Source organism: Nocardiopsis listeri NBRC 13360, from assembly GCF_001570765.1.
In the GTDB taxonomy this organism is placed as follows: Bacteria; Actinomycetota; Actinomycetes; order Streptosporangiales; family Streptosporangiaceae; genus Nocardiopsis; species Nocardiopsis listeri.
This window is the reverse complement of the sequence record NZ_BCSH01000035.1, coordinates 1-57,671: the sequence shown is the minus strand read 5'-3', so window position 1 is coordinate 57,671 and position 57,671 is coordinate 1. Positions and strand designations below refer to the sequence as shown.

Genomic DNA, 57,671 nt, shown 5'->3' with positions numbered 1-57,671 from the left:
CGGCCCTCACCAGGCACCCCCGGCCCGCGCCGCCCGACGCCCGGCCACCAGCGGTTCCTCGACCCGCCACAGCAGGGCGACGGAGATCATGGTGACGGCGAGCGGGGACATGAGCGCGACGTAGAAGAACATGTACCAGAACAGAAGCAGCACGGTGAGCAGGGCGGCCTGCCCGACCACGGTCATCGCGGCCCGATACCGCCAGGCCACCAGCGCGAAGAACGCCACGAACAGGGACGTGCCCACCCACCCGGAGGCGATGAGCGTCATCCACAGCTGACCGGCGTTGCCGATCACGTGCTGGCCACAGCCCGGGCACTCGGGGCTCGGGCCGATGGCGATCGAGTCGGAGCTGCCCAACCCCTCACGGGTGGTGCCCCAACCCACGATCGGCGACAGGTCGGCGGCCTCCACCGCCGCGGCGTTGGTGGCCGCGCGCCCGTCGTCGCTGTGCGGGTTCTCGGCCCGCTCGCGCACCACGTCCGCCAGCGGGGACACCGCCAGCGTGAGCAACAGCGCGATGGTGGTGACCACGCCGGCGCCCACCAGCACCACTCGACCCCGACGCAGCGCCTGAGCGGCACCGAAGGCCAGCGAGAGCACCAGGCCGGCCCACAGGGCGCGGTTCAGCGAGTACACGATCGGGGCCACCGACACCGCGGTCGCGAGAAGCGCGCCCCAACGCGCCCAGCCGGCCCCCTGGACCACCCAGGCCACCATCAGCCACACCAGCAGCAGGGAGAGCATGTAGCCCCAGATGTTGGTGTACTCCCAAGGGGCCTTCGGGCGGGCCGACTCGTATCCGAAGATGTCCATGACCTGTGCCGACGCGGGGTGGATCAGCGTCTGCATGTAAGGGTCGGACACCAGGGCGCCCGGCATCAGGTATTCCAGTGGAGCGATGAACTCGAAGGTCGGCGCGAGCATCCCCAGGTAACCGCCGGCGATGGTGACCAGGCACAGCACGGCCAACGACCCCGCCACCAGACGGACCGGCAGTTCACGTTCGGTGAGGTTGCCGACGTAGAGCATCACCACGGTGAGCACCAGGTAGTTGATCACCCGCAGCATCGCGCCGGGGTAGCCGCCGCTGTCGGGCACCGTCCCGGGCATCTCCACCGACACCAATACCGAACCGAGCACCGTCCACACCAGGAACAGGGCCCACAACCAGAACCACGGCGGTACCCGCAGGCCCACCGTGCGGTGCCGGCGCACAAGTTCGGCGAGCATCGGCACCGCGAACAGCCAGTAGGCGAACTGTCCCATCCCGAGTGCCCACCACAGCGGGTACCCGACCAACAACCAGATGAGCGGCCACCCGGTCACCGGGGTGGCTCTGGATCGTGCGGTGGCCTGCCAGGTCACACTCGCCGAACGCGCCCCCTGAGAGGCCGCGCCCAGGGCCGTCAACGCCGGGGTCCGACGGACGCGGTCCCACCGGCGGCCGGCAGCGCCGACTCGTGCGACCGGTGGGTGGAGGTGGCCTCGGATTCACTGGGCGGCCGAGGCGCGGGCGGCAGCGGCGTGCGCGGCGTCGGGACGGGTTCGGGGCCGGGTTGGCGCGGAACCGTGATCGAACCGGGGACGGTCACTCCGAATCGGGTTCCCGCGGTGACCAGGTCGGTCAGGTCCGAGCGCGTGCTCAGACCCAGCTCCACCACCGGCAACAGGAGGTCGGCGGAGGCGGCGAGGGCGTGGACGTCGGCGCGCTCCCCGGCGGAGGCCGTGGCCACGACCACGAAGTCCGCGCGCGAACGCAGCAGGTCGACGAGTTCGGCGGCGCCGCCCTGAAGAGGAGCCACGGCACCGGTGGACCCATGCCGCAGCACTCGCAGCCTGGGTGTGTGGGCGGGCTGCGTCGCCAACTCGGCGGGGTCCTCTCCATCGGCGAGGACGTCGGCCAGACCGGGACCGTCGGGCAGCCCGAGGAGTTCCCGGGCGGAGTCGGTGCGCGGGTCCGCGCAGACCAACAGCGTGTCGGCGCCGCCGCGGCCCAGCGCGGCGGCAAGGTTCACCGCGGCGACGGTACCGGCGCGCCCGGGGGTGGTTCCGGTGACCACGATCACCCGCCCAGGGGCGGGTTCGCCGGCCTCGGCGGCTCCGTCGGTCTCTGCCGTTCGGGCGCGGACCAGGTGCGCGAACTCGTTGGCCCGCTGCCCGGCCGGGGTGGTGTCGTCGAGCAGTCCGGGTGAACGATCGGAGCGCTTCTCGGGGTCGGACAGGTCGAGCAGGACGGGCAGGGCACCGATCCGTTCGGTCTCCTCGATGTCCCGCAGGCGTGGGTCCACCCGGTCCCGGATCACGGCGGCCAAGAGCCCGGCCAGCAGACCGAGCGCGGTTCCCGCGACGACCCACAAAGTCAGGATCGGTGAGGAGGGCGACTCGGGAAGGGTCGCGGGGGTGATGACCCGGCCGGGGGAGACCGTCTCGCGCAGTGCGCTCAGCGGGGTGATGCCGTTGCCGATGTCGGCGATCTCCTGGCGCAGGGCTTCGGTGTCGGAGTCCGTACCGGCGGTCCCCGGTGCCGCCCCGGTCGATTCGGCCAGTTCGTCGTAACGGTCCTGTTGTTCGGCGCGCAGGGCCTCCAGCCGACCCTCGATGACGGCGTGGGCCTGGGCTTCCCGCTGCGCCAGGTAAGCGTCGGCGAGGGAATCGGCGCCCTCGCGTGCCAGTTCCGGGCTGCCCGCGGAGTAGCCCAGTTCCAGGATGTTGCTGTTGGGCGGAACGGTCACTTCGGTGCTCTCGCGCACGTCCTCAGCGGTGAGTGATCCGGGGAGCTCCTCGGCGGTGGTTCCGGTCACCCGCTCCGAGAGCACGATCTGGGCCTCGCTGTCGAGGTTGACCTCGCCGGTCAGCCGACCGGATCGTTCTCCGGTGAACTCCGCCATCTCGGTGGGGTGGACCTGGACCGACGCGACCGAGGTGTAGGTGGAGGGCACCGCGAGAGCTCCGGCGGTGGCGAGGACCAGGCCGCCGAGCACGCCGACGCACACGAGGCGCCGCCGGCGCCTCAACAGTGCGGTGTACTCCTTCAGTTCCGGTCCGGACGATCCGGGGACGTCGGTGTCCATCGGGTCCTCTCCACGCAGACATGGCAGCACTTTTAGTAAACGATTGCATACTAAGTGTAATCCCTTTGGGTGCGCCTGGTGGTTTGAGAAACAACCCTTTTTCTTGTCGAAGGTGTCCGGAAACTGGTTCGACCAGGGAAGATCTGTGGGGATAAGTCGGGTGTTCGGCCTATGGGCACAGGAAAGGGGCGGCGGGATCATCCCGCCGCCCCTCACCGAACGTGAACGGGCACCCCCGTGATGCGGGAGGCCGGAGCTACCCTCCGACGACCACCGGGGGAAGGCCGGTGCCGGACTCCCATGCCTCGTCGCACGCTTTCTGCGAGGAGACCGTGTGCGCACGCGCCGCGCAGTCCCGGTACTCGGTGACCTGGTCGTTGTAGACGAACAGGACGGAGAGCATCGACGCGGAGATGACCACACCGACCACGCCGAGGACCATGCTCGACAGGGCCCCCGGGGCCTCGGAAGCGTTGGTCCGCGCGGCCCGACGGGCCCGCAGACCCTGCACCACGCCCATCGCGGACAGCACACCGCTATAGGGCGGGAACAACAGGCCCGCCAGGCCCAGGAACAGACCCCACAGGCCGCCTCGCTCGACCTTCGGGGAACGGTCGTCGGCCTGGGTCTCCGGGCTGTTGTCGGTCACAGGTTCACTCCTTCGGTGGCGCCGGTGCAGGTGGGGCGCCGTGGACCGCCTCCGCCGGGACGGAGGCGGGGCTCTTCGTGTGTGCGGGGAACTCAAGGTCCGCGTGGGGTAGACGCTACCCGGCCCGATAGGGTGGGAGCGCGGACGGGCCGACTGTGCCCATGCCAGTCGATCATGCCCGGCGTACGCGATTTTTCCGGATGCTGCGCCGTCCCCCGGCGCCCCCGGAAGTGGGGACCCGGTGTTCCCACACCGTTCTTCTACACATGAGGGAGAAGCACGCTTTGTCCGCGCGAGTGGTGGTTCTCATATCGGGGACGGGCAGCAACATGGCCGCCCTGATGGAAGCCGCGAAGGACCCCGCCTACGGGGCGGAGATCGTCGCCGTCGGCGCCGACCGTGAAGGAACCCGCGGGGTGGAGGTGGCCGAGGCCGCGGGCGTACCCACGTTCGTGGTGCCCTTCCGCGCCTACACCGACCGCGCCGAGTGGGACACCGCCATGTCCGACCGGATCGCCGAGCACGAGCCCGACCTGGTCGTCTCCGCCGGATTCATGCGCATCCTCGGCCCCGCCGTGGTGGGCCGCCACCAAGCGGTCAACATCCACCCGGCCCTGCTCCCCTCCTTTCCCGGCGCGCACGCGGTACGCGACGCGCTCGCCCATGGTGTCCGCATCACCGGCACCACCATCCACTTCCTCGACGAGGGCGTCGACTCCGGTCCGATCATCGACCAGTTCACGGTGCCCGTCGAGGACGGTGACGACGAGTCCGCCCTCCACGAACGGATCAAGGTCGTGGAGCGGCGCATGCTGGTCGACACGGTCGGCCGGCTCGCCCGCGAGGGCTGGACCATCGACGGTAGGCACGTGCGGTTCGGCCGCACCGACACAGAGGAGAACCGGTGACCCGACAGGCCATCAGGCGTGCGTTGATCAGTGTGTACGACAAGACCGGTCTGACGGAGCTGGGCGCCGGCCTGGCCGCTGCCGGGGTGGAGATCGTCTCCACCGGCTCGACCGCGGCCAAGCTCACCGAGGCGGGTGTCGCCGTCACCCCGGTCGAGGACGTCACGGGCTTCCCCGAGATCATGGAGGGTCGGGTCAAGACCCTCCACCCCGCGGTCCACGCCGGACTGCTCGCCGACCAGGGCAACCCCGAGCACGTCGCCAAGATCGACGAGCTGGGCATCGCCCCCTTCGACCTGGTCGTGGTCAACCTCTATCCCTTCTCCGACACCGTCGCCTCGGGCGCCTCCGAGGCCGACTGCATCGAGAAGATCGACATCGGTGGCCCCGCCATGGTCCGCGCCTCCGCCAAGAACCACGCCAGCGTGGCGATCGTGGTCGACCCGACCGCCTACGACACGGTGCTGGAGGACGTGCGTGGCGGCGGGTTCACCCTCGATCGGCGCAAGGCCCTGGCCGGGAAGGCCTTCCAGCACACCGCGGCCTACGACGCCGCGGTCGCCGACTGGTTCGCTTCCACCTACGCCCCCGACGGTGAGGCGACGGAGACCGGTTGGCCGGACTTCCGCGCTTCGGTGTACAGCCGACAGGACACCCTGCGCTACGGGGAGAACCCGCACCAGAAGGCCGCGCTCTACACCGAGACCGGTGCGAGCGGTGGTCTGGCCGGCGCGGAGCAGCTGCACGGCAAGGCGATGTCGTACAACAACTACGTCGACTCCGACGCCGCCCTGCGCGCCGCCTACGACTTCGAACAGCCGTGCGTGGCCATCATCAAGCACGCCAACCCCTGCGGGATCGCCGTGGGCGTCGACAACGCCGAGGCCCACCGCAAGGCACACGCCTGCGACCCGGTGTCCGCGTTCGGTGGTGTGATCGCCACCAACCGCGAGGTCGGCGCCGAGTTGGCCGCGCAGATCTCCGAGATCTTCACCGAGGTCGTGGTCGCCCCCGCGTTCACCGACGAGGCCGTCGCCACCCTCTCCAAGAAGAAGAACATCCGCCTGCTGGTCGTCGCCGACCCGGCGCGGGGCTCCCGTCAGGAGACCCGTCAGATCAGTGGCGGCCTGCTGGTCCAGGACACCGACGTCATCGACGCCCAGGGCGATGACCCCTTCACCTGGACCCTGGCCACCGGCACCCCCGCCGACGAGGCCATCCTCGCCGACCTCGCCTTCGCCTGGAAGGCCGTGCGTGCGGTCAAGTCCAACGCGATCCTCCTCGCCACCGACGGTGCGACCATCGGTGTGGGCATGGGTCAGGTCAACCGCGTCGACTCCGCGCGCCTGGCGGTCACCCGCGCCGCCGACCGGGTCAAGGGTTCGGTCGCGGCCAGCGACGCGTTCTTCCCGTTCGCGGACGGCCTGGAGATCCTCACCGAGGCCGGGGTGAGCGCCGTCGTCCAGCCGGGCGGTTCCGTGCGCGACGACGAGGTCATCGCCGCCGCCGAGGCCGTGGGGGTCACCATGTACCTCACCGGCACCCGCCACTTCTTCCACTAGGGGAAACACATGAGCGCGATCGTTCTGGACGGAAAGGCCACCGCGAAGGCCATTCGCGAGGAACTGACGGAGCGGGTGGCGAAGCTGCACGCCAAGGGCGTCACCCCCGGGCTGGGCACCGTCCTGGTCGGTGATGACCCGGGCAGCCACTCCTACGTGCGCGGCAAGCACCGCGACTGCGCGCAGGTGGGCATCGCGAGCATCCGCCGCGACCTGCCCGCCGACGCCTCCCAGGAGCAGGTGGAGCAGGCCGTCCACGAGCTCAACGAGGATCCGGCCTGTACCGGTTACATCGTGCAGCTGCCGCTGCCCAAGGGACTCGACGAGAACCGGGTGCTCGGCCTGATCGACCCGGTCAAGGACGCCGACGGCCTCCAGCCGGTCAACCTGGGCAAGCTCGTCCTCATGGAGAAGGCCCCGCTGCCGTGCACCCCGCGCGGCATCGTGGAGCTGCTGCGCCGCTACGAGGTGCCGATCAAGGGCGCCGAGGTCGTCGTGGTGGGCCGTGGCGTGACCGTGGGCCGCCCCCTCGGCCTGCTGCTGACCCGCCGATCGGAGAACGCCACCGTCACCCTGTGCCACACGGGCACCCGTGACCTGGCCGAGCACACCCGCAAGGCCGACGTCATCGTCGCCGGCGCGGGCGTGCCCGGGCTCATCACCAAGGACATGGTCAAGCCGGGTGCCGCGGTGCTGGACGTGGGTGTCTCGCGCACCGACGACGGCCTGGTCGGGGACGTCGCCCTCGACGTCCCCGAGGTCGCCGGGTACATGTCCCCGAACCCGGGCGGAGTGGGCCCGATGACCCGCGCGATGCTGCTGGTCAACGTGGTCGAGGCCGCCGAACGCCAAGCCGTTTCTACCGTTTAGCGCCGCCGCCGGCGCTTTGGCCCGCCCGTCGCGTCAGCCGGCGCGGCGGGCGTGGCCGACCGGCATCGGTCGGACCAGACCCAGCGCCACCACCTCGTTGGCCAGGCGGGTGCGCCGGTTCTGCCCCTCCGGGATACGGAACTTCTGGTAGAGCCGTAGCAGGTGCTGTTTGACCGCCGCCTCGGTGACGACCAGGGCCTCGGCGATGTCGCGCGCGGTGGCCGGGGCCACGAACGCCTCCTCCGAGAGCGCCGGCCTGCACAGGGCGGTGAGCACGTCCAGTTCGCGGCGGGTGAGTTCGGGGGCCGCGCCACGGCGCAGCACCTTGTCGGGGCTCAGCTGTTCCTTGGGCAGACCGCCGATCCGGCAGCGGGCGATGCCGAAGCTCACCACGTCTCCTTCCTCCAGGACGCGGCGGGCGATGGGGCGCCCGTTGACCCGGGTGCCGTTGCGGGACAGTCCGAGGTCCACCACGTAGACGTAGGGTCCGCGGCGGATCAGTTCGGCGTGCAGCTGGGAGACGCTGCGGTCGTCCAGGCGGATATCCGCCCCCTCGCCACGGCCGACGGTGGTGACCTCACCGGAGAGCGGACACACCTCTCCGCTTTCCTCGACCCGTAGGTAGGGACCCTCCAAGGTGACTCCTCCAGTACCGGCCGTGCGCGGTCGATGTGGATACGAGCGTCGGTGTGGGAGGGGTGCTTGTCGGGGGGTGACGGTTCCGTCTACACGTGGTGTGGGCTTCATGGGGGTCCTCGCTCACCGGTGCGCTCATCTCTGGCTGGGTTACCCGACTGGTACGTGTTCTACGCGCTTACTTGGGAGTTAGAGGGATAAGGCCTGGAAATACGGTCTTGTGGCCCCCTCGGAAGTGGGAAACGGTCGTGATCACTCTCCGAGCGCGCCGTGTCCGTATCCGTGAGCCCTGAGGTGTCGGCGGGGACGGAGACTACAATGGGCGCGGTCCCTCCCGGTGTCGGAACCCGTATCTCAACGGGGCCGATCGAAAACGCCAGGAACATGAGCCACGGGGGAGCGTCTTTCCGTTTCGGACAGCGTTCGTCCCGTCCGGTGGCCGGTCCGTGCCGGCGACCGGGGGAGACCTTGAGGACGAGCCGCGCGGCGGCCAGGAAACCCGGAAAGCGAACAGGTCGGAACGCGGTGAACGACGCGGAGCAGGCTGAGGTTGCGGGATCGGACGGGAACGTCCCCGATGACGGAGGTGAGGACACACCAGGGGAGAAGGTGCCGTATTGGCTCTCCCAGGTGCCCTACGCCCTCGTGTTGTCCGCCTTGGCGGCGGGGATCGTGGTCGTCGCCGCGGCCTACTTCAAACGCGGACCGGCCATCATCGCCGGTGCCCTGTTGCTCGCGGCGACCTTCCGCCTGTTCCTGCCCAGGGACTGGATCGGCCTGCTGGCGGTGCGCCGCCGTTGGGTCGATCTGGCCACATTGACGGCCCTCGCGGTCCTGCTGATCGTGTTGGCCTGGGTGGCGCCGCAACTCTCCTCATGAGCGTCTAATAAGCTTGATGTCGAGATACCTCGACACCGAAAAAGCACCGCCTCCCCGGGTGGCACGGACACCCGGCGGGATCAGGGGATCGCCGTGCGCGCGTCGGCCCGAACGTCGGTCACGAACCGACGGAGGGCCCCGCGCGACATGAGGCGGTAGCGAAGACTGAAGGGACAGCCACACAGCCATGGCCAAGATCAAGGTCGAGAACCCCGTAGTCGAGCTCGACGGCGACGAGATGACCCGGATCATCTGGTCCTTCATCAAGGACCGTCTGATCCTGCCGTACCTCGACGTCGACCTGAAGTACTACGACCTGGGCATCGAGGAGCGTGACCGTACCGACGACCAGATCACCGTCGACGCGGCCAACGCCATCAAGGAGCACGGTGTCGGCGTCAAGTGCGCCACCATCACGCCGGACGAGGCCCGGGTCGAGGAGTTCGGCCTGAAGAAGATGTGGCGGTCGCCCAACGGCACCATCCGCAACATCCTCGGCGGCGTCGTCTTCCGCGAGCCCATCATCTGCGAGAACGTGCCGCGGCTGGTGCCGGGCTGGACCAAGCCGGTCATCATCGGCCGTCACGCCCACGGCGACCAGTACAAGGCCACCGACTTCAAGGTGCCCGGCCCCGGCACGGTCACCATGACCTACACCCCGGCCGACGGCAGCCAGCCGGTCGAGTTCGACGTCGCGAACTTCCCCGAGGCGGGCGGTGTCGCGATGGGCATGTACAACTACCGCAAGTCCATCGAGGACTTCGCGCGCGCCAGCCTCAACTACGGCCTGGACCGCAACTACCCGGTCTACCTGTCCACCAAGAACACCATCCTCAAGGCCTACGACGGCATGTTCAAGGACGTGTTCGAGGAGGTCTTCGAGACGGAGTTCAAGGACAAGTTCGCCGCCGCGGGCATCAGCTACGAGCACCGTCTGATCGACGACATGGTCGCGGCCGCGCTCAAGTGGGAGGGCGGCTACGTCTGGGCGTGCAAGAACTACGACGGTGACGTCCAGTCCGACACCGTCGCCCAGGGCTACGGCTCGCTCGGCCTGATGACCTCGGTGCTGCGCACCGCGGACGGCCGTACCGTCGAGGCCGAGGCCGCCCACGGCACCGTGACCCGTCACTACCGTCAGCACCAGCAGGGCAAGCCCACCTCGACCAACCCGATCGCCTCCATCTTCGCGTGGACCCGCGGTCTGGAGCACCGGGGCAAGCTGGACAACACCCCGAAGGTCATCGAGTTCGCCAACACCCTCGAGGACGTCGTCGTCAAGACCGTCGAGGGTGGCCAGATGACCAAGGACCTCGCTCTGCTGGTCGGCTCCGAGCAGGAGTGGCTGACCACCGAGCAGTTCCTCGCCGCGCTGGACGAGAACCTGAGCAAGCGTCTCGGCTAGGCAGGAGCGGAGGGTTCCTCACGAGGGCGTCTTGAGCCGGCGCCCACGCTGAGACACCGCTCACGCCCGGGTGGCCCCCAGGGGACACCCGGGCCTCGTCGTCTCCGGGGTCGGTCGTGAGCGCGGGCTCGGGAAGCCGGGTCGATACGCGATGAAATGCCGTTTTCATGGGGTTTCGAGTTCGCGCAATCGATGAACTCACCCGGCGTGTTTCCTCTGTTCGGACCCCATGGAAGCGTCGGTGGTGGGAAGATGATGGTGTCGAGAGGGAGTTCCCGGCCCTAGTGCGACGTATGACACGTACATACGATTCGCACCTTTGGTGAACTTTGACTTATGGTGGAGACACGCCGGTGAGAATCGGCAGGCCAGAGCGGGTTTCGCGCCCCTCGGCCACCACGAGCCGACGTGCCGGCCGTGCGCCCGCTGGGGGGTAGGCGCGCACAGTACGGAACGTCACGAAGAAGGGCCCGTCACTCCGGTGACGGGCCCTTCGACTTTCTCCACAAACCCCCGAACCCCGAAACCCCGAACGGGTTTTCCGCCGTACTGCCCCGGACGCGCACCGGCCCCGTACCGGCCGTGGAATCGGGGGATTGCCACGACGGTGACGGGGCCGGGCGCGAGGACGCGACGATGTCGCCGATCCGGCTCAGTCCTGCATGGCCTCCTCGGGGATCGGCTCGCCCTCGTTCATGGCGTCGAACATCAGCTGCGACCGGCTCTCGTCCCACAGCACGACCGAACCCACGCCGTCCAGGGTGGGGGTCTCACCGACCGGTACCGCCGTGGTCTGGGTGCCGCCACGCATCGCCAGCAGCATCGTCGCCAGATGACGCAGCTTGTCGCCCTCGTCGACCATGAACGTGTCGGTGCCGGCGAGCACCAGGGGGACGGACTGGAAGGGGTTGAAGATCGTGGAGGGGGCACTGGCCTCCTGGATCAACGCCGAGAAGAACTCGCGCTGACGCTGGATCCGGTCCAGGTCGGCACGGGGGGTGGCTCGGGTACGGACGTAACCCAGCGCGGTGCCGCCGTCCATCTCCTGGCAGCCCGCCTCGATGTCGAGGCCCGCCTTCGGGTCCGCCATCGGTTCCTCGGGGCACAGCTCCACGCCGCCTACGGCGTCGACCAGGTCGACGAAGCCGCCCATGCCGATCTCGACGTAGTGGTCGATCCGCACGTTCGAGGCCTGTTCGAAGGCCTGGACCAGGGGAGCGGGACCACCGCAGACCTCCTCGCCCTCCTCGTCGGCGCCGCACACCGAGTCGGCGAAGGCCGTGTTGATCTTGTTGTCCGCGTAGCCGGGGATGGGCATCGGGACGTAGGAGTCGCGGGGCACGCTCACGATCGTGGGTTCGCCGTCGCGCGGCACGTACAGGATCATGATGGTGTCGGTGCGGCGGCCCTCGGCGTTGCCGGTGGCCAACTCCCGCATCTGTTCCTCGTCCATGCCCTCTCGGCTGTCGGAGCCCACGATCATGTACGTGGTGCCGCGAGCGCTGTCCGGACGGCCCTCGTAGTCCTGCAAGGCCTCCACACGCTCCAGCCGCGAGTTCGCCCACAGGTAGAAGCCTCCGGGCACCACCAGCAGCAGGACCAACAGGACGACCAGGGTGTTGCGCAAGCGCTTCTTGCGCTGCTCCTTCGCGCGACGCTGGATGCCGCGGCCGTCGTACTCGCGTCCGCCGCTGTGGGTGCGTCTCTTGCGAGGGCGGTGCGGGGGCACCTGGTCGGCGGGGGGAAGGCGACGGGTCTCGCCCACCACGCGCTGCTCGGACTCGCGCGAGCGGTAGAGCTTCTCGAAAGCGTCCGGCTTTTCGGGGTCGCCGGCACGTCGGAAGACGCCACCCCTGTCGTGTTCGCCGGTCGAGCCGGGTTCCCCCCGATGTCGTCGGTCAGCCATGGGTTCGCCTATCTGGTCCGCGCCGTGTGTCGCTCTTGATGTCCTATGTCCCTTGTGATCGCTGACAGGGTATTCCGGTTCGCTTCGATCCCGGTCAAGGATGGACGGAGGAGACGGCCTCTCCCGGAGGTCGCGGTCAGGCCACCCTGCGAGCGCCCCCCGAAGGCAGGGCCACCCTTACGCGGGGCTCGGGACGGCCTCGGCGGCGGAACGCTTCGAGCACTCCGTGGGTGACGTCCGCCACCCGCTCGGACGGGACCAAGGCGAAGCAGGTTCCCGCCCAACCGGTCACCCGGGCACCGCGGGCGCCCGCGAGCGCGGCGGCCTCCACGGCCACCTCCGCCGCAGGCAGCGGCAGGTCGAACTTGCGCAGGGACAGGTGGGACGAGGACAGGATCGGACCGACCTCGCCGAAGCGGTCGGTCCGCAGCAGCCCGACCGCCGCGTTGAGCCGGTGCGTCTCGGTGACGGCGAACTCCACCCGGTCGCGCAGCACGGGGTTCTGGAGCCGGCGCAGGGCCGCTCTCAGGTCCTGGATCGCCCGGAGCGGACCCAGGAGTTCCTGGGCCCGGGACAGTTCGGCCGCGCGGACCGGCCTGAGGTCGCGCCGGGGGAGCGCGCCGGTGTCGACGACGACCAGGCGCAGATCGGCCGCGGCCAGGTCGAAGGGGAAGAGCGCGGTGCGGCCGCTGCCCTGGTTCACCCGGACGACCCGGCCGGCCTCGGCCTCCAAGCACACGCGCCTGGAGACCGGTACCTCCTCGGGCAGGTCGGACCCGGACAGGTCCGCCAGCGCGAGGGTCACGGCCGCGCCCAGCGCCGCGGAGTGTCCGAGGGAGGCGTGCGCGGGCAGATCCGCGCCGAACACCACCCTGATCCCCTGCCCGTCGCCCAGCCGGCCGCAGGCGCGTGCGGACGCCGCGACGGCCGCCACCTCACGTGCGGCCCGGTGTCGATCGCTCAGCGGGCCGTTCGGCGTCGCCGTTCGCGTGCGTCCGTCGTCGGAGACGTCGATCGCCGCGGTGATCCCCCACGGAAGTGCGGCGAACAGTGCGGGCCCCCCGGCGGCGGCGTTGTGCTCGCCCAACAACGCCACACGTCCCGGCGCGTGCCAGAGCCCGGAGGGTTCGACGCCGAACCACTTCACGAACCCGGCCGTCAGCGCGGTGGGTCCGGGCGCGGCCTCCGGCCACGTCCCGACCGGGCCGCCCTCGCCCGCACCCAACACCGCGCGCAACCGCGCCCCGGTGAAACCCACGTCCTGACCTCCGTCGCCTCCGCCGATCCAGGTTCCAAGTCTGCCGTGCGTTCGGTACCGCTCGGGCGTGGGGTTTTCCCCTGCCGGCTCGGGCAAGGCTAGGGTTGCGGATCCATCGGGGACCACGGGGGTGTCCGTTCGGCCGCCCGAACACGCCGAAGCGCCGGCGGAGGCCCAGAACAAGCGGGGAGGACGATGGTCGGCGTCTTGGACCGGGCCAAGGACATGGCCGGTCGCTACCGGAACATGGCGATGGACGCCTACTGGGGGCTGCGGCACCGTTCTCCGGCCTTCGACCACCTGGTGCGCGCCAACGAGCGTTACACGGACCGCAACGGCAACCAGTTGGCCGGCGCGGTCACCTACTTCGCGTTCCTGTCCTTCTTCCCGCTGTTGGCGTTGGCCTTCGCGGTCGTGGGTTTCCTGGCGGCCCGTCAGGTGGAGCTCACCCACTACCTGGAGGGCGCGCTCGACGAGGTGCTGCCGGGGCTGTCTCGGCAGCTGCCCATGGACCAGATCGCGGACGCCCGTGTGGGCGCGAGTGTGATCGGCGCGCTCGGTCTGCTGTACGCGGGGCTGAACTCGGTCGCGGCGTTGCGCGAGGCGCTGCACTCGATCTGGCTGAAGAGCGTCAAACAGGGCCCCAACGCCGTGTTGCGCAAGCTGGGCGATCTGCTGGTGATGCTCGGGCTCGGCATGGCGTTGCTGTTCACGGTGGCCTTCACCGGCGTCATGCAGACCGCGACGGTCCGGCTGCTGTCCCTGGTGGAGCTGGACGCGTCGTTGCCGGCCAACCTCCTGCTGCGGGCCTTGGCGCTGGTGATCGCCATCGCCGTGAACACGTGCCTGTTCCTGCTGGTGTTCACGCTGTTGTCGGGGACGGGGCGGCCTACCCGGATGATGTGGCGGGGTGCCCTGCTGGGCGCGATCGGGTTCGAGGTGCTCAAGACCCTGGCGGCGACGTTGCTGGCGGGAACGCTCTCCAACCCGGTGTACGCGTCCTTCGCGGTCCTGGTGGGGTTGTTGGTCTGGATCAACCTGGTCATGCGCGTGGTGATGTTCAGCGCCGCATGGACGGCGACCTGGCTGCCGATACCGCCGCCGTACACGGGTTCGTTGCCGAGCCCGGACGAGACCGGGGTGGACTGGACACGACCGACCCCGGTGCTGCGCCCGAACGAGAAGGAACTGGCCGAGCGTAGATGGGCCCGCCGGACCCTCGCCTATGGATTGTCACTGATGGGGGCGGGCGCCACCGCGATCGGGGCGGCTTCGGTAATGCGACGCGGTCGGGATGGAGAGTCCGTGAAAAAGGATTCCATCGGGTGATTTCCTCCGTTTATTGGCCCTGAAGTCCGTATGCGCGACGCTTACCGCGGGTAGTCCTCCCGTGTCCCGGTCGATCGGTGCGCCGGGCTGAGCGGTGAGACGGCCGAGGGCCGTCCACACCTTGCGGAGGGCAGATGGGAATCGCATTCAAGTCATCCGAGCGTGCGACGTTAGGAGTGGAGTGGGAACTCCAGATCGTCGATCGGCACAGTCGTCACCTGCGGCAGGAGGCCCAAGAACTCCTCGCGGAACTCCCGGACCTCAGTGCCGACGCGGCGGTACCCCCGCTGCGCCACGAACTCATGCAGTCCCAGATCGAGGTGGTGACGGGGATCTGCGAAACGGTGGACGAGGCCAAGCGCGACCTCGCCCGCAACGTCGGCCGGATGCGTGAGGTGCTGGAGCCCCGTGGCGCCGTCCTGACGTGTTCGGGTACCCATCCGATGGACCACTGGCAGGACCAGTCGCTCAGTCCGGGCGAGCGCTACGGCGAGCTGGTGGAGCAGATGCAGTGGCTGGCCCGGCGGATCCTCACCTGTGGCGTTCATGTGCACGTCGGCGTGCGCGACCAGGAGAAGGCCATTCCGATCGTGAACGCGCTCGCGAAGTACATCCCCCATTTTCTGGCTTTGAGTGCTTCGTCCCCATTCTGGGGCGGATATGACACGGGACTGGCCTCCGCTCGGTCCATTGTCTTCGGTGCCCTCCCCACGTCCGGTCCGCCGCCCAACCTCCCTGGTTGGCCGGCTTTCGAGGAATACCTCGAAACCCTTCTCAAGGCAGGTACCATCGCCTCTATCAAGGAAGTGTGGTGGGACATCCGTCCACACCCGGACTTCGGCACCATCGAGATCCGGATGTTCGACGGGATTCCCACCTTGCGCGAGGTGGGAATGGCCGCCGCTCTCTCCCAGAGCCTGGTGGAGTTGTTCGATCACCAGCTCGACCGCGGGTACGGATTGCCCAGCCCGCCGTCCTGGGTGGTGAACGACAACAAGTGGCGGGCCACCCGTTACGGACTCGATGCTCGTGTCATCACGGACTCGTACGGAACCACCGTTCCGATCCGGGACGACCTGTACGAGCTGGTCCGCGAGTTGACCCCGGTCGCCGCCCGCCTGGGCTGCGCGGAGGACCTGGACCTGATCTCCGAGATCCTGGACAAGGGCGCCTCCTACGAACGCCAGCGTGCGGTCGTCTCCCAGGGAGGCTCGCTCCAGGACGTCGTGGACCTGCTCGCCGGTGAGTTCGACGCGGACCCCACCCGTGCCACGGTCGGCGTCGGTGACGGAGCCGGCGCACGATAACGACGTGTGAAGTAGTAGAGGGGACCCTCCATGCGGGGACGTGACCTGCCGGAACAGTTGACCGCTTTTCTGGCGCGCCATGAACGGGAGCTCACGGGTTTCCGCCGGGACCTGCACATGCACCCGGAGCTCGCGTTCGCCGAGCACCGCACCACGGGTCGTCTCGCCGAACGTCTCCGCGCGGTCGGTCTGGAACCCAAGGAACTGCCCCAGGGCACCGGTCTGATCTGTGACGTCGGTGAGGGCCCCGGCCCCCTGGTCGCCCTTCGCGCCGACATCGACGCCCTCCCCTTGGCGGACGAGAAGGACGTCCCCTACCGCTCCACCGTCCCGGGCGCCGCGCACGCCTGCGGACACGACGTGCACACCACGGTCCTGCTGGCCACGGGGATCTTCCTCGCCCAGCAGGCCCGTGCGGGTGCGTTGCCGGGCCGGGTGCGGCTCCTCTTCCAGCCGGCCGAGGAACTGCCCGGCGGAGCGGTGGAGGTGGTCAACGCCGGCGGGATGGAGGACGTACAGCGCGTCTTCGCCCTGCACTGCGACCCCCGTCTGACGGTCGGCAGGGTGGGACTGCGCACCGGCGGCATCACCGCCGCCTGCGACCAACTCCTGGTCCGTCTGTCCGGACCGGGCGGCCACACCGCCCGTCCGCACCTGACCTCCGACCTGGTCTACGCCCTGGGCAAGGTGGTCACCGAACTTCCCGCGGTGCTGTCCCGACGCATCGACCCACGGGCCGGGTTCAGCCTGGTCTGGGGTCGCATCAGCGCCGGTTCGGCCCCCAACGTCATCCCCGACGACGCCGTGGCCGAGGGCACCGTGCGCTGCCTGGACGACGAGGCCTGGCACCAGGCCCCCGACATCGTCAAGGGGTTGGTGGAGTCGGTGACGTCCGCCTACGGAGCCGACGCCGAGGTCACCTACCGTCGCGGGGTGCCGCCCACCATCAACGAGGCCGGCAGCGTCGACATCATGCGCGAGGCCGTCACCCTGGCATTGGGCTCCGACGCGGTCGCACCCACCGCGCAGAGCCTGGGCGGGGAGGACTTCGCCTGGTACCTGGAGCACGCTCCCGGTGCGCTGGCCCGGCTGGGCACCCACTCCCCGGACTGGGACGGTCCCATGCTCGATCTGCACCGGGGCACCTTCGACGTGGACGAGCGCGCCATCGGCGTGGGCACCCGCTTCATGGTCACCACCGCGCTCACCGCGCTGTGGGACATCACCCGCGAGGGCGTGCGCGTGGACCGAGAGGCGCTCGCCTGACAAGTACCCGATCAGTGGCTTCTGCCGGATTCTCGGCAACTTCGTGCCGCCCCGTCGGGTGCGCTCACCTCCCGGTGGCATCCTGATGAGATGAATCAGCCACTGACTGTCGAACAGATCCGGAGGGCGCCGAAGGTGCTCCTCCACGACCACCTCGATGGCGGTCTTCGTCCGTCCACGGTGGTGGAACTGGCCCGTGAGACGGGTTACAAGGGACTGCCCACCTACGACGCGGAGGAACTGGGCCACTGGTTCCGGGAGGCCTCCGACTCCGGCTCGCTGGAACGGTACCTGGAGACCTTCGCCCACACCACGGCGGTCATGCAGACCCGTGAGTCCCTGGTGCGGGTCGCCGCGGAGGCGGCCGAGGACCTGGCCGCAGACGGCGTGGTCTACGCCGAGCAGCGCTACGCTCCCGAGCAGCACCTGGATGCCGGGCTCAGCCTGGAGGAGGTCGTCGAGGCCGTCCAGGAGGGACTGGAGCTGGGACGCAAGCGTGCGGCCGACGCCGGGAACGACATCCGTACCGGGCAGCTGGTGACCGCGATGCGGCACGCGGCGCGCTCCTCGGAGATCGCCGAGTTGGCGGTCCGCTACCGCGACCACGGCGTGTCCGGTTTCGACATCGCGGGCGCGGAGGCCGGCAACCCGCCCACCCGCCACCTGGACGCGTTCGAGTACCTGCGCCGGGAGAACTTCCACTTCACCATCCACGCCGGTGAGGCGTTCGGGTTGCCCTCCATCTGGGAGGCACTCCAGTGGTGCGGCTGTGACCGTCTCGGCCATGGCGTGCGCATCATCGACGACATCACCGTCGAGGAGAACGGCGCCCCGCGCCTGGGCCGGTTGGCCCAGTACGTGCGCGACAAGCGGGTGCCGTTGGAGATGTGCCCGAGTTCCAACATCCAGACCGGTGCCGCCGAGTCCATCGCCGAACACCCGATCGGGCTGCTGCGCGACCTGCGCTTCCGGGTCACCGTCAACACCGACAACCGTCTCCAGAGCGGCGTCACCCTGTCGGAGGAGTTCGCCAAGCTCAGCGAGGCGTTCGGCTACGGCTGGGACGACCTGCAGTGGTTCACGGTCAACGCCATGAAGTCGGCGTTCCTGCCCTTCGACGAGCGATTGTCGCTGATCAACGGGATCATCAAGCCGGGGTTCGCGCAGCTGAAGTGGGCGACGAACTGATGACATCCGGTAGGGACGACGCCCAGGGCACCACCGTCACCCACGCGTCCACCTCCTCCCGGGTGATGGCGATCGTGTGGATCGTCATAGCGACCCTGCTGTTGGTCGACCTGGTGCTGCGGGGCAGCGACCGGACGGCCTGGATCGCCGGTTCGGTGCTGCTGCTGACCGTCGCGTGCGTCTACCTGGCCTGGCTGCGCCCCAGGGTGGTCTCCACCCCCCGGGGGATCAGGATGGTCAATCCGTTCCGGGAGACGTTCGTGCCCTGGGCGTCCGTGGTGTGGGTGGACGTCGTGGACGTTCTGCGGGTGCACACGCCCGAGGGCGAGTTCCGTTCCTGGCCGCTGCGGGAGACCAAACGGGCCAAGGTCAGGGAGAACCTGCGTCGGGACTCCGGATACCTGGACCCGGGCGAGGACGAGGATCCCACCAAGATGCGCCCGGTGGAACTGGTCGCGCGGGACCTGCGTCAGGACGCCGAGCGGTACAAGGCGCGTCCGCTGCCCGGACCCATCAAGGTGGTCGCCGAGGAGGGCCCCGCCGCGTTGGGCGCCGAGGACCGACCGCAGACGATGGTCCCCCTGGAGGTGATCGTGGTCGGGGTGGCCGCCGTGGTGCAGTTCGTGGCGGTCCTGCTGCTGACCTGAGTCAGGCTTTCCCCGGATCGAACCCGGTCCCCGCTCGGCGGGCGGCCGGGTTCCGTCTTTGTCGATTTCGGGGTTGACGCGCCCCTGGAAGTTCTGGTTAGGTTAGGCATGCCTAAGGGAGAGTGTTCCGGGTGGGTGGACTTCGCGCGGATGGTCGCCCACCCGGACCTTCTTCCCAGGGCACGCGCGCGGTTCAACTGAATAACGGGAAGTAAGAGGTGTCGCCCGTCGCGAGTCCAACGGGGTCTGCGGGGATCCCGCGCGGCGGCACACCGGGGAAAGCACCACCTCCGACCGGAACCAGGGTCGGTACCGTCCACCCCATGGCCTCGGGGTGTACGCTCGCCACGCCGGTACCGACCACGTCGGTTCCGGTCGGAGGTGCCCTGAACCCCACCTCTGGTACGAGGCGCAAAACGAGAGGGACCGGTCACGACCGGTCCCTCTCGTTTTGCGCCTCGTGTTCAGCGGGATCAGAAGGACACCAGGACGCGGTTGATGAGTTCGCCGAGGCGGTGGGAACGCCGCTCGACGATCTCCAGCGCCCTCTCCTCCTCGAACGGCTCGAACACCGCTCCGGCCGCGTCGTTGCTGACGATGGTCAGCCCGAGGACCTCGGCGCCCATCTCCACGGCCGCGATGGCCTCCAGGGCGATCGACCGCCCCACCACGTCCGCGCCCGCCTGGTGCAGGATCTTGAGTTCGGCCGGGGTCTGTAGCTGCGGGCCCGAAGTCGCCACGTACACGCCTTCGGGCAGCGACGCGTCCACTTCGCGGGTGATCTCGCGCAGTCGCGTGCTGTAGGCCGCGCTCATGTCCACGAAGTCGGGACCCACCAGGGGTGACCGCCCGGTCAGGTTGATGTGGTCGCGCAGGATCACCGGTTGCCCGGGCGCGAAGTCGGTGCGCAGGGAACCGGATGACCCGGTGAGTACGGCCACCTCGGCACCGGCGGCGATTCCGGTGCGCACGGCGTGCGCGACCGTCATCGCGTCGTACCCCTCGTACGTGTGGACTCGTCCCATGAACGCGACGACGCGCTTGTCGCCCACCCACATGCTGCGGACGCGTCCGCTGTGTCCTCCGGCGGTGGGTTCCACGAACCCGGGTAGTTCGACGGCGTCGAACTCGATGTCCGCCGAACCCAGGGTGTCGACCGCCCCGGTCCAGCCGGAGCCGAGTACCACCAGGGCGTCGAAACTGTCGGCGCCGGCCCGGGTGAGCAGCTCCTTGGCCGCCTCCGTCGCCAGCGCCTTCGCGTCACCGGTCGTCCGTTGCTCTGATTCACTCACAAGTCGGATGCTATCGCTGGGTCATCACATAACTCCGGAACGCAACGCTCTGTGGTGGTGTCGGCGTGGTGGGCGTTCTGAGTCGGAACGGAGGTGAACGAACCGGTCACCGTCGTGAACTCTCCGGGCGTCGACGGGTGGTGTTCGTCGCGTCCGGGCAGGTCATGGGTTCGGACGCGAGCGACCACCTGCGGGCGGGGCGGTGACGTGCGGGGCGCCTGCGGTTTTCGGCGGTCCGTATGGCCGACAATGGAGGAAAGCGATACATCCTGGTGGTGTCCTGTCGTGCCCGAATGTCTACCCGGACCGGGAACGGGCATGGCGCATCGCCGACAGAGGGAGTGAGGCAGCGTGACGAAGGTCGTGATCATCGGTGGCGGGCCCGGGGGCTACGAGGCGGCATTGGTCGCAGCGCAGCTCGGCGCGGACGTGACGGTGGTGGAACGCGACGGCATCGGCGGCGCCTGCGTCCTCACCGACTGCGTTCCCTCCAAGAGCCTCATCGCCACCTCCACCCGTACCACCTATGTACGCGAGTCGTCGTTCCTGGGCATCAACATCCCCGAGGTCGCGGAGGGCGAGCAGGCGGTAGAGGTCGACATCCGGCACGTGAACGGTCGGATCAAGCGCCTGGCCCGAGCCCAGTCCGAGGACACCCGAGCGCGACTGGCCAAGGAGGGGGTCGACGTCCTGGTGGGCGAGGCACGCCTGGTCGACCCGCACATCGTGGCCGTCGGCGACCAGCGCATCCGCGCCGACGTCATCCTGCTGGCCACGGGAGCCCACCCCCGTGAGCTGCCCACCGCGGCGCCGGACGGGGAGCGCATCCTCACGTGGCGACACCTCTACGACCTCGAGGAACTTCCCGAGCGGCTCATCGTGGTCGGTTCCGGTGTCACCGGGGCCGAGTTCGCTAGCGCCTACCAGGCGCTGGGTTCCGACGTCACCCTCGTCTCCTCGCGCAAACTGGTCATGCCCACCCAGGACTCCGACGCCGCCCAGGTGTTGGAGGGCGTCTTCGCCCGCCGTGGCATGACGGTTCTCAGCCAGACCCGCGCCGAGTCGGTGGTGCGCACAGAGGACGGCGTGCGCGTCACCCTCTCCGACGGTCGCACGGTCGATGGCAGCCACTGCCTCATGACCGTCGGCATGATCCCCAACACCGACGGACTGGGCCTGGAGGAGGCCGGGGTCGGTCTGGGCGACGGCGGTTTCGTCGAGGTGGACCGGGTCTCCCGCACCACCGTCCCCGGTGTCTACGCCGCCGGTGACTGCACCGGTGTGAACATGCTGGCGTCCGTGGCCGCGATGCAGGGACGCATCGCCATGTGGCACGCCCTGGGCGAGGCCGTGGCCCCGCTCCAGCTGTCCACCGTCGCCTCCACCGTGTTCACCCACCCCGAACTGGCCGCGGTCGGCGTCAGCGAGGACGACATCCGCAGCGGTCGGGTGGACGGCCGGATCGTGACCCTGCCGCTCAACACCAACCCGCGTGCCAAGATGACCCAGGTCAAGGAGGGCTTCGTCAAGCTCATCTGTCGTCAGCACACCGGCATCGTCCTGGGCGGCGTCATCGTCGGCCCGCGCGCCAGTGAGCTCATCCTGGGTGTGTCGATAGCGGTCCAGCAGCGCCTGACGGTGGACGACATCGCGCACACCTTCTCCGTGTACCCGTCGCTGTCCGGCAGCGTCACCGAGGCCGCCCGCTCCCTCATGCTGGCCTCTCCCGAATAACCATGGAACCCGCCCGCCGTGTGGATCTGTACAGGACACACGGCGGGTTCCGGTCAGGGCTTTAATCGTTCTTGACGAGACTCCTCCTAGCCTTCGGGCGTGATCTGCCCGAAATGCCAAAGTCCAATGCGCACCTTCGACCGTCAAGGCGTCCATATCGAACGCTGCGACGGTTGCCAGGGCATCTTCCTCGACCGGGGTGAACTGGAGCGCATCGTCACCGCCGAAGAGCGCCACTACGGCATCGCGCCGTCCGCTCCGACCATGCCGCCGCCCCCGGACCCCTACGGACCGAGCCGCGGCCGCGGCGCCTATCCCGACTCTCCGGGTGGTTACCGACCGGACTCCCCACGTGGATACCGCGGCTACCGTGACTCGCCCCGGCCCTACCGCCGTCGGCGCAAGGGTTTCCTGGAACAGCTCTTCGATTGATCCGGGTGGTGAGTCGACCATGCACCCCTTGATCTGCGGACGCTGCGGCGAGTGGGACCCCGAGCCGGACACGAGCGCGGGACCGCACCTGCTGCGTTGTGCCTCCTGCGGGCACACCCGCCCCTTCCAGCGGCTGCCGTTGCTGTGTGTGGCCGGACCCAGCGGCACCGGGAAGTCCACCGTGGCCCGTGCCCTGCTGGCCGGGGTGAGCGACCGTTTCGTCGTCCTCGAACAGGACCTGCTGTGGGTGGGCGGCCTCCGGGACCCCACCGACGACCACCGTCTGTTCCGTTCCACCTGGCTGCGTACCGCCGCCATGGTGCAACAGAGCGGGCGGCCCGTCGTGCTGTGCGGGACGGTGGCCCCGCCGGAGTTGGAGTACCTGCCCGAGCGGGCCCTGTTCGACGATGTGCACTACCTGGTGCTCACCTGCGAACCGGAGGTCCTCACCCGACGGCTGCTGTCCCGACCGGCCTGGCGGGACTGGGACCGGGAACGTGTCGACGAGACCCTGGAGTACCAGGAGTGGCTGGTGGCCGAGGCCGACCGGCTCGAAGCACCGCTGACCCTGCTGGACACCACGGACAGGCCCCCGGCGGAGACCGCTGAGGCGGTGCGCCGGTGGGTGCTCGAACGGGCGGAGATGTTCGTTCCCACCGAATGAGACGACGAAGGGCCCCGCGGCGGTGTCGAACCGCTCATCGAGGCCCTCGTTCGCCGTCAGGCGTCAGAAGTCGAAGCCGCCGAAGTCCCCGAAGTCGCCACCGCCGCCGAAGTCCCCTCCGCCGAAGTCGCCACCACCGAGGTCGCCGCCGGCGTCCTCCATGCCCGCGCCCATCATCCCGGCGCCCATCATCGACCCCATCATGGAGCCCATCATCATGCCGGTGAACATGCCCATCATCATGTTCATGCCGAAGTAGCCGCCCGCGTAGGGGGCGTAGGCCGGACCGGCTTCGTAGTAGGGACGACGGTCACCGTCGACCTCCACCATGCGCACGTCCGGCTGCCCGCCGGTGCGCACCGCCTGAGCGCACACGGGACACGCGGTGACCGAGCGGGGAGAGCCGCCGGGCGGTGCCCAGGTGACGTCCTCGCTGGACGGACCGTGCTGTGGGTTGAAGAAGCAGGGGCCGCGCCGCGCGGGGACCGGGTCGCCGTTCATCCGGGCCCGGGTGGCCGTCATGTAGTACCGGCCGTCCTCCAGCGCACCGGTGACCGTCTTGATCTGCTCCGGTTCCTGGATGGTGTCCAGCAGCGACTTGGCCTGGTCGTAGGAGTCCATGGCCCGCGAGTAGTCGTTGCGGGTGGCGTCGTCCACCGCCGAGAGGTCGATCTCCAGTCGGGCGACGTCCTCGCCGAGGCGTACGACGTCCTCGGTGGCCATCTGCTTGATCTCCTGGAGCTGCTTGGCCTTCTCGGCCTCGCGCCTCTGCCGGCTCTTGTACACGTACCAGCCGCCGGCCGCGACGACCAACGCGAGGATGACCAGCATCACCAGCCCGGAACCGCCACCGCCGGGCGCTTGGTCCGGGGCCTCGGTGGTCTCCACGGCCTGTGGCACCGCCGCGAGGGTGTCGATCTGGTTGCCGCCCTCGTTGAGCGCGGTCTCCCGGATCGCCTCGGTCTCGTCCAGGTTCGGGGAGGTGACGTAGAAGTGGTCGCTACCGCCCAGGACCCCGTAGGCACCGTCACCGACCTCGGACATGACGGGGGCCATGAGCGTGTCGATTCCGGCTTCGGAAGTGGCGGCCTCGAAGGGCAGGATCACGTAGTAGACGGGGGAGTCCGCGGACTCTGCCGCGGCTTCCAGGGCCCCCTCGTCGGCGGCGGAGATCTGCTCGATGGACGGGTCGATGAAGACGCCGTCGCCCTCCAGCTCCTCGACGATCTCCTGGGTGGTGGGTGCCTCGATCTCGGTGTCGGCCGCCGCGGGTATCGCCGCCGCGGTCATCACCGCCGCCGCGAGTCCGGCGGTCAGCACTGTGGGTATTACCAAGCGGTGCGACATGTGGTTCCTCTCGCCTCCCTTATCCACGGTGACGAACAGGAGACCCGCTCAGTTCCCGAAGGGGGACCGTTGTGTTCGGTTTCTCTATGGGGTTCGCCAGGTCACACGGGTACTCGACGCGAAGAGGCCCGCCGAAACACCTTCGACGGGCCTCTTGACCGGTTCGAGTACGGAAGCTAGCTCTTCGCGCTCGTACCGGCGGTGGCGCGTTCGGACTCGGGGTCGCGCTCCTCGGCCTCGTCGGTCGCGGCCTCGGCGGACCGCTCCTCGGCGGCCAGGGTGCCCGGCTCGTCCAGCGGGACGAAGCCGGTGGAACCCCGACGTGCGTTGTAGCGGACCAGGTCGAGGATGCCCTCGCGCTTGGCGACGACGGCCGGGATCAGGGCCTGACCCGCGACGTTGGTCGCGGTGCGGCCCATGTCCAGGATCGGGTCGACGGCCAGCAGCAGGCCCACGCCCTCCAGGGGCAGGCCCACCGTGGACAGGGTCAGGGTGAGCATGACCGTGGCACCGGTGGTGCCCGCGGTCGCGGCCGAACCGATGACCGAGACGAACACGATCAGCAGGTAGTCGGTGAACGCCATCTCGATCCCGAAGAACTGGGCGACGAAGATCGCCGAGATCGCCGGGTAGATCGCGGCGCAACCGTCCATCTTGGTGGTCGCGCCGAACGGCACCGCGAACGCCGAGTAGTAGCGGGGCACACCCAGGTTCTGCTCGGTGACCCGCTGGGTGACGGGCATGGTGCCCATCGAGGAGCGGGACACGAAGCCCAGCTGGACCGCGGGCCACACCCCGGAGAAGTACTTGGCGGGCGACAGCCCGTTGACCAGGGTCACGAGCGGGTAGACGACGAACAGCACCAGAGCCAGGCCGACGTAGATGGTGATCGTGAACTTGCCGAGCGCGCCGATGGTGGTCCAGCCGTAGCTGTAGACGGCGTTGCCCAGCAGACCCACGGTGCCGATCGGAGCCAGACGGATGACCCACCACAGCGCCTTGAGCACGACCTGAAGGGTCGACTCGGTGAAGTTGATGAAGGGCTCGGCCGGCTTGCCGACCTTGATGGCGGCGATGCCCAACACGACCGCGATGACGATCAGCTGTAGGGCGTTGAAGCTGAGGGAGGTGCTCAGGTCGTCGGCGTTGGTGTCGGCGGCCAGACCCAGGAAGTTGGCCGGCACCAGGCTCTCGATGAACGCGAGCCAGGAACCGTGGCTGGACGGTTCGGCCAGGGTGGAGTCGTCCACGGCGCTGTTGAGGCCGGGACGGATCACCAGACCCAGGGTGATGGCGATGGCCACCGAGACCAGCGCGGTGATCGCGAACCACAGAAGGGTCTTCCAGGCCAGACGCGCGGCGTTGGTGACGTTGCGCAGGTTGGCGATGGAGGAGATGACGGCGAGGACGATCAGCGGCGGCACGATCGTGCGCAGCAGGGTGACGAAGGTGCTGCCGATGGTCTCCAGGGTGGTGGCGAGCCAGTTCGGCTCACCGTCGCCCACCGGTCCGATCTGGAGGGCGACCACACCGAGGGCGAGGCCGAGGACGAGGCCGAGGAGGACCTGGACCCCGAAGGACGGAAGCGGAAAACGCCGCCTCTTCTTGACCTGGTCGGTCTGAGTGGACACGGAAGTGGCTCCAAGCGAGATGCCGGAACGAGGGCACGCCACGGTGTGCGGGCGTACGAGGACTCCGGCTAGGGGAAACGGGTGGGTGTCACCGGAAAGGAGGGCGACGACGGGAAAGGCGTGGCGGCGCGCAGCCCGGACGGGCGCGCGTGGACCTAGCTACACGCGTGGCTGGCGAAGCGGCACAGGTCGATGTGCCACCTTCGTGTCAGTCCCCAAATATTCGTCACGATCAGGCACCTTAGTCCGGTTTCCTTACCTTTTCCATACTCCCCCGGATGTTTTCCGTGCCACCCCTGACCAGAAGCCTTGCTGTGCTGGATCTTCCCGCTTTGGAGGGCGATGAGGATCACCCGAAAGCCCCGGGCGGGCGTCCGTACCCGCCTGGGGGAGAACGCTCCACGAGCACGGCCCGGGACGATGAGAGGATTCGGCGAAAGCACCGTTACGAGGCGAGGCGGTCGGCCACTGTGGGAGACGAGAACGATCCGACGAACGGAGACGACATGTCCGTTCCCGCCACGGACGACCCCATGGTCTTCGGCACTCGGGTGTCGATTCCCCTGCCCCCGCAGGGAGGCTTCACTGCCGAGGACCTCGACCGGATCCCGGGTCTTCCGCCGCATACCGAACTCATCGACGGAAGTCTGGTCCTGGTGACCCCTCAGCGGCGCTTCCACATGTTCGTGCTCAAGCTCCTCGAACAGCGACTCGACGCACAGATCCCCCAAGAACTGCGTACCTACCGGGAGATGACGGTCAGAATCGGGGAGCGGCAACGTCCGGAACCCGATCTCATGCTCATTCGGGCCGAGGAGCGGAAGGCCCTCCACAACACCTGGGTCGAGCCACACGTGGTCGAACTCGTGGTCGAGGTGGTCTCACCCGAATCCGAGGTACGGGACATCGAGCGCAAACCGCAGATCTACGCGGAGGCGGGCATCCCCCACTTCTGGCTGATCGAAGAGGAGAGCGAGGGGGAGCCGGTCGTTCACACATACGAACTCGATCCGCTCAACAAGGTGTACGCGAATCTTCGCAGCCATCGAGGGCGGCTCGGGGTGACCGCACCCTGTGCGCTGGACATCGACCTGACCCGGATCCGCCGGTACTACTGAGCCCACCTCGAGAAGGGAGCCCCGAACGGCGAAGGGGCACCGCCGGATCCACCGGCGATGCCCCTGGAACGAACCTCGTGGCTAGGCGTCCTTGACCTCGCAGATGATGGCGCCGTTGCCCACGGTCTCGCCCGGGGCGACCTTCAACCCGGTCACCGCACCGGCCTTGTGCGCGCTCAACGGCTGCTCCATCTTCATCGCCTCGATGACCACCACCGTGTCACCCTCGGCGACCTGGGCGCCCTCCTCGGCCACGACCTTGACCACGGTGCCCTGCATCGGTGAGACCAACGCGTCACCGCCGACCACCGCCGCGCCGCCGCCCTTACGGGAGGCGCGCTTCCTCCTGCCGTCGGTGGCGGGGGCCGCGGCCACGCCCAGGGAAGCGGGCAGGACCACCTCCACGCGCTTACCGCCGACCTCCACGGTCACGGTCTCCCGCTCGGCCGGCTCGGCGGAACCCGCCTCGCCTTCCCACGGGGCGATCGTGTTCTCGAACTCGGTCTCGATCCAGCGGGTGTAGACCCCGAACTCCTGGTCGGGGTCGGCGGGGGCGAACGCCTCGTCGGTCACCACGGCCTGGTGGAAGGGGATCACGGTGGGCATCCCACCGACGGTGAACTCGGTCAACGCCCGCCTGGAGCGCTGCAACGCCTCGGCGCGGGTGCGGCCGGTCACGATCAGCTTGGCCACCATCGAGTCGAAGGCCTGCGGCACGGTGAACCCGGCCTCGCAACCGGTGTCCACCCGCACCCCCGGGCCGGTGGGCAGGGCCAGCTCGGTGATGGTGCCGGGGGCGGGCATGAAGCCCCGGCCCGGGTCCTCGGCGTTGATCCGGAACTCGAAGGAGTGGCCGCGCACGGCCGGGTCGTCGTAACCCAGCTCCTCACCGTCGGCGATACGGAACATCTCCCGTACCAGGTCGATACCGGTCACCTCCTCGGTGACGGGGTGCTCGACCTGTAGGCGGGTGTTGACTTCCAGGAAGGAGATGGTGCCGTCGACACCGACCAGGAACTCACAGGTGCCCGCGCCCACGTACCCGGCCTCTGTGAGGATGGCCTTGGAGGAGGCGTACAGGCGTTCCACCTGGTCCTGGGTGAGGAACGGGGCGGGGGCCTCCTCCACCAGTTTCTGGTGGCGGCGCTGTAGTGAGCAGTCACGGGTGGAGACGACCACGACGTTGCCGTGGGTGTCGGCCAGGCACTGGGTCTCCACGTGCCGGGGCTTGTCCAGGTAGCGCTCCACGAAGCACTCACCCCGCCCGAACGCCGTCACAGCCTCGCGCACGGCCGACTCATAGGCGTCGGGGACCTCTTCCAGGGTGTGGGCCACCTTCAGTCCGCGCCCGCCACCACCGAAGGCGGCCTTGATCGCGATCGGTAGTCCGTGCTCCTGGGCGAAGGCCACCACCTCCTCGGCGGAGGTGACCGGGTCGGGGGTGCCGGCCACCAAAGGAGCGCCGACCTTCTGGGCGATGTGACGGGCCTGGACCTTGTCGCCCAGCGCGGTGATCGCCGCCGGGGGCGGACCGATCCAGGTCAGCCCGGCGTCGATGACGGCCTGGGCGAAGTCGGCGTTCTCGGCCAGGAACCCGTAGCCGGGGTGCACGGCGTCGGCACCGGCGGTGGCGGCGATGGCCAGGAGCTTGTCGATGTCCAGGTAGGAGTCGGCCGGGGTGGACCCGCCCAACGAGTGGGCCTGGTCGGCGATCTTGACGTGCAGGGCGTCCAGGTCGGGTTCGGCGTAGACGGCCACGCTCTCGATACCGGCGTCACGGCAGGCACGGGCGATGCGTACGGCGATCTCGCCACGATTGGCGATCAGAACTTTGCGCACGATGGGAAAACCTCCAGCTGGGGCGCGGAGCGGATCACGCGCCGACCGCTCAACGAAGAGTCTAGGGAACGAAGGAGCACGTCGAAGCTCATCTCGAGCTCATGCGCCAGGCGCCGGGGCCGGGGCGCAAGGGGGTGCGCATACCGCGTGACCGGTCGCGCCATCCGGACGTGGACCGCGCGGGTTCGTCCTTCTCGGTCGCGGCACGGGCCGCCGCCGCGCGGGCGGTGAGCACGGCCGTGAGCGCGGCGAGCTCCTCGGTGGAGGGTTCACCGCGCACCACGACCAGGTGCGGTGGTCTGTCCGATGGAGGCTTCGGCGCGCTCACAGCGGAATGTTCCCGTGCTTCTTGGGCGGGAGCTGCTTGCGCTTGTTACGCAGAGCCTTGAGAGCCTTGGCGATCTGGGTCCGCGTCTCGGAGGGCATGATGACCCCGTCGACGTAGCCGCGCTCGGCCGCCGCGTACGGGTTCAACAGGGTGTCCTCGTACTCGCCCACCAGACGGGTCCGCTCGGCCTCGACGTCCTCGGCCGCGGCCAGGGTGCGCCGGTGCAGGATGTTCACCGCGCCCTGGGCGCCCATGACCGCGATCTGCGCGGTGGGCCAGGCCAGGTTGATGTCCGCGCCCAGGTGCTTGGAGCCCATCACGTCGTAGGCACCGCCGAAGGCCTTGCGGGTGATCACCGTGATCAAGGGGACCGTGGCCTCGGCGTAGGCGTACAGGAGCTTGGCGCCGCGACGGATGATGCCGTCCCATTCCTGGTCGGTGCCGGGCAGGAAGCCGGGCACGTCCACGAAGGTCAGCACCGGGATGTTGAAGGCGTCGCAGGTGCGTACGAACCGGGCGGCCTTCTCGGAGGCGTCGATGTTCAGGCAACCCGCGAAGCTCATCGGCTGGTTGGCGACGATGCCGACGGACCGTCCGTCGACCCGGCCGTAGCCCACCACGATGTTGGTCGCGAAGCGCTCGTGCACCTCCAGGAAGTCACCGTCGTCCAGGACGGCCTCGATGACCCGCTTGATGTCGTAGGGCTGGTTGGCCGAGTCCGGGATGAAGGTGTCCAGGGCCAGGTCGTCGTCGGTGACCTCGTCGCCGAGGTCCTCCTCGGGGGCCAGACCGGGCGGGTCCTCGAGGTTGTTGTCCGGCAGGTGCGACAGGAGCGTCTTGACGTAGTCGATGGCGTCCTGTTCGTCGGCGCCCATGTAGTGGGCCACGCCCGACGTCCCGGAGTGGGTGGCGGCGCCGCCCAACTCCTCCATGGACACGTCCTCACCGGTGACGGTCTTGATCACGTCGGGGCCGGTGATGAACATCTGGGAGGTCTTGTCGACCATCACCACGAAGTCGGTCAGGGCCGGCGAGTACACGTGCCCGCCCGCGGTGGCCCCCATGATCAGGGAGATCTGCGGGATCACACCGGAGGCGTGGGTGTTGCGCTTGAAGATCTCGGCGTACAGGCCGAGCGCGACCACACCCTCCTGGATGCGGGCGCCGCCACCCTCGTTGATGCCCACCACCGGGCACCCGTTGGTGAGGGCGTGGTCGAGGGCTTTACAGATCTTCTCACCGTAGACCTCGCCCAGTGATCCGCCGAAGACGGTGACGTCCTGGCTGAACACCGCGATCGGGCGCCCGTCCACTGTTCCGTACCCGGTCACGACGCCGTCGCCGTAGGGGCGGTCGGCGTCCAGCCCGAAGCTGGTCGAGCGGTGGCGGGCCAGGGCGTCGAACTCCACGAACGAGCCGGGATCGAGTAGTGCGTCGATCCGCTCGCGTGCGGTCATCTTGCCCTTCGCGTGCTGCTTTTCCACAGCGCGCTCGGACCCGGCGTGCACGGCTTCGTACCTACGTCGTTGCAGGTCCGCGAGCTTGCCGGCGGTCGTGTGTATGTCGATCTCGGAGGCGGAGAGCGGTTCTGGGGCTTCGGTGGCCATAACTGTTCAGGGTAGCTCCGAGGATCCCGTGGGCCCGAGGGTGCCCCTCGCTTACGTGTCGGTTCGGGTGGTTCCGGGTGGACTCGGAGTCAGGCGGGAGCGTCGGGTCGGGCAGGGCGGGAAAGCCATCCGATATGCCGAAAAATGCGTGAGTCGCTGTGAATTCACCCGCCTCGGACACAATTGTTAACGTGATGGCAAAGCGGGCCAGAACACACCCCCGACCGTGGGTGCGCAGGGGCGATCTCGGTATCGTCGGCGACATGACAGCGGTTAGTGCAGAACGTGACAGTGCCCGGCAGGAAGTTCCCGAGCAGCTCAGGAATGACGTCAAATTGCTCGGCGAGATGCTCGGAACGGTCCTCGCCGAAAGCGGCGGTGAGGAACTGCTCGCCGATGTCGAGAAACTCCGCCACGCCGTGATCGGGGCCCGCGACGGCTCCGTGCCCACCGAGGAGATCACCGCGATCGTCGGCGCTTGGCCGCTGGAACGCGCCAAGCAGGTCGCCCGCGCGTTCACGGTCTACTTCCACCTCGCCAACCTGGCAGAGGAACACCAGCGCATGCGCGCCCTGCGCGAGCGCGACGACGCCGCGAACCCGCCCCACGAGTCCCTGGCCGCCGCGGTGCGCGCCATCCGTGAGAGCGAGGGTGGCGAGGAACGGCTCACCGAACTGGTCGAGGGCATGGAGTTCCACCCGGTCCTGACCGCCCACCCCACCGAGGCGCGCCGCCGCGCGGTGTCCACCTCCATCCTGCGCATCAGCGCCCAGCTGGACGCCTGGCACGTCGCCCACGAGGGCAGTACCGCGGCTGCCGAGACCCACCGTCGCCTGCTGGAGGAGGTCGACCTTCTCTGGCGCACCTCGCAACTCCGCTACACCAAGCTCGACCCGCTGGACGAGGTGCGCACCGCCCTCGCGGCCTTCGACGAGACGATCTTCTCGACCCTGCCGAAGGTGTACCGGACCCTGGACGCGGCCATCGACCCCGAGGGCACGGGTACCCGCGCTCCCCGCGCCACCCCCTTCGTCCGTTACGGCAGCTGGATCGGCGGCGACCGCGACGGCAACCCGTTCGTCACCCACGAAGTGACCCGGGAGGCCATTACGATCCAGTCGGAACACGTCCTACGGGCCCTGGAGAACGCCTGCGAACAGGTGGGACGAACCCTCACCGCCTACTCCAACCTCACCCCGGGGAGCCGGGGCCTTCTCGACGTCCTCACCGAGGCCAAGGCCGCCTACCCGACGCTGATGGCCGAGGTCGGCAAGCGTTCGCCCAACGAGCCCCACCGCCAGCTGCTGCTCCTGGCCACCGCGCGGTTGCGCGCCACCCGCGAACGCGACGCGGACCTCGCCTACCCCGACGCCGACGCGTTCCTCGCCGACCTGCGTCTGGTGCAGGACTCCCTGGTCGCCGCCGGGGCCACACGACAGGCCTACGGTGAGCTCCAGCACGTGGTGTGGCAGGCCCAGACGTTCGGTTTCCACCTGGCCGAGCTGGAGATCCGCCAGCACAGCGAGGTGCACGCGGCGGCGCTCGCCGAATTGGAGGCGGGAACCACTCCGTCCGAACGCACCGAAGAGGTGCTGGCCACCCTGCGCACCATCTCCTGGATCCAGGAGCGCTTCGGCGTGGAGGCCTGCCGTCGCTACATCGTCAGCTTCACCCGTACGGCCGAGGACATCGAGGCCGTGTACAAGCTGGCCACCTACGCCCTGCCGCCCAAGCGGGTGCCGGTCCTGGACGTCATCCCGCTGTTCGAGACCGGTGCGGACCTGGAGGCCTCGCCCCAGGTCCTGGCCGGGATGCTCGACCTGCCCCAGGTGCGGCGGCGACTGGTCGACAACGACCGTCGTCTGGAGGTCATGCTCGGCTACAGCGACTCCGCCAAGGACGTCGGCCCGGTCAGCGCGACCCTGCGTCTGTACGACGCCCAGGCCCGACTGTCCTCGTGGGCACGTGAACACGACGTGCGCCTGACCCTCTTCCACGGTCGGGGCGGCTCCCTCGGCCGTGGTGGCGGTCCGGCCAGCCGTGCCCTGTTGGCCCAGGCCCCGGGCTCGGTCGACGGCCGGTTCAAGGTCACCGAACAGGGCGAGGTCATCTTCGCCCGCTACGGGCAGTCCGCCATCGCACGTCGCCACATCGAACAGGTCGGCCACGCCGTCCTGATGGCCTCCACCGATGAGGTGCAAGAACGCGAACGCGCCGCCGCCGAGCGTTTCCGTCCCCACGCCGACACCATCGCCTCCGCCGCCCAGGACGCCTACCTGGAGCTGATCGGCACCGAGGACTTCGCGGTGTGGTTCTCCCAGGTCAGCCCGTTGGAGGAACTGGGAGAGCTGCGGCTCGGGTCGCGCCCCTCCCGGCGTGGGGCGGCCAAGGGCCTCGGTGACCTGAGGGCGATCCCGTGGGTGTTCGCCTGGACCCAGACCCGCGTCAACCTGCCCGGTTGGTTCGGGCTCGGCACCGGCCTGGCCGCCGTCGCGGACCTGCCCACCCTGCGGGCCGCCTACCGGGAGTGGCCGCTGTTCGCCTCGCTGCTGGACAACGCGGAGATGAGCCTGGCCAAGACCGACCGCACCATCGCAGAGCGGTATCTGGCGTTGGGTGGCCGTCCCGAGCTCACCGAGAAGGTCCTGAACGAGTACGACCTGACCCGGAGCCTCGTCCTTCAGGTGACCGGGCACAGCCGTCTGCTGGAGAACCGGGCGATCCTGTCCCGCGCCGTGGACCTGCGCAACCCGTACGTGGACGCGCTCAGCCACCTACAGCTGCGGGCCCTTGAGGCACTGCGCGGCGAGGAAGCGGACTCCCTGTCGGAACAGGACGGCCAGCACCTGGAGCGGTTGCTCCTGCTGTCCGTCAACGGTGTGGCCGCCGGCCTCCAGAACACCGGCTGATCGGCCATCGACCGCACTCGGGCCTCGCACCCCTCGTGGGTACGGGGTCCGAGGGCGTGTCAGAGGGGGAACTCGCCCGTGTCCAGCGTCAGGTCGAAGGGGGCGGGAAGGAGGAGTTCCTTACCGAAGGGCACCTTGGTGATGCTCGTGTAGCGGCCGTTCTCCGGGTCGGAGAAGAGCGTGACCTCGCCCTTGTCCCCGTCCGGATCCCAGCGATCCACCAGGAGGTACAGAGGCACCCCGGCGTGCGCGTAGCCCCACAGCTTGGGCCCGCGATCCCTTTTCGCCGTGCTCTTGGAGGTCACCTCGACCACCAGCAGGGCATCGGACATCATCGTTTCGGGGTCGTACGCCTAGGCCGCGTAAGGAAGGACCAACAGGTCCGGGATGAAGACACCAGAGCGTAGGGGTATCCGCACGTCAACGGTTTGATGTATCGAGGAATCGGCGAGTTCACCGTCGTCGGTGAAGGACTTGCGGTAGATCTCCTTCTGGATCGTGGAGACGATGTGCGCGTGCTCGATCGTAGGGGGAGCCACGAAGAAGAGACCGCCTTCGATGATCTCGGCCCGCCAACCCTCGGGCACGTCCAACTCTTCCCAGGCGCGCAACACGAGTTCCCAGGGGGACGGCGTCGTTTCGTCCGTCTCCGCTTCCGCGATGGTCATGTGTCGCGTCACCTCCGGTAGCTGAACGTAGCGGTGCACGATCACCGATGTGGTGGTTTCAGCCTAACCCGTGTCCTCACGAGGCGAAGGTGTTTCCATCGGAGATTCCGGCGCTGCTGTAATGGGGCTATGACCGGCGAACACAGCGACGAGATCCCCGCTCTGGACCAGACCGCCCTCACCGACGCCATCGTGCGTCCCGGGGGGCTCTGGCGGAGCGTGGAAGTGGTGCCCGAGGCCGGGTCCACCAACACCGACCTGGCCATCCGCTCCAAGGACGGGGCTCCCGAGGGGACCGTGTTGGTGACCGAGCACCAGACCGCCGGGAAGGGGCGGCTGGGGCGCGGGTTCACCACCCCGGAGCGAGTGGCCCTCACCTTCTCGCTGCTGGTGCGGCCGTCCGTCCCCTCCGAACGCCTGGGCTGGGTGTCCCCGTTGATGGGGGTGGCCGCCGTCGCCGCCGTACGAGAGGTGAGCGGGGTACCGGCCGCGCTGAAGTGGCCCAACGACGTCCTGGTCCCGGGTGAGGAGCGGGACGGCAAACTCGCCGGGATCCTCGCCGAGGCCGACTTCTCCGACCCCGACCGGGTGGGAGTGGTGGTGGGCATGGGTCTCAACGTCTCCCAGCGGCGGGACGACCTGCCCGTGGAGACCGCCACCTCGCTGCGGGCCGAGGGCACGGCGCGGGTGGGGCGCGACGAACTGCTGCGCGCCGTCCTGGCCGCGTTCGAGGAGCGCTACGTCGCCTGGACCGCCGCCTCGGGGGACGCCGAGGCCGGTGGCCTGGCCGACGAGTACCGCCGCGTGTGCGTCACGCTGGGCCGTCGGGTTCGGGTCCACCTGCCCGGGGACCGCCTGTTGGAGGGCACCGCCGCCCGGGTGGACGCCCAGGCCAGGCTGGTGGTGGCCGGACCGACCGGGGAGAAGGCGCTGAACGTGGGCGACGTGGTCCACGTGCGTCCCGGCGGTTAGGTCACGGGGGAGTTGTCCACAGGGACCATTCGGCGTCTCCCGTGGCGCGGAAGCTTGTGTCATTATCACCGGTATGGCTATCGCGGACCGTTATCTCTCCGACGACGAGGAACTCGTCTACGTCGCACGGCAACACTGGACCGTCCTCGCCGGTGAGTTCGTGATGCTGTTCGCCATCATCGCGGTGGTGGGTACGGCGCTGTTCTTCATCCCCTGGAGTGAGGACTGGAGCCTCATCGCCGGGGGCGGCGTGGTGGCCGTCGGGGTCGTCGCCGCGCTGGCCTTCTGGTTCGTCCCCATGCTCAAGTGGTCGACCACCGTCTACGTCCTCACCAACCGGCGGCTCATGATGCGCGACGGCATCATCTCCAAACAGGGCCGCGACATGCCGCTCACCAGAGTGAACGACGTCTCGTTCAACATCTCCCTGTGGGAACGGATCATGCGGTACGGAACGTTGTCCATTCAGTCGGCATCCGAACAGGAGGGCATGGTCCTTCAGAGGGTGCCCCGACCCCAGTGGTTCCAGTCGGAGATCTACCGTCAGGTCAACTCGGCCCAGCGGCCGGATCAGCCGACCGTTCCACCGGTCTGACCAGTGGTTTCGTCACCCGTGCCCCGAGGGGTGCGGGAGTAGGCTGGAGCCGGAACCAAGGCCGCGCCCCCGGGCCGGTGCCATAGTGATTGCTCCCCGCCATGCGGGGAAGGTCCCGTGAGAGAGAACGTATGCCGTCGCGTCCTGACCCGAAAGCGATCGAGTCCGCCCTACTCGGTGGTGAAGCGGTCTACACCAGGGAACAGGCGGTCGAGCTCTCCGGAGCCGACCCCGAGCTCGCCGGCCGGGTCTGGCGTGCCCTGGGCTTTCCCACCCTCGGCGACGACACGATCATCTTCGCCGAGAGCGACGTCGAGGCCCTGCGCATCGCCCACTCCCTGCTGGACGAGGGCGTCCTCGACGAGGAGGGGGTGGTCCGCTTCGCTCGCGCGATGGGACAGACCATGGCCCGCCTGGCCGACTGGCAGACCAGCATCCTCAGCACGCTCATCTTCAAGGACGGCGGGGAGGACCCGGCCAACAGCCCGCTGATGAACCAGGTCAAGGAGCTGTTGCCGGACGTCGAACGCCTGCTCCTGCACATCTGGCGCCGGCAGCTGGCCGCGTCCACGGCGCGCACGCTGGCCGTGATGTCCAACGGCAACGACGCCATCCCGAACTACTACCCGCTGATCGTGGGCTTCGCCGACCTGGTCTCCTTCACCACGCTCAGCCGCGAGCTCGACGAGATGGAGCTCGCCGGTGTGGTGGAGGGCTTCGAGGCGACCGCCGCCGACATCGTCGCCTCCGGGGGCGGTCGGGTGGTCAAGACCCTCGGTGACGAGGTGCTCTTCGTGGCGGATTCGCCCACCCAGGCGGCCGACATCGCACTGCGCCTGGCCTCCGGCGTCAAGACCCACGTGGAGGTCCCCGACGTACGGGTGGGCGTGGCCTACGGCCCGGTGCTGACCCTGCACGGAGACGTCTTCGGCACCACGGTCAACCGATCCAGCCGGCTCACCTCCTTCGCGCGACCGGGGACCGTCCTCATCGACGACGCCCTCGCCGAGAGCCTCGAAGGGGTGGAAGGGATCCAGGTGGTGCAGGTCAGGGCCCGGCACGCGCACGGTCTCGGACTGATCCAGCCCTACACGCTGCGCCGTGACTTCGACGCCCCGAACCCTTGACACACCGGGGAAGCCGACGCGAACAGCGTGTGCGAGGGGACCGCGCCCGATAGGCTCGAAGCTCCTGCCCCGTAAGACGTTCAGGTGGTGAGCCTGTGAGTTCCCAGTCGCCCGTCCAGCGGCTACGTACCTCGGGAATCTTCAGTTTGGAAGGTTCCGAGTCCAATGTCGAGAACAACGTGTGGATCGTCGGCGACGACGACACCGCCGTGGTGATCGACGCAGCCCACGACCATGAGCGAATAGCCCGAGGTCTGGGGGATCGCGAGCTCATGGCGATCGTGTGCACCCATGGACACAACGATCACATCGACGCCGCGGTGGCCTTGGCCGACCTCACCGATTCCCCGATCCTGCTGCACCCCGACGACGCCGAGCTCTGGCAGCAGGTGCACCCCTACCGCGAACCCGACGCCCCGTTGTTGCACGGCGAGGCGTTGACCGCGGGCGGGATCGAGTTGACCATCCTGCACACCCCGGGGCACACGCCAGGCGGGGTGTCCCTGTACGCCCCCGAACTCGGGGTGGTGTTCAGCGGGGACACGCTCTTCCCGGACGGACCCGGCGCCACCGGCCAGCCGTCGTCGGACTTCCCGACCATCATCGCCTCCATCCGTGACCAGCTGGCGGTCCTGCCGGGCGACACCGTGGTGCATCCCGGACACGGCGAGTCCACCACGATCGCCGAGGCCGCCGCCCACCTGGAGGGCTGGGCCCAACGCGGCTTCTGACCGGCGCCCCCGCGGAGCGCGTCGAACCCACGGGGTCCGGGTCCGCCCCCTCCCCGGCCTCGTCGATTCCGGCCGTGCGGAACCCGGGGTGTGGCGGAGGCGCTTTCGAAGGCGTGCTTCAGGGAGACGTGGACAGTCCGTCGTCCCTCCTCTCGTCATGACGGTTGCGGGGCCCTCCGACGTCCGTGGCGGAGATCAGGACCTCCAGATCGGGGCCCAAGTCCTGTGGTTCCATCGCCAGCAGGTACGCGTGCAGGTGCCGGCGGAACGCGTCCGCCGAGTGCGAGGGCTCCACGTCCTTGCGTCGGGCCAACGCAACGGTACGCAGTAGACGGGGACGGGACAGCGGGGTGCCGCGCAGCCCGGGCCGGTTGCGCAACACCATGCTGGGCACCACCGCCAACCCCAGACCGGCCTCGACGAACCTCAGCACCGCGTCCATCTCGCCGCCCTCCACGGCCAACTCCGGCTCGAAACCGGCGGCGCGGCAGGCGCGCAGCGTGGCCTCACGAACGTCGTAACCCCGCCGGAACATGACCAGGGGACGCCCCTGGAGTTCGGTGATGCGCATCGAGGCGCGCCCGTTCGGCGCGGGCTCCGACGTGGGGCTGGCCACCACCAGGTTCTCCCGCAGGATCGGGGTGGTGGAGAAGTCCGGGTCGCTGCTTTGCAGGGGGAGGATGATCAGGGCCATGTCGAGTTCGCCGCGACCCAGGTTGCGGATGAGGTCGCGCGAGCCGCTCTCCTCCACGTGGAGTTCGATCCCGGGGAAGCGGGTATGGAAGTCGGCGAGAACGTCCGCCAGCAGTCCCGCGCACAGGGATGGGGTCGCCCCCAGCCGCACTCGGCCGCGCCGCACGCCGGCCAGTTCAGCCACCTCACGACGGGCCGTGTCCAGGTCGGTGAGGATGCGTTGGGCGAGCGGAAGCAGCGCCTCGCCCGCCGGGGTGAGTGTGATGTTTCCCCGGGCACGACTGAATAACGGCGCACCCAGCTCCTTCTCAAGGCTGCGGATCTGTTTGCTCAAACTCGGCTGAGCGACGCGTGAAAGCTCGGCTGCACGGGTGAAATGGCGCGTGCGGGCCACCGCGACGAAGTAGGCGAGCTGCTGGAACTGCATGCTTCATAGCCTAAGGCTATGGACACTAGGGTCGTGATGACTTGGACGTCGGGCTTAACTCGAATTTAAAGTGGCAGGCTGTGGCGAACAGTACCTTGACCAAGAAGCGGTCTACGGCCTACGGATCCACGGTGGCGCTGAAGGCGGCAATGGCGACCTCCGGTGCGATCCTCGTGCTGTATTTGATCGCGCACATGTACGGCAACCTGAAAGTCTTCGCGGGCCAGGAGGCCTTCGACGGCTACGCTCACGGACTCCGTGAGATCGGCTATCCTCTCCTGCCCGAGAGCGGCTTCCTGTGGGTCTTCCGGATCGTTCTCCTCGCGAGCATCCTGATCCACATCTACTCGGCCGTGGCGCTGTGGGCCCGTGCCCGCAGGGCTCGCCCGGCCTCCCAGCGCTACCAGGTGAAGAAGCGGGTGCACCGCACCTACGCCTCCTACACCATGCGTTGGGGCGGAGTGTTGATCGCGCTCTTCGTGATCTTCCACATCCTGCACCTGACGGTGAACGTCATCTCGCCGGGTGGTGCGTCCGACAGCCCCTACGAGCGACTCGTGAACGGGTTCCAGCCCCAGTTCTGGTTCGTGACCCTGTTCTACGTCGCCGCCGTCATCGCCGTGGGCTTCCACCTGCGGCACGGCATCTGGAGCGGTCTGGCCACTCTCGGCGTCAACCAGGCTCGTCGGCAGCCCGTGCTGAACTCGATCGCCACGGTGATCGCCCTGGTCGTGACCGTCGGGTTCCTGCTTCCGCCCCTGGCGGTCACCTTTGGACTGGTGAGTTAATTGTCTGACATCGACCTTTACACCGAGGGCGCCCCGATCCGGGACGAGAAGGCCCCCGAGGGGCCGATCAACGAGCGCTGGGACCAGCGCCGTTTCTCGGCCAAGCTGGTCAACCCCGCGAACCGGCGCAAGCTCTCCGTCATCATCGTCGGCACCGGCCTGGCCGGTGCATCCGCCGCGGCGACCCTGGGCGAGGCGGGCTACAACGTCTCCTCGTTCTGCTACCAGGACAGCCCCCGGCGCGCGCACTCCATCGCCGCGCAGGGTGGCATCAACGCCGCGAAGAACTACCGCAACGACGGCGACAGCATCCACCGACTGTTCTACGACACGGTCAAGGGCGGTGACTTCCGCTCCCGCGAGTCGAACGTCTACCGCCTCGCGCAGACCAGCGTCGAGATCATCGATCAGTGCGTCGCCCAGGGTGTCCCGTTCGCCCGCGAATACGGCGGTCTGCTCGACAACCGTTCCTTCGGTGGCGTGCAGGTCTCCCGTACCTTCTACGCCCGCGGCCAGACGGGTCAGCAGCTGCTGATCGGCGCCTACCAGGCGCAGGAACGGCAGATCGCCGCCGGCACCGTCAAGATGCACACCCGGCACGAGATGCTCGAACTGATCATCGTGGACGGCAAGGCGCGCGGCATCATCGCCCGCGACATGGTCACCGGTGAGATCGAGACGCACTTCGCCGACGCCGTGGTCCTGGCCACCGGTGGTTACGGCAACGTGTTCTTCCTGTCCACCAACGCGATGGGTTCGAACGTCACCGCCGCCTGGCGCGCGCACCGCAAGGGCGCGTACTTCGCCAACCCCTGCTACACGCAGATCCACCCGACCTGCATCCCGGTCAGCGGCGACTACCAGTCCAAGCTGACCCTGATGAGCGAGTCGCTCCGTAACGACGGTCGGATCTGGGTGCCCAAGAAGGGCGGCGACGACCGCGACCCGCGGCAGATCCCCGAGGACGAGCGCGACTACTACCTGGAGCGCATCTACCCGTCCTTCGGCAACCTGGTGCCGCGTGACATCGCCTCCCGCGCCGCCAAGAACGTCTGCGACGAGGGCCGCGGAGTCGGCCCCGGTGGTCTGGGTGTGTACCTGGACTTCACGGCCGCCATCGAGCGCATGGGCCGGGATGCCGTCGAGGCCAAGTACGGCAACCTGTTCGACATGTACCAGCGCATCACCGGTGAGAACCCGTACGAGCTTCCGATGCGCATCTACCCGGCGGTGCACTACACCATGGGCGGACTGTGGGTCGACTACGACCTGCAGAGCAGCATCCCGGGCCTGTTCGTGACCGGTGAGGCCAACTTCTCCGACCATGGCGCCAACCGCCTGGGCGCCAGCGCGCTGATGCAGGGTCTGGCGGACGGCTACTTCGTCCTGCCGAACACCATCAACGACTACCTGGCGGACGGCCCGTTCGAGAAGGTCGACGAGCAGCACCCCGAAGCCGTCAAGGCCAAGGACCTGGTCACCAACCGGATCGACAAGCTGCTCTCCACCAACGGTTCCCGCACCGTCGACTCCTTCCACAAGGAGCTCGGCCACATCATGTGGGACTACTGCGGCATGGAGCGCAGCGAAGAGGGCCTGCGCAAGGCCATCGACCTCATCCGTGAGCTGCGCGCCGAGTTCTGGCGCGACGTCAAGGTGCTCGGCACCAACGAGGAGTTCAACCAGGCTCTGGAGAAGGCCAACCGCGTGGCCGACTTCCTGGAGCTCGGTGAGCTCATGTGCATCGACGCCCTGCACCGCCGCGAGTCCTGCGGTGGTCACTTCCGAGCGGAGAGCCAGACCGAGGACGGCGAGGCACTGCGTCACGACGACGAGTTCGCCTACGTCGCCGCCTGGGAGTTCGCCGGCGTTGACAGCAAGCCCGTGCTCCACAAGGAAGCCCTGGAGTACGAGTACGTCGAGATGAAGCAGCGGAGTTACAAGTGAACATCACCCTGCGCGTTTGGCGCCAGAAGGGCCGTGACGACGAAGGCCGGATGGTCACGTACAAGCTCACGGACGTCTCCGAGGACATGTCCTTCCTCGAGATGCTCGACGTTCTCAACGAGAAGCTCACGCTTGAGAACGAGGACCCGGTCGCCTTCGACCACGACTGTCGCGAGGGCATCTGTGGTGCCTGTGGCGTCGTGATCGACGGTGAGGCGCACGGCCCCGAGCGTACGACCACCTGTCAGCTGCACATGCGCAGCTTCAACGACGGCGACACCATCACGGTCGAGCCGTGGCGGGCCAAGGCGTTCCCGGTCGTGAAGGACCTCGTCGTCGACCGTGGTGCGTTCGACCGCATCATCCAGTCGGGCGGTTTCATCAGCGCGCCCACCGGTACCGCACCGGACGCCCACGCCAACCCGATCCCGAAGCCGGACGCCGACCGCGCGTTCGACGCCGCGACCTGCATCGGTTGTGGCGCGTGCGTGGCGGCCTGCCCGAACGCGTCCAGCATGCTGTTCACCGCCGCGAAGGTCACGCACCTGGGCATGCTCCCGCAGGGACAGCCCGAGCGTGCCTCCCGCGTGGTGAAGATGATCAACCAGCAGGACGAAGAGGACTTCGGCGGCTGCACCAACATCGGTGAGTGCGCCGCGGTCTGCCCGAAGGGCATCCCGCTGGACACCATCTCCCAGCTCAACCGCGACCTGCTGGGCTCGCTCGGCAAGGGCATCGGCTAGTCACGATCCCCGATCCCCGGTCGTAGCGAGGGGCCGTCTCCCATCGGGAGGCGGCCCCTTCGCGTTCACCCGCGCGAGGGCTTCAAGGGTTCGACGTCCTCCTCGGCGACCTCCCGCGCGATGCCGAGGAGCCGGGCGGCCCGGCGAACACGATCAGCATGACCGCCACCCTTCCACGGGGCCGTCCGTGGCCGGCTCGGTTCCGTGGGAACGGTCAGGAAGGTTGCCGCAGCAGGAAGTATCCGGTTCCGACGTCCTCGTGCGGGATCTCGTGGACGAGCCGGAACCCGAACCGTTCGTAGAAACCGACGCTCTTGTCGTCGAGCGTCTGGGTGAACACCGGCAGCCCCTGGGAGTCGGCCTCGTCCAGCCCGGCGGCGAGCAGCCCGCCCCCGACCCCGGTGCCGGCCACGCTCGGGTCGACCCCGAGAGCGGCCAGGTACAGGTGGGGTTCCTGAGGGGCGGCCATCTTCCACTCGGCGAAGACCCGGACGAACGCGGCGACCCGGCCACGTCCGAGCAGGGACGCCCAGTGCGGCCAGGTGCGCAGTGACACCAGCGGCCCCTCGGGGTTGCTCGTGGGCGGCGCCCACAGCGCGGCGGCGCGGGGGACCGGGACGGAATCCTTGGAGTCGGCGACGGTGGTCAGACGGGTGTCCCCACCGGGGACGTAGCCGAAGCCGGTGGTCAGGGCGAAGAAGCGCCGCACCTTGGCCATACGGTTCTCGTCGTCGGGGAAGAGCCAGCGGAAGAGCGGGTCGTCGTGCAGCGCACGGCTGAGGACACGGGCGAGGTCGGGGACGTCGTCCAGTGTGGCGGCGCGAGCGACGGACGTGACGATCGGACTCATCCTTGCTACTTCCTGGTAGGGGGCGATCCGTTCATGTTAGATCACGGAGGAATCACGGAGTGGGTGTGGTCGCCGTGTCGGGAACGGGCTGCGCGAACACGTGGGCCCGGACCCAGGCGTGCATGGCGATCGCCGCGGCGGCCCCCGCGTTGATCGACCGGGTCGAACCGAACTGGGCGATGGACAGGACCGCCGCGCACACCTGACGGACCTCCTCCGACAGCCCCGGGCCCTCCTGGCCGAACACCAGTACGGCGTTGCGCGGCAACGGGTGGGTCTCCAACGGCACGGCCCCCGGCAGGTTGTCCACGCCGATCAGCGTCAGGTCGTGCTCGCCGGCCCAGGCCACCAGCGAAGCGGTGTCGGGGTGGTGGTGCACGTGCTGGTAACGGTCGGTGACCATGGCGCCCCGTCGGTTCCAACGGCGCTTGCCCACGATGTGCACGGCCGCGCAGCCGAACGCGTTGGCGGTGCGCACCACCGATCCGATGTTGAAGTCGTGCGACCAGTTCTCCACGGCCACGTGGAAGTCGTGACGGACCATGTCCAGGTCGGCCACGATCGCCTCCCGGCGCCAGTATCGGTAGTGGTCGACCACATTGCGCCGGTCGCCGTGGGCGAGCAGCTCGGGATCGTAGTGGTCGCCATCCGGCCAGGGACCGGGCCAGGGCCCCACCCCGACCTCGCGCGCCTCGTCCTCACCACTGGTGATGGTGGTGGTGTCGGAGTCGGCCTCTGGGACCGGTTGTTCGCTCATTGAACCAAGCTTACGAACGGTCCGTACCCGGTCGTCCCGACGAAGGTCACCGGCGACCGGGGCCGACTCACGCCTGCGGGCCCACCGTTCGAGCCGCTGCCCGGCCCTTCCACCGGGAGACCAACAGCGTCACGACCCGCCAACCGAGCATGGTCGCGGCCAGGAACAGCGACGTCACCACGACGAAGGAGAGTGGCGCTCCCTCCCCGGTGAGCAGACGCAACGGCATCGCACCGACCACGGTCACCGCCCACACGAACACTCCGGTCGGCCAGATCCGGGCGGGCGAGCGCCAGGCCAGGGTGGCGAGCCAACCGGCGAGCAACGCGGCCACGAACGGCCACGCGGTCCCGGCCACCGCGGCCGGGGTCAGCCCGGTCGCGTGGTCGGCCTTGCCCACCGTGACGAAGACGAGCACGCAGACCAGGTCGGCCATCAGGGCCAGGAGTGGGATGTACGAACGCATATCCCCAGGCTAGGCCCGCCCGTGGCGCCCCTCGCGCCGGGGCGCCGTCCGAGAACGGCGTCGAGTGGTCGGATGGTTCGGCCGAACGTGGCCGGAAGTGGACGGCGAAGAGACGAACCCACCGTGGCAATGTGGCATCAGAGCTCCCGGAGTGCTTCCACCATGCCCCCGTCCGCATCGATCCCCCGGAATTTCCATGCCCCGATCCACCGCCCTGCCCGTGGGCGTGTCTCCCCTCGTCCCCGACGATCCCACTCACCTCGGCCCGTTCCGCGTCCTCGGACGGTTGGGATCCGGCGGCATGGGTGTGGTGTACGCGGCCCTGGACGGTCGCGACCGGCGGGTGGCGGTCAAGTGCGTGCACCGGACGCTGGCCTCCGACGCCGATTTCCGGGACCGTTTCGCCCGTGAGGTGAACCTGGTCCGCCGGGTGCGGGCCGCCTGCGTTCCCGCCTTCCACAGTGCGGACGCCGAGTCCGAGGTCCCTTGGTTGGCCACCGAGTACGTGCCCGGGCCGACCTTGCGGGAGTACGTGCGCATCCACGGCCCGTTGCGCGGGGACGCCCTGACCGCCTTCGCACTCGGGGTCGCCGAGGCGCTCGCCGCGGTCCACGCCGCCGGAGTGGTGCACCGGGACCTGAAACCGGGCAACGTGATCCTCGCCCCGGACGGACCGAAGGTATTGGACTTCGGGATCGCCCGCGCCATCGACGGCACCGCCCTCACCCGGACGGGCGGGCTGGTCGGTACCCCGGGCTGGATCTCCCCGGAGCAGTACCGTGGCGCCCCTGCCTCCGGGCACTCCGACATCTTCTCTTGGGCAGGGCTGGTCGCCTACGCCGCGACCGGGCAGGGTCCCTTCGGTTCCGGTCCCTCCGACGTCGTCGTCTCGCGCATCCTCTCCGGGCCACCTTCCCTGACCGGGGTCCCCGCGCACCTGCGCCACGTGCTGGAGCGGGCCCTGAGCAAGGAACCCGAACAGCGGCCCACCGCCACCGAACTGCAGCGGATCATGACCGGTGCCCTGCACGTCGCGGCACCGAGCGGCGTGGTTCCCGCGGATATCAGGGCACTGCTGGGTCGGGCTTGGGCCGGACTGCCCGTTCTGGCGATCGGGGACCAGGACTGGCGTCGAATCGCCCCGCCCGGACGGGGCCGGTTCCGCCGGAACCGGCTCGCCGTGGGGTTGGGCGCGGCGGTGCCGGTCATGGTCCTGGTCGCTGGACTCGGGCTGCGCGCCCTGCTCGGTGAGGGGCCATCGGAAACCTCGGGCGCGGCCGATGCGGACGCCCCGGGCGGTGCGACGGTCGGGAACGCCGTCGTCCCTGACGACGCCCCCGAGGAGTACCAAGAGCTCTACGAGACCGGTGAGATCGTGGTAGAACCCGTCTCCGAAACCGAACCCGTGCTCCTACGCCGCCTCGAACCCGCCTCCGGGGAGGGCGAGGGGCTGGACCAGCTGCGACTGACCTTCGACAGCGCCGCCACCGCGGAGTTCCAGGACTTCGGACTGACCGTCGAGCTGGAGTACCTGCCCGACCACGGTTCCCTGAACGTGCACAGCAATGAGTTCGTCGGTGTCACCGCCATCACGCCCGGCCAAGAGGGTCTCGACTTCACCCCCGCCGGCAACAGCGGTGTACTCGCCCGCCTCGACCCGGACAACCCCACCGAGAGTGTCCGTCTGGCGTTCTACGACGTGAGGGTGGTCTATCACGTGCCCGACTCGACCAGGGAGCGGGCACAGGACGCCGTCGACTATCCGGGTGGGTTCTGCGTCTACTCCGGGTTGGTCGCGGCGCCCGGTGCCGACTCGGGTCTCACCTTCCCCGGGATGGACGACATCGGCCCCCACGACACCACACTCACCGACGGCGCTCCCCTGGAGAGCTGTGCCTACACCGACGACACGGAGAACCAGTGACCCCCCACCCGAAGCCTCCCTTCAGTGAAGATCGCCTGCCCGAAGGAGTGGAACCCCCCACCGGTACCGACCCACGGACCCTGGGCACCTACCAGGTCGTGGGCCGCATCGGCGCGGGCGGGATGGGCGCCGTCTACGCCGGAGTGGCCGAAGACGGTTCCTCGGCCGCGGTCAAGGTGGTCCACCCGCAGTTCGCCGCCGACCCCGACTTTCGGGCACGGTTCGCCCGTGAGGTGGACATGGTGGCTCGGGTCCGAGCCACGTGTACTCCGGCTTTCCTGGGCGCAGACACCCGGGCCGCCACCCCCTGGTTGGCCACCGAATACGTACCGGGCCGTACCTTGCGCCAGTACGTTCGCGAGAACGGCCCGCTCTCCGGCGGCATGCTTGTCGCGCTGGCCGTGGGGCTGGCGGAGGCGCTCAACGCCATCCACTCCGTCGGTGTCGTGCACCGCGACCTCAAACCCGGAAACGTGATCCTCGCGCCGGACGGACCCAAGGTGCTGGACTTCGGGATCGCACGAGCCGCCGACGGCACCGCCCTCACCGCGACCGGCGGACTCTTCGGAACCCCCGGCTGGGTGGCACCGGAGCAGTACATGGGGCAGGACGCGACCGGCTACTCCGACATGTTCGCCTGGGGTGGGCTGGTGTTGTTCGCCGCGACCGGAGAGGCTCCCTTCGGCACCGGACAGGCGGACGTGTTGTCCTACCGTGTCCGTAACGAGGAACCCGACCTGTCCGCGCTGGTCGAGCCCCTGGCCGACCCGGTGCGCCGGGCGATGTCGAAGGATCCCGGCCAACGCCCGACCGCCGCCGAGGTTCTCTCCGAGCTCACCGGTTCCTGGAACGCCACCCGAGTGGAACCGGTGGCCGCCGCCGACCCCACCGAGGTCGTACCGGGCCTGCTCGCCACCGAATGGCGGGGGATCTCCGCCCCGGAGACCTCACGGGTGCGCCGGAAACGTTCGTGGGCGTGGCCGGGGGTCGGCGCCGCCGTGCTGGCGCTCGTGCTGGTAGCCGGGGGGATCTTCGTGTGGCCGGGTTCAGGGGTGCCCGGGCTCGGCCTGCCAGGGCCAGGGTCGGAGGCCGCGGATGGAGACGATCGGGCCGACGCCGCGGACGCCGGTGCCGCGGAAGAAAGGGGTTCCGGGGTTGGGGACGCGGACTCCGCCCCCGCGGTCGAAATGACCCCCGAGGACATGGCGGCCGTGCTCACCGAGGCGATCGAGCAGGCCAACGAGGTGGGGAGCTTCGAGGCCTACCAACGCAGTACCACGGCGGACGCGCACGGTGAGTACCTCGTGCATCGGTACACGGAGGACCCGCGGCCGGTCCTTTACAAGGGTTCCCACGGTGGCCCTACCCACAGCGAGTTCCTGGCGTTCGGGGGAGACCTGTTGACCGGGGAGGGCGTGGAGCGTCTGGGCCGCACCACGATGACCCCTCCGCCCGGCGTGGAACCGGATCCGGCACCGTACGGCCGAGATCCCGAGCCCGCGAACACGCTGGACTACGCCGCCGAGTTCGGCCCCGGGCAGTGGTCGTTCCTGTGGTACGTCTCCCTGTTGCTGGAAGCGGAATCCGATACACAGGTCGACTACATGGGGGTCGTCGAACCCGTACAGCCGGACTCCGCTTGGGACTGGAACGACTTCGACGGCCGGCCCGAGCACGGACCGGCCCACCACTACACGGGTACCTACACGATGGAGAGCCACTTCGATGAGCAGCCGACGGCTCGGGAGTACGTGTTCGACCTGTGGATCGGCGAGGACGGGCGGTTCCAGCGGTACGAGCACTACCGCGAGCAGACCTCGGGTGAGGGTGGGGAATTCGAGGGCGCGGAAGGCTGGGAGGTGATCGCGGTCGGCTTCGACCAGCCCGTATCGATCGAGGTCCCCGACGAATCTCGGATCCTGGACGCCCCCGCGGCGCCCTACTAGCGTCCCCCGCCCGATGAGCCCCCTCCGCCCCCGACCCGGAAGAGAGAGCTCCATGTCCACCGACCTGCCCCACCCGGACCGTGACCTCCTTCCTCCGGAGGTGACGCCACCGGGCCGCAGGGACCCGGAATCCGTGGGTCCCTACCGGCTGATCGGACGGATCGTCCGGGACACGGCGGGCACGGTCATGCTCGGCGTGGATCCGGGCGGCACCATGGTGGCGGTCCGGATCGTCCCGGCCGAGGTCGCCGACGCCACGAACGTGCGGGCCCGGCTCACCGCGGAGGTCGGCCGGCTCGTTCGGGGGCGGGTCGTGTGCGCAGCCGGCTACCGGGGCTCCGACATCCAGGCGGCCGAACCCTGGCTCGCGACCGAGTACGCGCCCGGACGGTCCCTCGCGACGCACCTTGTCGAACACGGGCCGCTGCGCGGGGACGTGCTCACCGCGCTGGCCGTGGGTCTGGCGGAGGCGTTGAGCGCCTGGCACGCCCTCGGCGGAGCCCATCTGGGCCTGGGTCCGGACAAGGTCGTCCTGTCTCCGACCGGGCCCAAGGTGGTGGATCTCGGGGTCGCCTCGGCGGTGGGGAGGCCGATCGGGAACCCCCGCTGGGCGGCCCCCGAACAGGGCGGGAGCGGGCCCGAGGCCAACGGGTCCGCCGACGTGTTCGCCTGGGGCCACCTGGTGCGCTTCGCCGCCACCGGCTGGGAGCCTTCAGGGGTCACCGTCACCGAACCCGACCTCGGAGACGTTCCCGACTCCCTGGCCCCGCTGGTCCGCGAGGCGCTGCTGGAGGAGCCGGGAGAACGTCCGACCGCGCAGCGCCTCTTGCAGGAGCTGACCGGCCGGTCCGAAGACGACCTGAGCGCGACCGTGTCCGGGTTTTTGTCCGAGACCTGGACCGGGGTGACCGTCCCCGAACCGCGCCGGGTCCGTCGTTCCCGCGTCCCAGTATCGGTGGGCGCGACCACGATCGTACTGGCCGCCGCGCTGCTCACCGGGTGGCTGGCCGTGGACGCGGGGGAGGACGCGGACGACGCCGCCGGGGAAGCCGAGGATTCGACGGACACCACCTCGACCGACGCCGAGGGATCGGTGGCGGAGGAACCCTCCGTCCCCACTGTTACCGAGGCCCCCGAGAACGTCGATGCGGTGATGGCCGAGACGATCGAACTCGCCCTGGAAGCCTCCAGCTTCACCACCTTCGAGCACCACCATCACAACAGCGTCGGCGACACGACCCCGGTGCACTACCTGCAAACCGACGAACCGATCCCGGCGATCTCCCGGGCCTCCTACCTGGGACCGACCGGGATGGGGGCCATGGCTTTGGGATCCGACCTCCAAGAGGTCGTGAACCTCCAGGTCCTGCCGGGGGAGGAGATGGAGCGGCTGCACTACCGGGACTCCGACACGGGCTCGGAACCCTTGGAGCACCCCCGAGAGCAGTGGGAGGACCTCGTCGAGGAGATCGGACAGGTGTTGGAGATGGCCGAACCCGGTTACCAGGGCACCGGTACCGCGCCCAGCGAGTATCTGCCCCCGGAGATCCTCGGTGACGGCGACCTGTCGGAACGCACCGGGCACCGGTACACGGCCACCTACGTCCAGGAGGGTTTCCGAGACTACGGGCCGTTGGAGGCCACCCTGGACTTCTGGGTCGACGAGACCGGCTACCCCTTGCGCCTCGAACGCCGCATGGAGACCGAGGAGACCATCGCCGAGACCGGGGAGACCCTGGTCTTCACCCACCTGGTCGAGTTCGCCCGGTTCGATCTGCCGGTCGACGCCCAGGTGCCCACCGACGAGGAGATCCTCCCCGAACACCCCGGCCACTGAGCGGGTCCCGGCGTCCCCCCGGCGCCGGGACCCGCGTCGAACCCTCCCAGGGCTACACCCCCTGGTCGCCCTGGAGATTCTGCTTGAGGAAGTCCACCTGGAGCAACAGCAGGTTCTCCGCCGTCACCGGGTCCGACGGGCTGTGCGTCACCCCGGCCAGCGGCAGCACCGTGTGCGGGCGGCCCGCGGCCAACAGCGCCTCCGACATCCGCTGGGTGTGCGCGAACACCACGTTGTCGTCGATGAGGCCGTGGACGAGCATCAGCGGACGTTCGAGCTTGGCGGCGTCCGAGAGCAGCGACGAACCCGTGTACGCCTCCTCCTGCTCCTGTGGCAGGCCCAGATAGCGCTCGGTGTAGTGGGTGTCGTACAGGGTCCAGTCGATCACCGGGGCGCCCGCCACCGCCGCGTGGAACACGTCCGGGCGACGCAGCACGGCCAACGCCGACAGGTAACCGCCGAACGACCACCCGTGGATGCCCACCCGGGAGGTGTCCAGGCAATCGAACCGTCGGGCGGCGTCCTCCAACGCCTCGATCTGGTCGGCCAGTACCGGCTCGGCGAGATCGTGGTGGACCGCCTGCTCCCACTCCACGCCCACGCCCGGGGTGCCACGGCCGTCCGCGATGAGCACGGCGAAGCCCTGCTCGGCGAACCACTGCGAGGACAGGTAGGCGCCACGGGCGTTGAGCACCCGCTGCGCGTGCGGACCGCCATAGGGCGCCATCAGCACCGGCAACGGCGCCTCACCCTCGCGGTACCAGGACGGCAGGAGCAACGCCGTGGGGATCTTCCGTTCCCCGGCGAGCCAGGTCCTCACGCGCGGCTCCGGCAGGTCCGGGACCTCGGCGACGCTCTCGATCTCCCCGTGGGTGCGGCGGGTCTCGGTGCTCGCGCCTCGCACCACGAAGGTCCGCACCCCGGTGAAGTCCATCGACCTGTGCTGGAGCACGAGGGTGTCGCCGCGTAGCCGACCGGCACGCAGACCGCCGTGGCCGTCGTCGGTGCCCTCGGGCAGCTCCACCGGCGCGCACGTGCCCTGGCGGGTGTCGGCCAGCCACAACGACTGGTCCCCGGGACGGCCCGCGGGGGAGGCGGCGAACAGCACCCGGTCGCCGTCCACTCCCACCACAGAGCGGACGTAGGAGTCGCCACTGACCACCTTGTCGCCCACGTAGACCCGACGTTCGCCGGTGCCGTTCTCCCGGCCGATCCACACCAACGCACCGGAGGCGGTGAAGTCCGGAACGCCCGGCATGAGCTCCACCCACACGCCGTCGCTCTCGGTGCGGGTGCGCGAGACCAGACCGGTCGCCGGGTCGGCGCTGAACAGGGCGAGGGTTCGCTGGTCCCGGCTCTGGGCGGTGAACACCAGGGTGGCGTTGCCGTCCGGTCCACCGGTCCAGCCCACGGTGGGCAGGTACGGCAGTTCTTCGCGGTCCCACTCGATCGGAGTGGGCTCGGGGCGGCCGTCGCGACGGTAGGCGACGGGGGAGGGCACCGCGATCACGGCCAGGTGAACGTCCGGGTTGGCGGTGCCGGCGGCCGGGTAGCGCAGCGGCTGCGGCTCTTGGTCGGGCCGGTTGGGGTCGCCGACGAACCAGCGGTTCACCTCGGACTCGTCGACCCGGCTCACGGCCAGGCAGGCGCCGTCGGGCGACCACCAAAAGCCCCGCGTCCGGTTCATCTCCTCCGCGGAGACGAGGTCGGCCAGACCCCAGGTGACGTGTTCGCCGTCCGGCTCCACGAGGAGACGGTCGCGGTCCTCGTCACCGTTGTCGACGATGTCGATCACTCGGACCGCGCCCTTGTGCACGTAGGCGACCCGTTCACCGGCGGGGCTGATCCGGGGGTCCACGGCGGGGGCGGCCACGGGGAGCTCGCGAGGGGAGGCGTCGTCACCGACCAGGTCCACGTAGAACACCCGGCCGGACAGGGTGAAGACCGCGCGGGTGAAGGCGTCGTCCACCGTGTACGAAACGATGCCGCCACCGTGTTCGCGCATCCGCTCCCGACGGGCGCGCTCTTCGGGAGGAAGGTTCTCGTCGTCGGCGCCGAGCGCGGTGGGGTCGGCCAGGACCGTCGACGTCCCGGTCTCGGGCAGGTACTGCCACAGACAGGTGGCCTTGTCCGTGCCGTGCCGGCCGCGCAGGAAGGTGACGCGGTCGCCCCGCGGGGAGACCTGGAAGTTACGGGGGACCCCGATCGTGAAGCGTTGGGTCCGGGCCTGTTGGCGAGGAAAGCTCATAGGCCGATTGTGTCCCATCGCATCCACCGGGCGCTCCGAATGTCGACCGACCTGCCCTGTTCTGGGTGTTCTACGGGAAAGAACCCCATCTGGAAGGTATCGTTCGGCACGTGAGCGACAGGCGACTGATGATGGTCCACGCGCACCCCGACGACGAGAGCATCGTCACGGGGGCGACATTGGCGAAGTACGCGGCGGAAGGGGCCGAGGTCACCCTGGTGACCTGCACCCTGGGCGAGGAGGGCGAGGTGATCCCGCCCGGGCTCGACCACCTGGTCTCCGAACGCGAGGACACGCTCGGCGAGTACCGGATCGGTGAGCTCGGCAAGGCCTGCGTGGCGCTGGGCGTACGCGACCACCGGTTCCTCGGCGGCCCCGGACACTACCGAGACTCCGGGATGATGGGCGGCCCCACCAACGAGCACCCCAAGGCCTTCTGGGGCGCCGACGTGGAGGAGGCGGCCCGCCTGCTCGCCGAGATCATCCGTGAGGTGCGCCCGCACGTCCTGGTCTCCTACGACGAGCACGGCGGTTACGGGCACCCCGACCACGTCCAGGCCCACCGGGTCACCCGTCGGGCCTGTGCCAAGGCCAACGAACGAGCCCTGCCGGGAACGCCCTGGAAGGTCGACAAGCTCTACGCCATCGCCCAACCGGTCTCCCGGATCGAGGAGTCCATCGCCCGACTGAACGAGGAGGTCGGGCCCTTCACTCCTCCCCGCGAGGTCTCCGACATCGCCCGGGGCACCCCCGACTCGATCGTCACCACCAGGATCGACGCCACCGACCACTGGGCGGCCAAGACCCTGGCGATGCGCGCGCACGCCACCCAGATCACCGTGGACGGGGAGCGATTCGCGTTGTCCAACGACATCGCCCAGGAGATCGACGCGGTCGAGCACTTCACGCTGTTGATGGGGCCACCGCCCAAGACCGACACCGACGGTTACGAGAGCGACCTGTTCTCCGGGTTGTGAGGGCCCGCTCCCGGCCCCGGCCACGTCCACGCCCGGGGAGCGCCTACCCTCGTCTTTCGTGACCACACCTGAATCCGTCGCGGGGACCCGGAACCGGCCGCCCGCCATCCTGTCCTCGGCGATGACCGTCCTGTCGTTCCTCGTCCTGCTTCCGACCGGTGCGGCGGTGGGGGTGTCGTCCGGGTTCGGACTGTCCTGGTTCTCCCACCACTGGCCGCTCGGCCTCCCCGTTCAGGCCGGGGCCGTCGTCGGGGTGGTGGTGTTCCTGGTGCTGCTGTACGCCCTCACTCGGCTCGCGGCGTGGGGCAGCCGCCGACAGTCCGGCGCCACCGGGTTCGCGGTCGGCTACGTCCTTTCCCTGCTGGGCATGATCGGCTACCTGCCGGGCGGGGACATCGTGTTCTCCACCGCGTTGGTCAACTACGTGTACCTGTTCGGGTCCATGATCGTCCTGGCCGCCGCGGTGATGCGCAGCGTCACCCTGCCCGGGCCGATCCCCTGGGAGAAGCAGACCGCCGCTCGGGGGGCGACCACGGCGAGCGGCAGGATCAACCTGACACCGCCGGACCTGAGGCCGGGAACGCCCGACAGCCCCTTCGATCCGCCCACGGACGGATCGAAGGACTGAGCGCCCGCGAAGGAGCAGGGGGCGCCGACCGGTGGGCCGGTCAGGCCCAGAACTGAAGCAGCAGCTTGCCGTGGAACATCATCCCGGGGATGGTCGGGTTGGGCAGGATCTGCTCGAACATCGTGTAGATGAGGGTGTCGAACAGGTCCCGGACCCCCGGCAGCCACAGCACGGCGAACACGGCGATCGAGCAGAACAGCCCGTTGGCCGCCACGAACCCGGTCCACTTGGCGCCGCGGAAGGCCGCCAGGACGTGATAGCCGTCCAGGCCCGGGATCGGCAGCAGGTTCACCAGGGCGCTGGTCATGTTGGCGAAGGACAGGAAGGCCAGCGAGGAGATCGCCCAGTTGACGCTGTCCTGCCCGGCCGGCACCAGCAGCGTGACGGTGAGCGCGAGCACGGCCGACAGCAACAGGCTCGCCAGGGGACCGGCCAACGCCACCATGACGCGGCGGCCCCGGTTCGGGATGGCGTCCCAGTCCACGTAGGTGGGTGGGCCGTTCAGGCCGAAGCCGCCCAGACCCAGGTAGGCCACGGGCAGGACCAGCCCACCGAAGGCCTGTCGGTACCCGAACGGGTTCAACCGCGGGTAGGCGGAGCCGCGCAGGGAACGGTCACCGGCCAGGTAGGCGGTCAGGGCGTGCCCGAACTCGTGCACCGCCACCGACACGATCCAGCCCAGCAGGATGAACAGCGGCGGGATGAGCGGGGTGACCGCGGTGTCCTCCGCGGCCCATTCCAGTTCGATGGCGCGCCAGGACAGCCAACCCGCGAACCCGGCCAGGCCCAGCACCAGGACGAACAACGGGCTGGGCATGAAGTCCGCCCGACTCGGCGCGGCGGGAGCCTTCTCGCCGCCCTTGGAGCCCGTGGCCTTGGTCCCCTCGGGGCGCCCGCCTCCTCCGTTCTCTTCGGTCTCCTCGGTCTCCGCCGAACCGTCCACACCGACCCCGGCACGGTTCAGGGCGTCCTCGGGCATCTGCTCCCACGGGTCCGCGGCGCGTGCCTGGTCACCGGGGCCTTCGCCCTCGGTGCCGGTCACGGTCGCGTCGTCGGGTTCCGCCTTGTGGGGCGGTTCGGTCGTGGGCATGATGCTCCTGCTGGTCGCGGGTGGTTCGCGCTCCAGGTTAGGGCCTGTTCGGGGCCCCCGAGCAGCGGGTGCCGTATCCCGAAGGGCACCCCAAGGACGGCCTCAGACCACCGCGCGCGGAGCCACGGCGGACTTGTGCAGACAGGCGATCGCGAACTCCCGGCCCACTGGGGTGAGCTCCCGACGCCCCACGCTCTCATCGCCCACGACCAGCTCCAGCGCCTCCAACAACCACCCCACCGCCATCACCATGGCGCGTACCTGGTCCGACGCCGTCTCGGCGGCCCGACGGTGCGCCGCGGCGTGCCTGCCGGCGGGTATCGGAGGTTCCACCGGACGCCACCCGGACTCGATGAGCACCCGCTCGGCGGACTCGGCGTCCGAGTCACCACGTCGGGCGTGCGAGCCCAGCCCCTGGGGCGAGCGGGTCAACAGGATGCCCAGGAGCGTCTCGGCGGAGGCCTGCTGGATGCCGCCGGTGCGGCACAGTGTCTCGGTCGCGGCCTGCCACAGCGATTCGGGATCCTCACGAAGTCGCTGGCCCCGCCGGGTCAGTTCGAGCCGGCGCCCCGAACGCCGCACGGCGCGCATGGAGCGCAGCACTTGGTGCAAGGCGATGATCTGGGTCGCGTCGGTCTCACTGCGCGGTGGGTTCGGGGAGCCGTGCCAACCGAACTCCTCGCACAGGCTCCGCACCACGCTCGGAGAGATGTAGCCGATCTGGGTGAGGGCGATCCCTTCCGAGGCCAGGTCGAGCAGTCGACACAGCGGGGCCATGGCGGACTCCACGTCACGCGGCACGTCCGCGCCCGCGATGATCTGTCCCACCAGCGGCCACAATCGTTGCCGGTGCGGGTGGGCGGAGGAGGACAACCAGGCGCGAACGCGCTCCTCCCGGACCCGGTCCAGTCGGCTGAGACCACGATGGTCCGGATGGGTGAGGAAGGAACGCGCGAACCTCTCCTGGGCGGGCCGCCAGCCGCGCTTGCCCGGCCGGATGTCGCCCAGCGAGATCGCCAGTTCCAGGGCGGCCGCGGTCGCCCTGCGCGCGCTCAGCTCCACGTCGCCCACGGCGGTGCCCCAGGTCAGCTCCGGCAGGTCGGGGGGCTCCACCCCGGATTCCCACATGAGCCGTTCGAACATGGCCAGCCCTGCGGTGTGGTCCTTCTCGTACAGCTTGAGCAGGGTGGTGGTCTCGGGGGAGGAGCACACGTTGGCGTAGCGGTACAGCTGCAACAGCTGGAACAGGTGACCCAGGGAGCGCACCGCGAACAACTGGTCGTCGGGGGAGTTCTGGAAGCGGACCGGCAGTTCGTACCAGCAGAACCGCTGGACGATGTGCTGGTTGAGGCGTTGCAGGTCCTGCTCGGGGGCGAGTGTGTCCAGTGCCAGACGGGCCATGTCGGAGGCCCGCTCGTCTCGCCGGGACAGTTCGGCGAGGGCGGACGCGACTGCCTCCCTCATCTTGGGCGCCACCTCCCCGCGTGCCTTGTGCCCGTCCGTCCGGGGACCGGGACGTGTGGGCGTGGTGCTTCGTTGTCGGCCCGAGGGCACGGTCGGGGGGAACCGCGGTCGGGGCTGAGTCTCTTCTACCCCGCAAGAGGCGAAGAATGCCTGCGTGTGGGGTCTAGGGGCGCTTACCGCGCCGTCTTGGGGGTACGGGGGGAACGACACGACTGGCGGCGATGTCGTGTTCGGCGACCTCGACCGTCGAGTCGTCTCGGCGACGTAGGGTGAGAACACCTTCGGCCCAGGACTCCACGACTCCGACGATATCGGTGAAGCCGCCTTCGGGGAGGATGATTCGCAGTGAGACACGCCGACCGACGTCGGCATGGGTGATTCTGTGGACCAGTCGTCCGCGCATGTGCATGAATCCGGGCCCCCGAGTGTGCGCTGGCTGTTCTCCAGCGCCATACTAAGAGAACGACATCTGTGCCAATAGCTTGCAGAGCTCCACGGATCCGGTGACGCCCGCACGTCGTCCGTTTCCCTGAGAGGCTCTGGAGTCCCGCCTCCCCCGTGGGCAAGCGGGGGTGAGACAAGGAGTACGACGTGACTTACGTCATCGCGCAGCCCTGTGTTGATGTGCTGGACAAGGCGTGCATTGACGAGTGCCCCGTGGACTGCATCTACGAGGGCGAGCGCATGCTCTATATCCACCCGGACGAGTGCGTTGACTGCGGTGCGTGTGAGCCGGTGTGCCCCGTCGAGGCCATCTACTACGAGGACGACCTGCCCGAGCAGTGGTCGGAGTACTACAAGGCCAACGTCGACTTCTTCGACGACCTGGGCTCTCCGGGCGGCGCCTCCAAGGTCGGCAAGATCGACCGCGACCACCCGATCATCGCCAAGCTTCCTCCGCAGGCGGAGTAGCGCCCACGACGCCACGGCTTCCCCTTGGCGCAGAGGTCGCGTGGTGATGAGGCCCACCAGAACGTGACGCGTCGCGCCGGCCCCACCCGGGGCCGG

General features: G+C 69.1%; 51 protein-coding genes (1 of these 51 running past the window's edge). 28 read left to right on the top strand and 23 right to left on the bottom strand.

Features of this window, described 5'->3' with window-relative positions:
• From NLI01S_RS11840 to NLI01S_RS11825, 4 genes are all read right to left on the bottom strand, one after another.
• A protein-coding gene (locus NLI01S_RS11840) for a phosphotransferase (RefSeq protein ID WP_067603674.1) crosses the window boundary here: on the bottom strand, positions 1-10 show its start. The gene continues 1,214 nt to the left of window position 1, outside the view; only the first 10 of its 1,224 coding nucleotides appear in the window; the start codon lies at positions 8-10; its stop codon lies off the left edge, out of view.
• The gene (locus NLI01S_RS11835) at positions 7-1,368 is read right to left on the bottom strand and encodes a ligase (RefSeq protein WP_067603641.1); all 1,362 of its coding nucleotides are present in this window, start codon (positions 1,366-1,368) and stop codon (positions 7-9) included. Before NLI01S_RS11835 ends, NLI01S_RS11840 begins: the two co-directional genes overlap by 4 nt.
• 41 nt (positions 1,369-1,409) lie before the next feature.
• A complete protein-coding gene (locus NLI01S_RS11830; protein ID WP_067603639.1) occupies positions 1,410-3,074 on the bottom strand; it encodes a chain length determinant family protein in 1,665 nt (554 codons plus the stop codon).
• Positions 3,075-3,330: 256 nt separating this feature from the next.
• Positions 3,331-3,723 (bottom strand): hypothetical protein, encoded by a 393-nt coding sequence (locus NLI01S_RS11825; RefSeq protein ID WP_067603637.1) that lies wholly within the window; start codon positions 3,721-3,723, stop codon positions 3,331-3,333.
• A 296-nt stretch (positions 3,724-4,019) separates the two neighbouring features.
• Between NLI01S_RS11825 and purN the strand changes: the two genes are divergently transcribed.
• The 3 genes from purN to NLI01S_RS11810 are packed head-to-tail and all read left to right on the top strand — an operon-like array spanning position 4,020 to position 7,063.
• Positions 4,020-4,631 carry a phosphoribosylglycinamide formyltransferase gene (purN, locus tag NLI01S_RS11820; protein ID WP_067603635.1) on the top strand — a complete coding sequence of 204 codons (612 nt, stop codon included), beginning with the start codon at positions 4,020-4,022 and terminating at the stop codon, positions 4,629-4,631.
• A complete protein-coding gene (gene purH, locus NLI01S_RS11815; RefSeq protein WP_067603633.1) occupies positions 4,628-6,193 on the top strand; it encodes a bifunctional phosphoribosylaminoimidazolecarboxamide formyltransferase/IMP cyclohydrolase in 1,566 nt (521 codons plus the stop codon). The genes purN and purH overlap by 4 nt, the downstream gene beginning before the upstream one ends.
• 9 nt (positions 6,194-6,202) lie before the next feature.
• Entirely contained in the window at positions 6,203-7,063 is an 861-nt protein-coding gene (locus NLI01S_RS11810) for a bifunctional methylenetetrahydrofolate dehydrogenase/methenyltetrahydrofolate cyclohydrolase (protein WP_067603631.1), read from the top strand.
• A 33-nt stretch (positions 7,064-7,096) separates the two neighbouring features.
• On the opposite strand, the gene NLI01S_RS11805 is transcribed toward NLI01S_RS11810, so the two are convergent.
• Complete coding sequence (locus tag NLI01S_RS11805) at positions 7,097-7,699, bottom strand: FHA domain-containing protein (protein ID WP_067603629.1); 603 nt, start codon at positions 7,697-7,699, stop codon at positions 7,097-7,099.
• A 525-nt stretch (positions 7,700-8,224) separates the two neighbouring features.
• Between NLI01S_RS11805 and NLI01S_RS11800 the strand changes: the two genes are divergently transcribed.
• Both NLI01S_RS11800 and NLI01S_RS11795 read left to right on the top strand, forming a co-directional pair.
• Positions 8,225-8,578 (top strand): DUF3017 domain-containing protein, encoded by a 354-nt coding sequence (locus NLI01S_RS11800; RefSeq protein WP_067603627.1) that lies wholly within the window; start codon positions 8,225-8,227, stop codon positions 8,576-8,578.
• Between the two features lie 187 nt (positions 8,579-8,765).
• The gene (locus NLI01S_RS11795; protein ID WP_067603619.1) at positions 8,766-9,983 is read left to right on the top strand and encodes an NADP-dependent isocitrate dehydrogenase; all 1,218 of its coding nucleotides are present in this window, start codon (positions 8,766-8,768) and stop codon (positions 9,981-9,983) included.
• Between the two features lie 652 nt (positions 9,984-10,635).
• Here the strand turns inward: NLI01S_RS11795 and NLI01S_RS11790 are convergent.
• Positions 10,636-11,889, bottom strand: a complete 1,254-nt coding sequence (locus NLI01S_RS11790; protein ID WP_067603617.1) for an LCP family protein — start codon at positions 11,887-11,889, stop codon at positions 10,636-10,638.
• 136 nt (positions 11,890-12,025) lie between these two features.
• Complete coding sequence (locus NLI01S_RS11785) at positions 12,026-13,147, bottom strand: galactokinase family protein (RefSeq protein WP_067603615.1); 1,122 nt, start codon at positions 13,145-13,147, stop codon at positions 12,026-12,028.
• Between the two features lie 195 nt (positions 13,148-13,342).
• On the opposite strand from NLI01S_RS11785, the gene NLI01S_RS11780 reads away from it, so the two are divergent.
• The 5 genes from NLI01S_RS11780 (at position 13,343) to NLI01S_RS11760 (ending at position 18,884) form a co-directional block, all read left to right on the top strand.
• Positions 13,343-14,476, top strand: a complete 1,134-nt coding sequence (locus NLI01S_RS11780) for a YihY/virulence factor BrkB family protein (protein ID WP_067603613.1) — start codon at positions 13,343-13,345, stop codon at positions 14,474-14,476.
• Between the two features lie 134 nt (positions 14,477-14,610).
• Positions 14,611-15,783, top strand: coding sequence for a glutamate--cysteine ligase (locus tag NLI01S_RS11775; protein WP_067603611.1), 1,173 nt, complete (start codon positions 14,611-14,613; stop codon positions 15,781-15,783).
• 30 nt (positions 15,784-15,813) lie between these two features.
• The gene (locus tag NLI01S_RS11770; protein WP_067603609.1) at positions 15,814-17,049 is read left to right on the top strand and encodes a M20 family metallopeptidase; all 1,236 of its coding nucleotides are present in this window, start codon (positions 15,814-15,816) and stop codon (positions 17,047-17,049) included.
• Between the two features lie 90 nt (positions 17,050-17,139).
• Complete coding sequence (locus NLI01S_RS11765; RefSeq protein ID WP_067603607.1) at positions 17,140-18,237, top strand: adenosine deaminase; 1,098 nt, start codon at positions 17,140-17,142, stop codon at positions 18,235-18,237.
• Positions 18,237-18,884, top strand: a complete 648-nt coding sequence (locus tag NLI01S_RS11760) for a PH domain-containing protein (RefSeq protein ID WP_067603671.1) — start codon at positions 18,237-18,239, stop codon at positions 18,882-18,884. Before NLI01S_RS11765 ends, NLI01S_RS11760 begins: the two co-directional genes overlap by 1 nt.
• 473 nt (positions 18,885-19,357) lie before the next feature.
• Here NLI01S_RS11760 and NLI01S_RS11755 read toward each other — a convergent pair whose 3' ends face one another.
• Positions 19,358-20,176, bottom strand: a complete 819-nt coding sequence (locus NLI01S_RS11755; protein WP_067603605.1) for a purine-nucleoside phosphorylase — start codon at positions 20,174-20,176, stop codon at positions 19,358-19,360.
• A gap of 351 nt (positions 20,177-20,527) precedes the next feature.
• Here NLI01S_RS11755 and NLI01S_RS11750 point away from each other — a divergent pair, with 351 nt between their 5' ends.
• The 3 genes from NLI01S_RS11750 (at position 20,528) to NLI01S_RS11740 (ending at position 23,006) form a co-directional block, all read left to right on the top strand.
• Positions 20,528-21,910 carry an NAD(P)H-quinone dehydrogenase gene (locus tag NLI01S_RS11750; protein WP_067603603.1) on the top strand — a complete coding sequence of 461 codons (1,383 nt, stop codon included), beginning with the start codon at positions 20,528-20,530 and terminating at the stop codon, positions 21,908-21,910.
• Positions 21,911-22,009: 99 nt separating this feature from the next.
• Complete coding sequence (locus tag NLI01S_RS11745; protein WP_084392514.1) at positions 22,010-22,342, top strand: TFIIB-type zinc ribbon-containing protein; 333 nt, start codon at positions 22,010-22,012, stop codon at positions 22,340-22,342.
• 19 nt (positions 22,343-22,361) lie between these two features.
• Positions 22,362-23,006 (top strand): AAA family ATPase, encoded by a 645-nt coding sequence (locus NLI01S_RS11740; protein ID WP_067603599.1) that lies wholly within the window; start codon positions 22,362-22,364, stop codon positions 23,004-23,006.
• A gap of 63 nt (positions 23,007-23,069) precedes the next feature.
• Here NLI01S_RS11740 and NLI01S_RS11735 read toward each other — a convergent pair whose 3' ends face one another.
• Entirely contained in the window at positions 23,070-24,326 is a 1,257-nt protein-coding gene (locus NLI01S_RS11735; protein ID WP_067603597.1) for a chemotaxis protein CheA, read from the bottom strand.
• Between the two features lie 203 nt (positions 24,327-24,529).
• Positions 24,530-25,984 carry a dicarboxylate/amino acid:cation symporter gene (locus NLI01S_RS11730; protein ID WP_067603595.1) on the bottom strand — a complete coding sequence of 485 codons (1,455 nt, stop codon included), beginning with the start codon at positions 25,982-25,984 and terminating at the stop codon, positions 24,530-24,532.
• A 506-nt stretch (positions 25,985-26,490) separates the two neighbouring features.
• On the opposite strand from NLI01S_RS11730, the gene NLI01S_RS11725 reads away from it, so the two are divergent.
• On the top strand, positions 26,491-27,102 hold the full coding sequence (locus NLI01S_RS11725; protein WP_067603669.1) for a Uma2 family endonuclease: 612 nt from the start codon (positions 26,491-26,493) through the stop codon (positions 27,100-27,102).
• 81 nt (positions 27,103-27,183) lie between these two features.
• Here the strand turns inward: NLI01S_RS11725 and NLI01S_RS11720 are convergent, their stop codons facing one another.
• The 3 genes from NLI01S_RS11720 to NLI01S_RS11710 all read right to left on the bottom strand — a co-directional run bounded on the left by NLI01S_RS11720 (position 27,184) and on the right by NLI01S_RS11710 (position 30,876).
• Positions 27,184-28,941 carry an acetyl/propionyl/methylcrotonyl-CoA carboxylase subunit alpha gene (locus tag NLI01S_RS11720; RefSeq protein ID WP_067603593.1) on the bottom strand — a complete coding sequence of 586 codons (1,758 nt, stop codon included), beginning with the start codon at positions 28,939-28,941 and terminating at the stop codon, positions 27,184-27,186.
• Positions 28,942-29,029: 88 nt separating this feature from the next.
• Positions 29,030-29,269, bottom strand: a complete 240-nt coding sequence (locus NLI01S_RS11715; protein ID WP_067603591.1) for an acyl-CoA carboxylase subunit epsilon — start codon at positions 29,267-29,269, stop codon at positions 29,030-29,032.
• The gene (locus tag NLI01S_RS11710) at positions 29,266-30,876 is read right to left on the bottom strand and encodes an acyl-CoA carboxylase subunit beta (protein ID WP_067603589.1); all 1,611 of its coding nucleotides are present in this window, start codon (positions 30,874-30,876) and stop codon (positions 29,266-29,268) included. The genes NLI01S_RS11715 and NLI01S_RS11710 overlap by 4 nt, the downstream gene beginning before the upstream one ends.
• 347 nt (positions 30,877-31,223) lie before the next feature.
• On the opposite strand from NLI01S_RS11710, the gene NLI01S_RS11705 reads away from it, so the two are divergent.
• On the top strand, positions 31,224-33,785 hold the full coding sequence (locus NLI01S_RS11705; protein WP_067603667.1) for a phosphoenolpyruvate carboxylase: 2,562 nt from the start codon (positions 31,224-31,226) through the stop codon (positions 33,783-33,785).
• A gap of 59 nt (positions 33,786-33,844) precedes the next feature.
• On the opposite strand, the gene NLI01S_RS26345 is transcribed toward NLI01S_RS11705, so the two are convergent.
• Positions 33,845-34,120, bottom strand: coding sequence for a Uma2 family endonuclease (locus NLI01S_RS26345; protein ID WP_223809204.1), 276 nt, complete (start codon positions 34,118-34,120; stop codon positions 33,845-33,847).
• Positions 34,121-34,138: 18 nt separating this feature from the next.
• The gene (locus NLI01S_RS26340) at positions 34,139-34,453 is read right to left on the bottom strand and encodes a Uma2 family endonuclease (protein WP_223809203.1); all 315 of its coding nucleotides are present in this window, start codon (positions 34,451-34,453) and stop codon (positions 34,139-34,141) included.
• A gap of 129 nt (positions 34,454-34,582) precedes the next feature.
• Between NLI01S_RS26340 and NLI01S_RS11695 the strand changes: the two genes are divergently transcribed.
• The 4 genes from NLI01S_RS11695 to NLI01S_RS11680 all read left to right on the top strand — a co-directional run bounded on the left by NLI01S_RS11695 (position 34,583) and on the right by NLI01S_RS11680 (position 37,878).
• Positions 34,583-35,425, top strand: coding sequence for a biotin--[acetyl-CoA-carboxylase] ligase (locus NLI01S_RS11695; RefSeq protein ID WP_067603587.1), 843 nt, complete (start codon positions 34,583-34,585; stop codon positions 35,423-35,425).
• 73 nt (positions 35,426-35,498) lie between these two features.
• The gene (locus NLI01S_RS11690; RefSeq protein WP_067603586.1) at positions 35,499-36,020 is read left to right on the top strand and encodes a PH domain-containing protein; all 522 of its coding nucleotides are present in this window, start codon (positions 35,499-35,501) and stop codon (positions 36,018-36,020) included.
• 131 nt (positions 36,021-36,151) lie between these two features.
• Entirely contained in the window at positions 36,152-37,147 is a 996-nt protein-coding gene (locus NLI01S_RS11685) for an adenylate/guanylate cyclase domain-containing protein (RefSeq protein ID WP_067603584.1), read from the top strand.
• Positions 37,148-37,242: 95 nt separating this feature from the next.
• Positions 37,243-37,878, top strand: a complete 636-nt coding sequence (locus NLI01S_RS11680; protein WP_067603582.1) for an MBL fold metallo-hydrolase — start codon at positions 37,243-37,245, stop codon at positions 37,876-37,878.
• A 118-nt stretch (positions 37,879-37,996) separates the two neighbouring features.
• On the opposite strand, the gene NLI01S_RS11675 is transcribed toward NLI01S_RS11680, so the two are convergent.
• Positions 37,997-38,998 carry a LysR family transcriptional regulator gene (locus NLI01S_RS11675; protein WP_067603580.1) on the bottom strand — a complete coding sequence of 334 codons (1,002 nt, stop codon included), beginning with the start codon at positions 38,996-38,998 and terminating at the stop codon, positions 37,997-37,999.
• Positions 38,999-39,129: 131 nt separating this feature from the next.
• Here NLI01S_RS11675 and NLI01S_RS11670 point away from each other — a divergent pair, with 131 nt between their 5' ends.
• From NLI01S_RS11670 to NLI01S_RS11660, 3 genes are read left to right on the top strand one after another with little or no spacing between them, the layout of a single operon-like run.
• Complete coding sequence (locus NLI01S_RS11670) at positions 39,130-39,786, top strand: succinate dehydrogenase cytochrome b subunit (RefSeq protein WP_084392512.1); 657 nt, start codon at positions 39,130-39,132, stop codon at positions 39,784-39,786.
• Positions 39,787-41,733 carry a fumarate reductase/succinate dehydrogenase flavoprotein subunit gene (locus tag NLI01S_RS11665; RefSeq protein WP_067603576.1) on the top strand — a complete coding sequence of 649 codons (1,947 nt, stop codon included), beginning with the start codon at positions 39,787-39,789 and terminating at the stop codon, positions 41,731-41,733.
• On the top strand, positions 41,730-42,476 hold the full coding sequence (locus NLI01S_RS11660) for a succinate dehydrogenase/fumarate reductase iron-sulfur subunit (RefSeq protein ID WP_067603574.1): 747 nt from the start codon (positions 41,730-41,732) through the stop codon (positions 42,474-42,476). The genes NLI01S_RS11665 and NLI01S_RS11660 overlap by 4 nt, the downstream gene beginning before the upstream one ends.
• A 214-nt stretch (positions 42,477-42,690) precedes the next feature.
• Here NLI01S_RS11660 and NLI01S_RS11655 read toward each other — a convergent pair whose 3' ends face one another.
• The 3 genes from NLI01S_RS11655 to NLI01S_RS11645 all read right to left on the bottom strand — a co-directional run bounded on the left by NLI01S_RS11655 (position 42,691) and on the right by NLI01S_RS11645 (position 44,549).
• On the bottom strand, positions 42,691-43,326 hold the full coding sequence (locus tag NLI01S_RS11655; protein WP_067603572.1) for a GNAT family N-acetyltransferase: 636 nt from the start codon (positions 43,324-43,326) through the stop codon (positions 42,691-42,693).
• A 52-nt stretch (positions 43,327-43,378) separates the two neighbouring features.
• Positions 43,379-44,083, bottom strand: a complete 705-nt coding sequence (locus tag NLI01S_RS11650) for a TrmH family RNA methyltransferase (protein WP_067603570.1) — start codon at positions 44,081-44,083, stop codon at positions 43,379-43,381.
• Positions 44,084-44,150: 67 nt separating this feature from the next.
• Positions 44,151-44,549 (bottom strand): DUF3054 domain-containing protein, encoded by a 399-nt coding sequence (locus NLI01S_RS11645; protein ID WP_067603568.1) that lies wholly within the window; start codon positions 44,547-44,549, stop codon positions 44,151-44,153.
• Between the two features lie 196 nt (positions 44,550-44,745).
• On the opposite strand from NLI01S_RS11645, the gene NLI01S_RS11640 reads away from it, so the two are divergent.
• The 3 genes from NLI01S_RS11640 to NLI01S_RS11630 are packed head-to-tail and all read left to right on the top strand — an operon-like array spanning position 44,746 to position 50,256.
• Complete coding sequence (locus NLI01S_RS11640) at positions 44,746-46,473, top strand: serine/threonine protein kinase (protein WP_067603566.1); 1,728 nt, start codon at positions 44,746-44,748, stop codon at positions 46,471-46,473.
• A 47-nt stretch (positions 46,474-46,520) separates the two neighbouring features.
• Positions 46,521-48,419 (top strand): serine/threonine-protein kinase, encoded by a 1,899-nt coding sequence (locus tag NLI01S_RS11635; protein ID WP_223809202.1) that lies wholly within the window; start codon positions 46,521-46,523, stop codon positions 48,417-48,419.
• 52 nt (positions 48,420-48,471) lie between these two features.
• The gene (locus NLI01S_RS11630) at positions 48,472-50,256 is read left to right on the top strand and encodes a serine/threonine protein kinase (RefSeq protein WP_067603561.1); all 1,785 of its coding nucleotides are present in this window, start codon (positions 48,472-48,474) and stop codon (positions 50,254-50,256) included.
• A gap of 52 nt (positions 50,257-50,308) precedes the next feature.
• On the opposite strand, the gene NLI01S_RS11625 is transcribed toward NLI01S_RS11630, so the two are convergent.
• Complete coding sequence (locus NLI01S_RS11625) at positions 50,309-52,504, bottom strand: S9 family peptidase (protein ID WP_067603558.1); 2,196 nt, start codon at positions 52,502-52,504, stop codon at positions 50,309-50,311.
• Between the two features lie 110 nt (positions 52,505-52,614).
• Between NLI01S_RS11625 and mshB the strand changes: the two genes are divergently transcribed.
• Positions 52,615-53,481, top strand: a complete 867-nt coding sequence (gene mshB / locus NLI01S_RS11620) for an N-acetyl-1-D-myo-inositol-2-amino-2-deoxy-alpha-D-glucopyranoside deacetylase (protein ID WP_190318440.1) — start codon at positions 52,615-52,617, stop codon at positions 53,479-53,481.
• A gap of 58 nt (positions 53,482-53,539) precedes the next feature.
• Positions 53,540-54,109: a hypothetical protein gene (locus tag NLI01S_RS26335; RefSeq protein ID WP_223809201.1), complete on the top strand. Its 570-nt coding sequence runs from the start codon at positions 53,540-53,542 to the stop codon at positions 54,107-54,109.
• A 40-nt stretch (positions 54,110-54,149) separates the two neighbouring features.
• Here the strand turns inward: NLI01S_RS26335 and NLI01S_RS11610 are convergent, their stop codons facing one another.
• The 3 genes from NLI01S_RS11610 to NLI01S_RS26330 all read right to left on the bottom strand — a co-directional run bounded on the left by NLI01S_RS11610 (position 54,150) and on the right by NLI01S_RS26330 (position 57,072).
• Positions 54,150-55,199, bottom strand: coding sequence for a site-2 protease family protein (locus NLI01S_RS11610; protein ID WP_067603554.1), 1,050 nt, complete (start codon positions 55,197-55,199; stop codon positions 54,150-54,152).
• 102 nt (positions 55,200-55,301) lie between these two features.
• On the bottom strand, positions 55,302-56,663 hold the full coding sequence (locus NLI01S_RS11605) for a hypothetical protein (protein ID WP_067603552.1): 1,362 nt from the start codon (positions 56,661-56,663) through the stop codon (positions 55,302-55,304).
• 163 nt (positions 56,664-56,826) lie between these two features.
• Positions 56,827-57,072, bottom strand: coding sequence for a putative acetyltransferase (locus tag NLI01S_RS26330; RefSeq protein WP_067603550.1), 246 nt, complete (start codon positions 57,070-57,072; stop codon positions 56,827-56,829).
• A 182-nt stretch (positions 57,073-57,254) separates the two neighbouring features.
• Here NLI01S_RS26330 and fdxA point away from each other — a divergent pair, with 182 nt between their 5' ends.
• Positions 57,255-57,575 carry a ferredoxin gene (gene fdxA / locus NLI01S_RS11595; RefSeq protein WP_067603547.1) on the top strand — a complete coding sequence of 107 codons (321 nt, stop codon included), beginning with the start codon at positions 57,255-57,257 and terminating at the stop codon, positions 57,573-57,575.
• The last annotated feature ends 96 nt before the right edge of the window (positions 57,576-57,671 follow it).

Bases quoted from the DNA above. Each gene is read 5' to 3' on its own strand.
- NLI01S_RS11830 (WP_067603639.1), bottom strand. From the start codon at position 3,074: ATGGACACCGACGTCCCCGGATCGTCCGGACCGGAACTGAAGGAGTAC.
- NLI01S_RS11810 (WP_067603631.1), top strand. From the start codon at position 6,203: ATGAGCGCGATCGTTCTGGACGGAAAGGCCACCGCGAAGGCCATTCGC.
- NLI01S_RS11795 (WP_067603619.1), top strand. From the start codon at position 8,766: ATGGCCAAGATCAAGGTCGAGAACCCCGTAGTCGAGCTCGACGGCGAC.
- NLI01S_RS11790 (WP_067603617.1), bottom strand. From the start codon at position 11,889: ATGGCTGACCGACGACATCGGGGGGAACCCGGCTCGACCGGCGAACAC.
- NLI01S_RS11780 (WP_067603613.1), top strand. From the start codon at position 13,343: ATGGTCGGCGTCTTGGACCGGGCCAAGGACATGGCCGGTCGCTACCGG.
- NLI01S_RS11775 (WP_067603611.1), top strand. From the start codon at position 14,611: ATGGGAATCGCATTCAAGTCATCCGAGCGTGCGACGTTAGGAGTGGAG.
- NLI01S_RS11770 (WP_067603609.1), top strand. From the start codon at position 15,814: ATGCGGGGACGTGACCTGCCGGAACAGTTGACCGCTTTTCTGGCGCGC.
- NLI01S_RS11765 (WP_067603607.1), top strand. From the start codon at position 17,140: ATGAATCAGCCACTGACTGTCGAACAGATCCGGAGGGCGCCGAAGGTG.
- NLI01S_RS11760 (WP_067603671.1), top strand. From the start codon at position 18,237: ATGACATCCGGTAGGGACGACGCCCAGGGCACCACCGTCACCCACGCG.
- NLI01S_RS11740 (WP_067603599.1), top strand. From the start codon at position 22,362: ATGCACCCCTTGATCTGCGGACGCTGCGGCGAGTGGGACCCCGAGCCG.
- NLI01S_RS11725 (WP_067603669.1), top strand. From the start codon at position 26,491: ATGTCCGTTCCCGCCACGGACGACCCCATGGTCTTCGGCACTCGGGTG.
- NLI01S_RS11710 (WP_067603589.1), bottom strand. From the start codon at position 30,876: ATGGCCACCGAAGCCCCAGAACCGCTCTCCGCCTCCGAGATCGACATA.
- NLI01S_RS11705 (WP_067603667.1), top strand. From the start codon at position 31,224: ATGCTCGGAACGGTCCTCGCCGAAAGCGGCGGTGAGGAACTGCTCGCC.
- NLI01S_RS26345 (WP_223809204.1), bottom strand. From the start codon at position 34,120: ATGATGTCCGATGCCCTGCTGGTGGTCGAGGTGACCTCCAAGAGCACG.
- NLI01S_RS26340 (WP_223809203.1), bottom strand. From the start codon at position 34,453: ATGACCATCGCGGAAGCGGAGACGGACGAAACGACGCCGTCCCCCTGG.
- NLI01S_RS11695 (WP_067603587.1), top strand. From the start codon at position 34,583: ATGACCGGCGAACACAGCGACGAGATCCCCGCTCTGGACCAGACCGCC.
- NLI01S_RS11690 (WP_067603586.1), top strand. From the start codon at position 35,499: ATGGCTATCGCGGACCGTTATCTCTCCGACGACGAGGAACTCGTCTAC.
- NLI01S_RS11685 (WP_067603584.1), top strand. From the start codon at position 36,152: ATGCCGTCGCGTCCTGACCCGAAAGCGATCGAGTCCGCCCTACTCGGT.
- NLI01S_RS11675 (WP_067603580.1), bottom strand. From the start codon at position 38,998: ATGCAGTTCCAGCAGCTCGCCTACTTCGTCGCGGTGGCCCGCACGCGC.
- NLI01S_RS11655 (WP_067603572.1), bottom strand. From the start codon at position 43,326: ATGAGTCCGATCGTCACGTCCGTCGCTCGCGCCGCCACACTGGACGAC.
- NLI01S_RS11650 (WP_067603570.1), bottom strand. From the start codon at position 44,083: ATGAGCGAACAACCGGTCCCAGAGGCCGACTCCGACACCACCACCATC.
- NLI01S_RS11645 (WP_067603568.1), bottom strand. From the start codon at position 44,549: ATGCGTTCGTACATCCCACTCCTGGCCCTGATGGCCGACCTGGTCTGC.
- NLI01S_RS11640 (WP_067603566.1), top strand. From the start codon at position 44,746: ATGCCCCGATCCACCGCCCTGCCCGTGGGCGTGTCTCCCCTCGTCCCC.
- NLI01S_RS11630 (WP_067603561.1), top strand. From the start codon at position 48,472: ATGTCCACCGACCTGCCCCACCCGGACCGTGACCTCCTTCCTCCGGAG.
- NLI01S_RS11625 (WP_067603558.1), bottom strand. From the start codon at position 52,504: ATGAGCTTTCCTCGCCAACAGGCCCGGACCCAACGCTTCACGATCGGG.
- NLI01S_RS11610 (WP_067603554.1), bottom strand. From the start codon at position 55,199: ATGCCCACGACCGAACCGCCCCACAAGGCGGAACCCGACGACGCGACC.
- NLI01S_RS11605 (WP_067603552.1), bottom strand. From the start codon at position 56,663: ATGAGGGAGGCAGTCGCGTCCGCCCTCGCCGAACTGTCCCGGCGAGAC.
- NLI01S_RS26330 (WP_067603550.1), bottom strand. From the start codon at position 57,072: ATGCACATGCGCGGACGACTGGTCCACAGAATCACCCATGCCGACGTC.